Source organism: Sulfuritalea sp. (assembly GCF_017302275.1).
In the GTDB taxonomy this organism is placed as follows: Bacteria; Pseudomonadota; Gammaproteobacteria; order Burkholderiales; family Rhodocyclaceae; genus Sulfuritalea.
Genome location: NZ_JAFLDR010000011.1, coordinates 56,756 through 110,788, shown reverse-complemented (window position 1 = coordinate 110,788; position 54,033 = coordinate 56,756). Strand labels below are relative to the sequence as shown.

The 54,033-nt window shown below is 64.9% G+C and carries 61 protein-coding genes and 2 pseudogenes (2 of these 63 only partly in view); 19 read left to right on the top strand and 44 right to left on the bottom strand.

Annotated elements, in window-relative coordinates; all coding sequences use genetic code 11:
• Positions 1-292: the start of a DNRLRE domain-containing protein gene (locus J0M27_RS08350; RefSeq protein ID WP_294989797.1), read on the bottom strand. It extends 377 nt beyond the left edge of the window; only the first 292 of its 669 coding nucleotides appear in the window; the start codon lies at positions 290-292; the stop codon falls past the left edge of the window.
• 201 nt (positions 293-493) lie between these two features.
• On the opposite strand from J0M27_RS08350, the gene J0M27_RS08345 reads away from it, so the two are divergent.
• Positions 494-817 carry a heavy metal-binding domain-containing protein gene (locus J0M27_RS08345; protein ID WP_294989794.1) on the top strand — a complete coding sequence of 108 codons (324 nt, stop codon included), beginning with the start codon at positions 494-496 and terminating at the stop codon, positions 815-817.
• Between the two features lie 114 nt (positions 818-931).
• Here J0M27_RS08345 and J0M27_RS08340 read toward each other — a convergent pair whose 3' ends face one another.
• Positions 932-1,291: a hypothetical protein gene (locus J0M27_RS08340; protein WP_294989790.1), complete on the bottom strand. Its 360-nt coding sequence runs from the start codon at positions 1,289-1,291 to the stop codon at positions 932-934.
• Between the two features lie 138 nt (positions 1,292-1,429).
• On the opposite strand from J0M27_RS08340, the gene J0M27_RS08335 reads away from it, so the two are divergent.
• From J0M27_RS08335 to glp, 3 genes are all read left to right on the top strand, one after another.
• Positions 1,430-2,671 carry an FAD-dependent oxidoreductase gene (locus J0M27_RS08335; RefSeq protein WP_294989787.1) on the top strand — a complete coding sequence of 414 codons (1,242 nt, stop codon included), beginning with the start codon at positions 1,430-1,432 and terminating at the stop codon, positions 2,669-2,671.
• A 76-nt stretch (positions 2,672-2,747) separates the two neighbouring features.
• Positions 2,748-3,836 (top strand): GTP 3',8-cyclase MoaA, encoded by a 1,089-nt coding sequence (gene moaA, locus J0M27_RS08330; protein WP_294989784.1) that lies wholly within the window; start codon positions 2,748-2,750, stop codon positions 3,834-3,836.
• A 30-nt stretch (positions 3,837-3,866) separates the two neighbouring features.
• Positions 3,867-5,150: a gephyrin-like molybdotransferase Glp gene (glp, locus tag J0M27_RS08325; protein ID WP_294989781.1), complete on the top strand. Its 1,284-nt coding sequence runs from the start codon at positions 3,867-3,869 to the stop codon at positions 5,148-5,150.
• 114 nt (positions 5,151-5,264) lie between these two features.
• On the opposite strand, the gene J0M27_RS08320 is transcribed toward glp, so the two are convergent.
• Positions 5,265-6,821 carry a M48 family metalloprotease gene (locus tag J0M27_RS08320; protein WP_294989779.1) on the bottom strand — a complete coding sequence of 519 codons (1,557 nt, stop codon included), beginning with the start codon at positions 6,819-6,821 and terminating at the stop codon, positions 5,265-5,267.
• 136 nt (positions 6,822-6,957) lie between these two features.
• On the opposite strand from J0M27_RS08320, the gene J0M27_RS08315 reads away from it, so the two are divergent.
• The gene (locus tag J0M27_RS08315; RefSeq protein WP_294989776.1) at positions 6,958-7,140 is read left to right on the top strand and encodes a hypothetical protein; all 183 of its coding nucleotides are present in this window, start codon (positions 6,958-6,960) and stop codon (positions 7,138-7,140) included.
• Positions 7,141-7,422: 282 nt separating this feature from the next.
• Positions 7,423-8,871 carry a pyruvate kinase gene (pyk, locus tag J0M27_RS08310; protein WP_294989773.1) on the top strand — a complete coding sequence of 483 codons (1,449 nt, stop codon included), beginning with the start codon at positions 7,423-7,425 and terminating at the stop codon, positions 8,869-8,871.
• 184 nt (positions 8,872-9,055) lie between these two features.
• Here the strand turns inward: pyk and J0M27_RS08305 are convergent, their stop codons facing one another.
• A complete protein-coding gene (locus J0M27_RS08305; protein ID WP_294989770.1) occupies positions 9,056-10,051 on the bottom strand; it encodes an LLM class flavin-dependent oxidoreductase in 996 nt (331 codons plus the stop codon).
• Between the two features lie 265 nt (positions 10,052-10,316).
• On the opposite strand from J0M27_RS08305, the gene J0M27_RS08300 reads away from it, so the two are divergent.
• From J0M27_RS08300 to J0M27_RS08290, 3 genes are all read left to right on the top strand, one after another.
• Complete coding sequence (locus J0M27_RS08300; protein ID WP_294989767.1) at positions 10,317-10,913, top strand: hypothetical protein; 597 nt, start codon at positions 10,317-10,319, stop codon at positions 10,911-10,913.
• Positions 10,914-11,031: 118 nt separating this feature from the next.
• On the top strand, positions 11,032-11,532 hold the full coding sequence (locus J0M27_RS08295) for a hypothetical protein (protein WP_294989764.1): 501 nt from the start codon (positions 11,032-11,034) through the stop codon (positions 11,530-11,532).
• Positions 11,529-12,161 (top strand): hypothetical protein, encoded by a 633-nt coding sequence (locus tag J0M27_RS08290; RefSeq protein WP_294989762.1) that lies wholly within the window; start codon positions 11,529-11,531, stop codon positions 12,159-12,161. The genes J0M27_RS08295 and J0M27_RS08290 overlap by 4 nt, the downstream gene beginning before the upstream one ends.
• 186 nt (positions 12,162-12,347) lie before the next feature.
• Here the strand turns inward: J0M27_RS08290 and J0M27_RS08285 are convergent, their stop codons facing one another.
• From J0M27_RS08285 to J0M27_RS08260, 6 genes are all read right to left on the bottom strand, one after another.
• Positions 12,348-13,547, bottom strand: coding sequence for an ABC transporter permease (locus tag J0M27_RS08285; RefSeq protein WP_294989760.1), 1,200 nt, complete (start codon positions 13,545-13,547; stop codon positions 12,348-12,350).
• A gap of 5 nt (positions 13,548-13,552) precedes the next feature.
• Positions 13,553-14,761: an ABC transporter permease gene (locus J0M27_RS08280; RefSeq protein ID WP_294989757.1), complete on the bottom strand. Its 1,209-nt coding sequence runs from the start codon at positions 14,759-14,761 to the stop codon at positions 13,553-13,555.
• Between the two features lie 8 nt (positions 14,762-14,769).
• Positions 14,770-15,462 carry an ABC transporter ATP-binding protein gene (locus J0M27_RS08275; protein ID WP_294989858.1) on the bottom strand — a complete coding sequence of 231 codons (693 nt, stop codon included), beginning with the start codon at positions 15,460-15,462 and terminating at the stop codon, positions 14,770-14,772.
• 157 nt (positions 15,463-15,619) lie between these two features.
• Entirely contained in the window at positions 15,620-16,786 is a 1,167-nt protein-coding gene (locus tag J0M27_RS08270) for an efflux RND transporter periplasmic adaptor subunit (RefSeq protein WP_294989754.1), read from the bottom strand.
• Between the two features lie 61 nt (positions 16,787-16,847).
• The gene (locus J0M27_RS08265) at positions 16,848-17,711 is read right to left on the bottom strand and encodes a DUF4824 family protein (protein ID WP_294989751.1); all 864 of its coding nucleotides are present in this window, start codon (positions 17,709-17,711) and stop codon (positions 16,848-16,850) included.
• Positions 17,708-18,790: a DUF2157 domain-containing protein gene (locus tag J0M27_RS08260; RefSeq protein WP_294989747.1), complete on the bottom strand. Its 1,083-nt coding sequence runs from the start codon at positions 18,788-18,790 to the stop codon at positions 17,708-17,710. Before J0M27_RS08260 ends, J0M27_RS08265 begins: the two co-directional genes overlap by 4 nt.
• 209 nt (positions 18,791-18,999) lie before the next feature.
• Between J0M27_RS08260 and J0M27_RS08255 the strand changes: the two genes are divergently transcribed.
• From J0M27_RS08255 to J0M27_RS08240, 4 genes are all read left to right on the top strand, one after another.
• Positions 19,000-19,371 carry an ArsC family reductase gene (locus J0M27_RS08255; protein ID WP_294989744.1) on the top strand — a complete coding sequence of 124 codons (372 nt, stop codon included), beginning with the start codon at positions 19,000-19,002 and terminating at the stop codon, positions 19,369-19,371.
• A 165-nt stretch (positions 19,372-19,536) separates the two neighbouring features.
• A complete protein-coding gene (locus J0M27_RS08250; protein ID WP_294989741.1) occupies positions 19,537-20,397 on the top strand; it encodes an Hsp33 family molecular chaperone HslO in 861 nt (286 codons plus the stop codon).
• Positions 20,398-20,625: 228 nt separating this feature from the next.
• Entirely contained in the window at positions 20,626-21,372 is a 747-nt protein-coding gene (locus J0M27_RS08245; protein WP_294989737.1) for a fused MFS/spermidine synthase, read from the top strand.
• Positions 21,373-21,379: 7 nt separating this feature from the next.
• Positions 21,380-22,306: a DMT family transporter gene (locus tag J0M27_RS08240; RefSeq protein ID WP_294989735.1), complete on the top strand. Its 927-nt coding sequence runs from the start codon at positions 21,380-21,382 to the stop codon at positions 22,304-22,306.
• A 473-nt stretch (positions 22,307-22,779) separates the two neighbouring features.
• Here the strand turns inward: J0M27_RS08240 and J0M27_RS21350 are convergent.
• From J0M27_RS21350 to rpoE, 17 genes and pseudogenes are all read right to left on the bottom strand, one after another.
• A pseudogene (locus J0M27_RS21350) lies at positions 22,780-23,001 on the bottom strand (HepT-like ribonuclease domain-containing protein); the annotation flags it as partial.
• A gap of 14 nt (positions 23,002-23,015) precedes the next feature.
• A pseudogene (locus J0M27_RS21345) lies at positions 23,016-23,135 on the bottom strand (nucleotidyltransferase domain-containing protein); the annotation flags it as partial.
• Between the two features lie 55 nt (positions 23,136-23,190).
• On the bottom strand, positions 23,191-24,186 hold the full coding sequence (gene nagZ, locus J0M27_RS08235; protein WP_294989854.1) for a beta-N-acetylhexosaminidase: 996 nt from the start codon (positions 24,184-24,186) through the stop codon (positions 23,191-23,193).
• A 5-nt stretch (positions 24,187-24,191) separates the two neighbouring features.
• The gene (acpS, locus tag J0M27_RS08230) at positions 24,192-24,569 is read right to left on the bottom strand and encodes a holo-ACP synthase (RefSeq protein ID WP_294989732.1); all 378 of its coding nucleotides are present in this window, start codon (positions 24,567-24,569) and stop codon (positions 24,192-24,194) included.
• Between the two features lie 13 nt (positions 24,570-24,582).
• Positions 24,583-25,332 (bottom strand): pyridoxine 5'-phosphate synthase, encoded by a 750-nt coding sequence (locus J0M27_RS08225; protein WP_294989729.1) that lies wholly within the window; start codon positions 25,330-25,332, stop codon positions 24,583-24,585.
• 25 nt (positions 25,333-25,357) lie between these two features.
• Entirely contained in the window at positions 25,358-26,092 is a 735-nt protein-coding gene (gene recO / locus J0M27_RS08220) for a DNA repair protein RecO (RefSeq protein WP_294989726.1), read from the bottom strand.
• 6 nt (positions 26,093-26,098) lie between these two features.
• A complete protein-coding gene (gene era / locus J0M27_RS08215; protein WP_294989723.1) occupies positions 26,099-26,986 on the bottom strand; it encodes a GTPase Era in 888 nt (295 codons plus the stop codon).
• On the bottom strand, positions 26,983-27,651 hold the full coding sequence (gene rnc / locus J0M27_RS08210; RefSeq protein ID WP_294989721.1) for a ribonuclease III: 669 nt from the start codon (positions 27,649-27,651) through the stop codon (positions 26,983-26,985). The genes era and rnc overlap by 4 nt, the downstream gene beginning before the upstream one ends.
• Entirely contained in the window at positions 27,651-28,007 is a 357-nt protein-coding gene (locus tag J0M27_RS08205) for a DUF4845 domain-containing protein (protein WP_294989718.1), read from the bottom strand. Before J0M27_RS08205 ends, rnc begins: the two co-directional genes overlap by 1 nt.
• Before the next feature lie 8 nt (positions 28,008-28,015).
• On the bottom strand, positions 28,016-28,804 hold the full coding sequence (lepB, locus tag J0M27_RS08200; RefSeq protein ID WP_294989716.1) for a signal peptidase I: 789 nt from the start codon (positions 28,802-28,804) through the stop codon (positions 28,016-28,018).
• Positions 28,805-28,812: 8 nt separating this feature from the next.
• Positions 28,813-30,606, bottom strand: coding sequence for a translation elongation factor 4 (gene lepA / locus J0M27_RS08195; RefSeq protein WP_294989713.1), 1,794 nt, complete (start codon positions 30,604-30,606; stop codon positions 28,813-28,815).
• Positions 30,607-30,675: 69 nt separating this feature from the next.
• Positions 30,676-30,939, bottom strand: a complete 264-nt coding sequence (locus J0M27_RS08190; protein ID WP_294989710.1) for a glutaredoxin family protein — start codon at positions 30,937-30,939, stop codon at positions 30,676-30,678.
• A 10-nt stretch (positions 30,940-30,949) separates the two neighbouring features.
• Positions 30,950-32,380: a DegQ family serine endoprotease gene (locus J0M27_RS08185; RefSeq protein ID WP_294989707.1), complete on the bottom strand. Its 1,431-nt coding sequence runs from the start codon at positions 32,378-32,380 to the stop codon at positions 30,950-30,952.
• Positions 32,377-32,823: a SoxR reducing system RseC family protein gene (locus J0M27_RS08180; protein WP_294989704.1), complete on the bottom strand. Its 447-nt coding sequence runs from the start codon at positions 32,821-32,823 to the stop codon at positions 32,377-32,379. The genes J0M27_RS08185 and J0M27_RS08180 overlap by 4 nt, the downstream gene beginning before the upstream one ends.
• Positions 32,820-33,776, bottom strand: a complete 957-nt coding sequence (locus J0M27_RS08175; RefSeq protein ID WP_294989701.1) for a MucB/RseB C-terminal domain-containing protein — start codon at positions 33,774-33,776, stop codon at positions 32,820-32,822. The genes J0M27_RS08180 and J0M27_RS08175 overlap by 4 nt, the downstream gene beginning before the upstream one ends.
• Entirely contained in the window at positions 33,776-34,279 is a 504-nt protein-coding gene (locus J0M27_RS08170) for a sigma-E factor negative regulatory protein (protein ID WP_294989698.1), read from the bottom strand. Before J0M27_RS08170 ends, J0M27_RS08175 begins: the two co-directional genes overlap by 1 nt.
• A 4-nt stretch (positions 34,280-34,283) precedes the next feature.
• The gene (rpoE, locus tag J0M27_RS08165; RefSeq protein ID WP_294989851.1) at positions 34,284-34,883 is read right to left on the bottom strand and encodes an RNA polymerase sigma factor RpoE; all 600 of its coding nucleotides are present in this window, start codon (positions 34,881-34,883) and stop codon (positions 34,284-34,286) included.
• A 196-nt stretch (positions 34,884-35,079) separates the two neighbouring features.
• On the opposite strand from rpoE, the gene nadB reads away from it, so the two are divergent.
• Positions 35,080-36,672, top strand: a complete 1,593-nt coding sequence (gene nadB / locus J0M27_RS08160; RefSeq protein ID WP_294989696.1) for an L-aspartate oxidase — start codon at positions 35,080-35,082, stop codon at positions 36,670-36,672.
• 11 nt (positions 36,673-36,683) lie between these two features.
• On the opposite strand, the gene J0M27_RS08155 is transcribed toward nadB, so the two are convergent.
• The 9 genes from J0M27_RS08155 to J0M27_RS08115 form a co-directional block, all read right to left on the bottom strand.
• Positions 36,684-37,106 carry a protein YgfX gene (locus J0M27_RS08155; RefSeq protein ID WP_294989693.1) on the bottom strand — a complete coding sequence of 141 codons (423 nt, stop codon included), beginning with the start codon at positions 37,104-37,106 and terminating at the stop codon, positions 36,684-36,686.
• Positions 37,107-37,121: 15 nt separating this feature from the next.
• Positions 37,122-38,357, bottom strand: coding sequence for a beta-ketoacyl-ACP synthase II (gene fabF / locus J0M27_RS08150; RefSeq protein ID WP_294989689.1), 1,236 nt, complete (start codon positions 38,355-38,357; stop codon positions 37,122-37,124).
• 24 nt (positions 38,358-38,381) lie between these two features.
• Positions 38,382-38,621 (bottom strand): acyl carrier protein, encoded by a 240-nt coding sequence (acpP, locus tag J0M27_RS08145; RefSeq protein WP_294989686.1) that lies wholly within the window; start codon positions 38,619-38,621, stop codon positions 38,382-38,384.
• 86 nt (positions 38,622-38,707) lie between these two features.
• On the bottom strand, positions 38,708-39,454 hold the full coding sequence (gene fabG, locus J0M27_RS08140) for a 3-oxoacyl-ACP reductase FabG (RefSeq protein WP_294989682.1): 747 nt from the start codon (positions 39,452-39,454) through the stop codon (positions 38,708-38,710).
• Position 39,455: 1 nt separating this feature from the next.
• On the bottom strand, positions 39,456-40,391 hold the full coding sequence (fabD, locus tag J0M27_RS08135; protein WP_294989679.1) for an ACP S-malonyltransferase: 936 nt from the start codon (positions 40,389-40,391) through the stop codon (positions 39,456-39,458).
• Between the two features lie 16 nt (positions 40,392-40,407).
• Positions 40,408-41,376: a beta-ketoacyl-ACP synthase III gene (locus J0M27_RS08130; RefSeq protein WP_294989676.1), complete on the bottom strand. Its 969-nt coding sequence runs from the start codon at positions 41,374-41,376 to the stop codon at positions 40,408-40,410.
• A gap of 11 nt (positions 41,377-41,387) precedes the next feature.
• The gene (gene plsX / locus J0M27_RS08125) at positions 41,388-42,449 is read right to left on the bottom strand and encodes a phosphate acyltransferase PlsX (RefSeq protein ID WP_294989673.1); all 1,062 of its coding nucleotides are present in this window, start codon (positions 42,447-42,449) and stop codon (positions 41,388-41,390) included.
• A 77-nt stretch (positions 42,450-42,526) separates the two neighbouring features.
• Positions 42,527-42,706, bottom strand: coding sequence for a 50S ribosomal protein L32 (rpmF, locus tag J0M27_RS08120; protein ID WP_041099239.1), 180 nt, complete (start codon positions 42,704-42,706; stop codon positions 42,527-42,529).
• Between the two features lie 71 nt (positions 42,707-42,777).
• Complete coding sequence (locus J0M27_RS08115; RefSeq protein WP_294989666.1) at positions 42,778-43,329, bottom strand: YceD family protein; 552 nt, start codon at positions 43,327-43,329, stop codon at positions 42,778-42,780.
• Between the two features lie 14 nt (positions 43,330-43,343).
• Between J0M27_RS08115 and J0M27_RS08110 the strand changes: the two genes are divergently transcribed.
• The 3 genes from J0M27_RS08110 to egtD are packed head-to-tail and all read left to right on the top strand — an operon-like array spanning position 43,344 to position 45,647.
• A complete protein-coding gene (locus J0M27_RS08110) occupies positions 43,344-43,925 on the top strand; it encodes a Maf family nucleotide pyrophosphatase (RefSeq protein WP_294989663.1) in 582 nt (193 codons plus the stop codon).
• A 35-nt stretch (positions 43,926-43,960) separates the two neighbouring features.
• Positions 43,961-44,656, top strand: coding sequence for an SAM-dependent methyltransferase (locus J0M27_RS08105; protein ID WP_294989660.1), 696 nt, complete (start codon positions 43,961-43,963; stop codon positions 44,654-44,656).
• A 1-nt stretch (position 44,657) separates the two neighbouring features.
• Entirely contained in the window at positions 44,658-45,647 is a 990-nt protein-coding gene (egtD, locus tag J0M27_RS08100) for an L-histidine N(alpha)-methyltransferase (protein WP_294989657.1), read from the top strand.
• Positions 45,648-45,653: 6 nt separating this feature from the next.
• On the opposite strand, the gene selD is transcribed toward egtD, so the two are convergent.
• Together selD and senB are read right to left on the bottom strand one after the other, a co-directional pair.
• Complete coding sequence (gene selD, locus J0M27_RS08095; RefSeq protein WP_294989655.1) at positions 45,654-46,718, bottom strand: selenide, water dikinase SelD; 1,065 nt, start codon at positions 46,716-46,718, stop codon at positions 45,654-45,656.
• Positions 46,715-47,689: a selenoneine biosynthesis selenosugar synthase SenB gene (gene senB / locus J0M27_RS08090; protein ID WP_294989652.1), complete on the bottom strand. Its 975-nt coding sequence runs from the start codon at positions 47,687-47,689 to the stop codon at positions 46,715-46,717. The genes selD and senB overlap by 4 nt, the downstream gene beginning before the upstream one ends.
• Between senB and senA the strand changes: the two genes are divergently transcribed.
• Positions 47,688-48,884, top strand: coding sequence for a selenoneine synthase SenA (gene senA / locus J0M27_RS08085; protein WP_294989649.1), 1,197 nt, complete (start codon positions 47,688-47,690; stop codon positions 48,882-48,884). The genes senB and senA overlap by 2 nt on opposite strands.
• Positions 48,885-48,887: 3 nt before the next feature.
• On the opposite strand, the gene J0M27_RS08080 is transcribed toward senA, so the two are convergent.
• From J0M27_RS08080 to J0M27_RS08055, 6 genes are read right to left on the bottom strand one after another with little or no spacing between them, the layout of a single operon-like run.
• Positions 48,888-49,199, bottom strand: a complete 312-nt coding sequence (locus J0M27_RS08080) for an AzlD domain-containing protein (RefSeq protein WP_294989646.1) — start codon at positions 49,197-49,199, stop codon at positions 48,888-48,890.
• Positions 49,196-49,888 (bottom strand): AzlC family ABC transporter permease, encoded by a 693-nt coding sequence (locus J0M27_RS08075; RefSeq protein ID WP_294989643.1) that lies wholly within the window; start codon positions 49,886-49,888, stop codon positions 49,196-49,198. The genes J0M27_RS08080 and J0M27_RS08075 overlap by 4 nt, the downstream gene beginning before the upstream one ends.
• Entirely contained in the window at positions 49,885-50,727 is an 843-nt protein-coding gene (locus tag J0M27_RS08070; protein WP_294989848.1) for a DMT family transporter, read from the bottom strand. Before J0M27_RS08070 ends, J0M27_RS08075 begins: the two co-directional genes overlap by 4 nt.
• A gap of 38 nt (positions 50,728-50,765) precedes the next feature.
• Positions 50,766-51,104, bottom strand: a complete 339-nt coding sequence (locus tag J0M27_RS08065) for a YkgJ family cysteine cluster protein (protein WP_294989640.1) — start codon at positions 51,102-51,104, stop codon at positions 50,766-50,768.
• The gene (locus tag J0M27_RS08060; RefSeq protein WP_294989637.1) at positions 51,101-52,108 is read right to left on the bottom strand and encodes an inorganic phosphate transporter; all 1,008 of its coding nucleotides are present in this window, start codon (positions 52,106-52,108) and stop codon (positions 51,101-51,103) included. The genes J0M27_RS08065 and J0M27_RS08060 overlap by 4 nt, the downstream gene beginning before the upstream one ends.
• A 9-nt stretch (positions 52,109-52,117) precedes the next feature.
• Positions 52,118-52,756 carry a DUF47 family protein gene (locus J0M27_RS08055; RefSeq protein ID WP_294989634.1) on the bottom strand — a complete coding sequence of 213 codons (639 nt, stop codon included), beginning with the start codon at positions 52,754-52,756 and terminating at the stop codon, positions 52,118-52,120.
• Positions 52,757-52,882: 126 nt separating this feature from the next.
• Between J0M27_RS08055 and J0M27_RS08050 the strand changes: the two genes are divergently transcribed.
• A protein-coding gene (locus tag J0M27_RS08050; RefSeq protein WP_294989630.1) for a DUF2863 family protein crosses the window boundary here: on the top strand, positions 52,883-54,033 show its 5' portion. 22 nt of this gene lie beyond the right edge of the window; the window shows 1,151 of its 1,173 coding nt (coding positions 1-1,151); it begins with the start codon at positions 52,883-52,885; the stop codon falls past the right edge of the window.

The following is a 54,033-nucleotide window of genomic DNA, read 5'->3' as shown; positions in this document are numbered from 1 at the left end:
TCTGGTACAGATTGAAAACTGCGTTTTGCCCCAAGGCATTACCGTCATTCCACTGATGAAAAAGGTTCAAGGTCGCGGTGCCGGAGAACGAAGCATAGGCGCTCAAATCGAACTGGAGCAAGCCGATGTTTTTTTGCCCATTGGGCCACCAATTGACCGTCAGGAATTGAGTGTCGGTACCGTTATCGACGGAGATATTGCCGGTCTGGACAACGGGCAGCGTTTGGGCGAAGGCGTTGCTCGCAAGAAGGCCGCAAACCAGGACGCCGACGGCAGTAGTATTGAAATTCATAGTGGAACCTCCATTGACCAAATTAGCCAGTCCGAACTTAGTCCCCCCGGAAAAATAGCTCAATAGGCCGAACGGACTAATCAAAGAATAAGACACAACACGCCGGGAAGCCTGGCTGCATCGTCCGCATTCACAGCATGGCAGGCGTATCCTTGTCGCCTTGCCCTCAATCTCAAATGTAATCGACGGAGACTTCAAGGAATGGAAATGACCACCACACCCTCATTCGAAGGTAAGAAGATCGCCAAGTACTGTGGCGTCGTGGCTGGCGAGGCTGTTCTTGGTGCCAACATTGTCAAAGACTTGTTTGCCAGCGTCCGTGACATTGTCGGTGGCCGGTCGGGCACGTATGAGAATGAGCTTCGCAAGGCCCGGCAGATTGCCTTGGACGAATTGGCGGAACAAGCCAGGGAACTAGGGGCGAATGCCGTGGTAGGCATTGATCTCGACTACGAAGTGCTTGGCGAGAAGAACGGAATGCTCATGGTCTCGGCCAGCGGCACGGCTGTCGTTGTTCAGGGATAGCCTCAGCCAACAATCAGCCAAGGGGCGCCGGGGCAAAATGATTTCCGGCAGCCATTGAAAATCGGCGCCCCACGGGGACTTCCTTCGGTCGCCGGCGACACGGCGATTTCCGGCTTACTTCGTATTGCGTTCGCGCACGATGGGCGGTACGAACTTGACGGAAAAGCGCCAGCCCTCCTCCGTGTCGCGCAGCACCAGGGTTTTCGAGCCGGCACCGGGTTCGAACAGCGGCTCGGTGCCGACCAGTTCGATCGCGCCGAGTCCTTTCACCACGCAGGCGCCGGGCAGCGTGACGAAGACCGATTCGGCCGCGGTCAGCACGAACGCGCCTTCCTTGGACTGCGAACAGTTCAGTCCGCGCGGGACCGCCGCGGGATCGCGGCGCCAGGTCTCGCACATGCCGTCGAGCGCCGCCTGCAGTTCCGGCGTCATCCTGATCGGCAACACGACTTCACGGGACTTTTGATGGCTCATGTTCAACTCCGGTCGGAAGTGACCGCCGGCAGCAAGCGGTTCAGACATCCGCGGAGAATACCAGCATAGGCAGTTCGCCAAGTCCGCGGTCGCGGTAGCATCGCAGCTAGTCCCGGATCGCCTTTTGGAGAAGAACCCATGTCAGTTGTGGATGGCTCGCCTGCCTCGCGCGGGATGTTGATTGTCGGCGCCGGCCTCGCCGGATTGACGGTGGCCGAGACGCTGCGCGTGGAGGGCTACGCCGGGTCGATCACGCTGCTCGGCGCCGAGCCGCACGCGCCCTACCAGCGGCCGCCGCTGTCCAAGGGCTTCTTGCTCGGCGACACGCCAGAGGCGCAGCTCAACATGCGCCCGGCTGAGGTGTTGGTCAAAAAAGAGATCGATCTAAGAGTCGGCGCCGGCGCCACGGCGATCGATCGCGCCGCGAAGCGGGTTGAACTCGCCGATGGCTCCTGGCTGCCCTATGAGGGGCTGGCGCTGTGCACCGGCGCCCGCCTGCGTCCCCTGCCGCTGCCCGGCGCCGGCCTGGCCGGTATCTTCGGCCTCCGTTCGCTGGACGACTCGAAAGCGATCAAGGCGGCGCTGGAGACCGCGCACAACGTCGTCATCATCGGCGGCGGCTTCATCGGCCTCGAAGTCGCCGCCGTCGCGCGCAAAAATGACAAGCAGGTCACCGTGCTGGAGGCCGCCGAGCGCCTGATGGCGCGCGTGGTGCCGCCGGCCATCTCGTCCTTCTATTTGGACCTGCATACCCGCCACGGCGTCGACCTGGTGCTGGACGCCATGGTCGAGGAACTCGTCGGCAAGGATGGTCGCATCGCGGCCCTAAGGACCGGCGACGGCCGCGAGTTCGCCGCCGACCTGCTGCTGGTAGGCATCGGCGTGATCCCGAACGCCGAGTTGGCGCAGGCTTCCGGCCTGGAAGTCGCCAACGGCATCGTGGTCGATGCCTGCAGCCGGACCTCCGACCCGGCCATCGTCGCTGCCGGCGATTGCACCGCGCGACGCCTGCCCGACGGCCGCCTGCGCCGCCTCGAATCGGTGCAGAACGCGCTGGAGCAGGCCAAGTCGGCTGCCGTGGCGCTGCTTGGCCGCGAACGTCCCTTCACCGCCACGCCCTGGTTCTGGTCCGACCAGTACGACATCAAGCTGCAGATGGCCGGCCTCAACGCAGGCTTCGACCAGGTGGTAACGCGCGGCGACCCGGCGACGCACAAGTTCTCCTGCTACTACTACCGGGCCGGGGAGTTGATCGCGATCGACTCGATCAACCAGTCGCCCGACCACCTCACCGGCCGCAAGCTGATGGACAAGGGCATCTCGCCGACGCCGCAGCAGGCGGCCGACCCGGCCTGCGACCTCGCCGCCCTGCTCGCCTGATTTCGCTGCGGAAGCAAAGACCCGCCTGGCGCGGGTGTTGTCCGGCAACGCAGGCCGGCTTATAGTCCGTGCTGCCATGACCGATCGAATCATTCCCATCATCCGCGCCACCCGGGCCACGCTGCCGCCGGGACGCGACCTCGCCGCAGCGCCCGATGGCGACCTGGTCGACCTGCGCCGCCGGCGCGTGCGCGACCTGCGCATTTCGGTTACCGACCGCTGCAACTTCCGCTGCGTGTATTGCATGCCGAAAGAGGTCTTCGGCGACGACTACGCCTACCTGTCGCGCAAGCAACTGCTTTCCTTCGAGGAGATCGAGCGCGTCGCGCGCATCTTCGTCGACCTCGGCGTCGAAAAGATCCGCCTCACCGGCGGAGAACCGCTGTTGCGCAAATACATCGAAAACCTGATCGAGCGGCTGGCGAAACTCCCGGTCGAGATCACCCTGACCACCAATGGCTCGCTGCTGGCGAAGAAGGCGCAGGCGCTGAAGAATGCCGGCCTGCACCGCGTTACCGTCAGCCTCGACGGCATCGACGACGCCACGTTCAAGCGCATGAACGACGTCGATTACGCGGTGGGCGACGTGCTCGACGGCATCGCCGCCGCATCCGCCGCGGGCCTGGCGCCGATCAAGGTGAATTGTGTGGTCAAGCGTGGCAGCAACGACGACCAGATACTGCCGCTGGCGCGGCATTTTCGCCACAGCGGCCACATCCTGCGTTTCATCGAATACATGGATGTCGGCAGCTCCAACGGCTGGTGCATGGACGAGGTGCTACCCTCGGCCGGCGTCGTCGCCCGCATCAACGAGGAATTCCCGCTCGACGCGATTGACCCCAACTACCCCGGCGAAGTCGCCGAGCGCTGGCGTTATGCCGACGGCGGCGGCGAGATCGGCGTCATCTCCTCGGTGACCCAGGCGTTCTGTGCCACCTGCACCCGCATCCGCCTGTCGACCGAAGGCCAGCTCTACACCTGCCTGTTTGCCCAGAGCGGCCACGACCTGCGCGCGCTGTTGCGCAAGGGCGGCGGCGACGAAGCCCTCCGGCGCGAGATCGCCGCCATCTGGCGCGGCCGCGACGACCGCTATTCCGAGGTCCGCACCGCCGCCACCGCCCTGCCGGCGGCGAAAAAAATCGAAATGTCCTACATCGGCGGCTAAGCCGCCGCGACCGTCCTGCGATTCGCGACCATGACCTCGATCCTCCAAGCCCTGTCCTGCGCCGATAACTACGACCCGAACTCGCTGCACGCCGATCGCGCGCGCGAACTGATCCTCGGCCTGCTGCTGCCGGTCACCGGCGTCGAGCGTGTCTTCCTGCGCCAGGCGCTGGACCGGGTGCTGGCGGCGGACGTGATCTCGCCGATCAACGTACCCAGCCACGACAACTCGGCGATGGACGGCTGGGCGCTACGCAGCGCCGATCTTGCCGCCGGCGGCGAAACGCGGCTGAAGAACATCGGCACCGCGTTCGCCGGAAGGGCCTTCGAAGGGAAAGTCGGCGCTGGCGAGACGGTGCGGATCATGACCGGCGCCGTGCTGCCGGAGGGCGTCGATACCGTGGCGATCCAGGAAGTCGCCCGCGTCGAGGGCGATGCTGTCACCATCCCGGCAGGCCAGCAGGCCGGCCAGAACACGCGCCGCGCCGGCGAAGACCTGCAGGCCGGCAAGCCGGCGATCCCCGCCGGGCGCAGGCTGCGCCCGGCCGAGGTCGGCATCGTCGCCTCGCTCGGCGTGGCCGAGCTCAGCGTGCACCGCCGCGTTCGCGTGGCGCTGTTCTCCACCGGCGACGAATTGTGCAGCATCGGCCAGCCGCTGGCCGAGGGTTCGGTGTATGACAGCAACCGCTACACCTTGTGGGGCATGCTCACGCGCCTGGGCTGCGAGGTGATCGACATGGGTGTGGTCAAGGACGATCCGGCCGCGCTCGAAGCCGCCTTCCGCGACGCCGCGTCCTGCGCCGATGCCATCATCACCAGTGGCGGCGTCTCGGTCGGCGAAGCCGACTTCATCAAGCAACTGATGGCGCAACTCGGTGAAGTGGCATTCTGGAAGATCGCCATGAAGCCCGGCCGGCCGATGGCTTTCGGCCGCATCCAACCGGATGGCGCGGATCGCCCCGGCGCCTGGCTGTTCGGCCTGCCCGGCAACCCGGTGGCGGTGATGGTCACCTTCTACCAGTTCGTGCGCCCGGCCATCCTCAAGCTGGCCGGCCTCGACCCGCTGCCGACCGTGCCGCATTTCCAGGCGCGCTGCACCGAAGCGATGAAGAAAAGCCCGGGACGCACCGAGTACCAGCGCGGCATCCTGTTCCGCGAAAACGACGAATGGTGCGTGCGCCCGACGGGCGCCCAGGGCTCTGGCGTGCTGCGCTCGATGGCCGATGCCGACTGCTTCATCGTGCTCGAACACGAACGCGGAAAAGTCGGCGCCGGCGACACGGTCACCGTGCAGCCGATGGCCGCGATCGTCTAGCGCCCATGGCGGCAATTCGGTCAGCACCAGCAAACTTGAAACCACCGTTCGGGCTGAGCTTGTCGAAGCCCTTCGACAAGCTCAGGGCGAACGTTCAAGCAGATTGCAGCCGACTCAATATTCTGCCACTTCCGCGCCGCGCAGCTGCCCGCGCAGGCTGTTGGCGGCGTTGCCGAGTTCCGCAGCACGCAGGTTCATCGGCACGGCAACCGACTGGCCGGACTTCAATACCCCGGAAGGCGCGTATTCGCGCGCGAATCCGGGCGCCACGGCCGCCACGCGCAAGTTGCGCAATGCCGTCGGGCTTCGGTTGGTGATGCGCAACGCGAGGTTGCCGGCCTTGTCCGCCACCGGTTCGACCAGTACGTAAGCCGCCGGATTGCGCGGCAAGTCGAGGCGGACCAGGGCGGAACCGGCGCGGCGGCCAACTTCGGAATCGGAACCGGCGGCGAGCCGGTAGTGGTCGATGGCCTTGCCCGGGTTGTTCGCCCCCTGCGCCAGGTAGCCCAGCACGTAGTGCGCGGCGGCGGTGGGCAAGAGCCGGTTGGCCTGTTCCAGGTCTGCCTGCGCGCCGGGCCGGTTGCCTTGCTGCTGGCGGGCAAGGCCGCGGTTGAGGTAATGCGCGAAGTAGTCGCCGTTGCGCCTGATCGCCTCGTCGTATTCCTTTTCCGCCTCGGCGACGCGGCCCAGGCGCTTCAGCGCATCGCCGCGCAAGGCGTGGAACAGGCCTTCGCGCGGCTCCAGTTTGAGCGCCTCGTCGGCCTTGGCCAGGGCCTGCGCCGGTTGCTTTTCCAGCAGCTTGCGCCCCTCGTCATGGGCCGCGTAAGCGGGCTTCGACTTGAGCAGCCCGGCGATCTTCTGCCGATAAATTTCCTCGCCGCGAAACAGCTTGGCCGGTTGACTGGCGGCCTTGGCGCGATTGGCGTCGACGCGTTCCTGCGACGGCGGGTGGGTGGCGAACAGGCCACCCAGCCAGTCCTGCGACTTGCTGCCCGACAGCCGGACAAAAGTCTCCTGCAGTTCCACCGCCGCCTTCGGGTCGTAGCCGGCACGCACCATGTAGTCGATGCCGTAATGGTCGGCCTCCAGCTCATGGTCGCGGCTGTAGCGCAGGCTGAGCAGCGTCGCGCCGCCCTGGGTAGCGAACTCGATCAGGTCGGCGCCGCGCTTGTCGGCGGTGAGCGCGCCGATGATGGCCGCGCCCGCCGCCAGCAGCGTACCCTGCTCCACCGAGCGCGCGCCATGCCGCGCCGCGGCATGGACGATCTCGTGCGCCAGCACCGCCGCCAGTTCCGCCTCGCTCCTCAGTTCGGTCAGCAGGCCGCGATTGATCGCCAGCTTGCCGCCCGGCAGCGCCCAGGCATTCGGCACCGAATCGTTGATGACGACGAACTCGAATGGCAGCTTGGACCGGTCGCTGACCTTCACCAGTTTCAGTCCGACCTCGCCGGCGTAGGCCGCCAGCGCCGGATCGAGCAGGTACTTGCCGCCCGCCGACTGCTGGTTCTGCAGGTATTGCTGGGTGCCGATGCTGATTTCCTGTGCCTCGGAAACGAAGCTCAACTCGGATTTCCTGGTCACCGGATTGGTGGCGCAGGCGCCCAGTGCCAGCACGCAGAGCGTCAGCAGGGTATGGCGGCGGGCAGCGGCGATGAAAGGCATGTTGGTCATGGGTCGGGGCGGCATCGAGGGCCGGCGGCGGCATCCGCGCAGGTGTCGCGAACGACTTGAATCTCCGGCGTCATGGACTACACTTGCCGGACACGTTTTCCTGGCCGGCTGGATTTTCCGTTCGAAAGGATACCCCATGAAGAGCGTCGAAGAGATGGATGCCGCGATCGACAGGCTCAATGCCGAGATCGGCGACCTTGGCCTCTGGTCGCCCCCCGCCGTGATCAAGCTGCACGAATGGATACGCGAGGTGGACAACCTGATCCGCAAGGAATTCACCCGCCGCGCGGCGACGCACCACATGAGTCCGCGCCGCTAGCTAGCGACGCCCATGCCTTCGACGGCCGCCGGCAGATCATGAACCTTCGGCAGTTCTGCCCGGCGATGGTCGAGCAATTTCGGCCCGCCCCCTTCCGCTCCGCGGCCCACCGCTGGCTTTGTACAGCCAGTCGGCTGCGGCGGCGCGACGCATGCGTCGCGAATTCCCGCCTCGCCCCTCGCGGGGGGGATACTGATCAGCTCGCTTCGCTCGATGTTGGCTTTAGGTCCGGTTGCTTCACGTCAATCCCCAACGATTTCCGATCCATCGAAGGAGGCGGCAATGAGCATGCTTGACAAGCGGGTGGCGCTGCGCTGGCGGCGGACCAAGATCGTGGCGACGCTAGGCCCCGCCAGCAGCAGGCCCAATGCCATCGACCAGTTGCTGCGCGCCGGGGTCGACGTGGTGCGGCTCAACATGTCGCACGGCACCCACGACGGGCATCGCGAGGCCTGCCAGCGGGTGCGTGCCGCGGCGCGCAAGCTCGACCGCCATGTCGCCATCCTGGCCGACCTGTGCGGCCCGAAGATCCGTTGCGGCACATTTCCCGACGGGCCGCTGCGGCTCACGCCCGGCGAGGAGGTGCTGATCGACCCGCGCGTGAACCGCGGCGGGCCGGGCCTGATCCCCTCGCAGTACAAGGCCATCGCAAAAGACGTGCGGCCCGGCCACCGCATCCTGCTCGACGACGGCAACCTGGAACTGAAGGTGCTCACCATTACCGGCGACCAGGTGCGCTGCGAAGTGGTGTTCGGCGGCCTGCTCAAGGACCACAAGGGCATCAACCTGCCCGATTCGAAGGTGTCCGCGCCCTCGCTGCCGCCCAAGGACATTGCCGACGCACGCTTTGCCATCGAACTCGGCGTCGATTACCTCGCGCTCTCCTTTGTCCGCACCGCGAAGGACGTCGCCGGCCTGAGGCGCCTGATCGCGCGCGCCGGCGCATCGACGCCCATCATCGCCAAGATTGAAACGCCGGAGGCGATCGAGAACATCGATGCCATCGTCGTGGCTTCGGACGCGATCATGGTGGCGCGCGGCGACCTCGGCATCGAACTACCCGCCGAACAGGTACCCCTGGTGCAGCGCGAACTGATCCGCATCGCGCGCCAGCACAACCGCGCCGTGATCGTGGCGACGCAGATGCTGGAGTCGATGATCGACCACGCCCGCCCCACCCGCGCCGAAGTCGGCGACGTCGCCAATGCGGCGATGTCGGGCGCCGATGCGGTGATGCTGTCGGCGGAAACGGCCAGCGGCAAGTTTCCGCTGCGCGCGGTCGAGATCATGGATCGGGTGCTGCGCGAGGTCGAAGGCTACCAGTGGCAGCAGGGCAGCTTCCTGCAGGGCGAAGCGGTGCCACGCGACAGCATGGACGTGCGCGACGGCGTTGCCCATGCCGCCGCAACCATGGCGCGCGACCTCAAGCTGCAGGGCATCATCATTCCCACCGAGGGCGGCACCACGGCGCGGGTGATCTCCGCGCACCGGCCGACGGCGCCGCTGGTGGCGGTATCGACCGACGCCGCCGTGTGCCGGCACCTGGCGCTCTACTGGGGCATCGTGCCGATGGCCGCCGCCGCCGAGGACTTCACCGACTACGCTTCCCTGTGCGCCACCATCGCGCAGCGTTGCAAGCTGACCCGCACCGGGCACAGCGTGCTGCTGGTATCGGGATTCAACGACGATGCGGCACTCAATGCGCCGATGCTGAAAATCCAGCGCGTCTGATTCGCGCAGGTCGCCGCCCGGGTTCACAGGGCCAGCAATCTGCGCGACGGAAAAAGTGCGGCATCACACGCGCATACCGGACCTCAGGGAACGCTCTGCACGCGATTGTTCCAGGAGCCGCAAGGAGCGAAGGACTCTCGGAATATCCGGGGATCGGCCGGAGATGTTTCTGCCGCACAGACTCCTAGGCGCAGGCGGCGGCGATCTCCAGCGAGCGCAGGCGCAAGTCTGGATCGAAGATGTCGCACACCACGATCATTTCGTCGGCCTGGGTCGCGCGGCACAGCGCCTCCAATCCGGCCCTGACCGTATCCGGCCCGCCGATCACCGCGGCGCCGAGAAAATCCGCGATGCCGGCGCGCTCCTGCGGATGCAGGCCGGCCATGAAGCCTTCCACCGGCGGCGGCAGGCAGCGCCGGTCGCCATGGAGGATGCCGAGCACGCGCTGGAACACGCTGGAAGCGAGGAACTGCGCCTCGTCGTCCGTCGGCGCGGCGACCAGCGGCACGCCGATCATCACGTAGGGCCGCGCCAGCACCGCCGATGGCCGAAAGTGGCTGCGATAAAGGTCGAGCGCCTGGTGCAGCAGGCGCGGCGCGAAGTGCGAGGCGAAGGCATAGGGCAGGCCGCGCTCGGCCGCCAAACGGGCGGAAAACAGGCTGGATCCGAGCAGCCAGATCGGCACCCGCGTACCCGCGCCCGGCATCGCGATCACCTGCTGATCCGGCCGCGGATCGTCGAGCAGTCGCTGCAGCTCGGCGACCTCGCGCGGGAAGTCCTCCTCGGTCTCCACCCTGTCACGGCGCAGCGCACGCATGGTGAGCCGGTCGGTGCCGGGCGCACGGCCCAGCCCGAGGTCGATGCGTCCCGGATACAGTTCGGCCAGCGTGCCGAAGGCCTCGGCCACCACCAGCGGCGCATGGTTGGGCAGCATCACGCCGCCCGAACCGACGCGGATGCGGCTCGTGCCGCCGGCGACGTGGCCGACCAGCACGGCGGTGGCGGAACTCGCGATGCCGGGCATGTTGTGGTGTTCGGCCAGCCAGTAACGGGTAAAGCCGAGTTGCTCGACATGGCGCGCGGTGCGCAGCGATATCGCCAGCGCGCCGGCCACCGTGCCGCCCTCGCGCACGGCGACAAGGTCGAGCATGGACAAGCGGGTATCCGTGAGTGCGTTCATGAGAGAAAAATTGCGTCAGGGTGTTCGCGCCAGCCACTTCAGCACCGCCCTAGTTTAGCCGACCATTTCTTGCAGATTGAATCGCCCGTCCCCGACGGACACCCCGACGCACGATTCCCGGGCCAGTGTGGCTCCATAGCCATCAGTGTCCGAAACGCTTTCTTCAACAAGCTCGCATGAAACTTTCTCTTGTCATTATTCGAGGAATCCGGTCTAATTCCGCGTCGGGATAATTCGGCTTCGAATTCGCGGATGTAGCCACTGGTTGGATTCCGCACCACTCTGGCCAGACGGCATATTTTCTGGAGAGCGCCGTGAAGTTGAAGCCATCATCCACCAATCGATTCATCAGCAAATGAAGCTTTCACCATCGACCAGCGGGGTAACAATGAATCGATGTCGAATTGCAGCCATTGTCGCGGCATCCGTCCTGTTCTCGGGATGCGCCACGATCACCTCGAACGAGATGCAACTGGTATCGCTGAGCACCAAGGGCGCCGATGGCAATCCGGTTGAAAAGGCCAAATGCTCGCTGGCAAACGACAAGGGCAGATGGGAAATGGTGGCGCCCGGTTTCGTCTCAGTACGACGCTCGGCCGAGGACCTGACCGTTGAATGCAAGAAGGAAGGCCTGGCCGACGGATTCTTGCGGGCAATCTCCAGGGCCGCGGGCGGTATGTTCGGAAACATAATCTTCGGCGGCGGAATTGGCGCCCTCATCGACCACAACAAGGGCACCGGCTACGATTACCCGAACGACCTGCCGGTCAGGATGGGAGCCTCATCCGTTGTCGACAAGAAGGATGAAGGCGCATCTTCCACCGCCATGGCGGAAACTCCGGCGGTTCCAAAAAGCAATTGAACACCTCACCCATGACTTTGCCTGACGGGCCCGTCGCGCCCTCCGCCGGCATCGATTGGAGATGGATATGAAGGTTGCAAGTCTGATTTTCGTTGGAGCAATCATGAGCGGTTGCTCGATGATGGCGCCGAACTACTCGCCTTCGATCGAAAGCGTTCAACTGCTCAAAGACTCAGGAATTGCTGGTGCCAAGGTTGGACGATTCGATGCCAAGCCCGAGGGCTCCAACGTCACCGGAATCTCGTTGCGTGGTTCGACGCTCCAATCTCCCTATGGCAACTCCTACTCCCTATACCTTGCCGAAGCAATCAAGCAGGAACTGATTCTCGCCGGCAAGCTGAACCCCGATGCCGGGATCGAAATCACCGGAACGCTGCTCAAGAACGACATTGACGTCTCCGGAATCAGCCTTGCAAGCGGCGACATTTCGGCTCGATTCATGGTCAGAAAGGACCAGGCGGTCCTCTATGACCGCATCAAGTCCGCGCGTTCGGAATGGGAATCCTCGTTCGCCGGCGCGATTGCGATTCCGCGCGGCCAACAGGAGTACCCGCGCCTGGTCCAGAGGTTGCTGGCCGCCCTCTATGCCGATACAGACTTCCTTAAGGCACTCAAATGAACACCCGATTTCCGACCCCGTTTTTTTCAGGCCACCACCGTCGCTTTCCGATCCTCGCTGTCCTGGCGACGGCCGCCCTGATCGCCGGATGCGCACACCCCCTGGCGATCGGACCCGACCTTGCCAAAATCGAGCGGAAAATCGATGATCGCCAGATTGAGCTGAATGTTGGCTATTACATGTCTGCGACCGACAAGGACCGCATGGTTATCACTCCGGGTGGCGGCGGCGATACCGTCACCTACGCACCCTACAAGGACATGGAGGCCGCGTTCTACAAGATGCTCGGAAACGCCTTCAAGTCAGTGACCCTGCTCAAGTCACCAACCGACGCGGAGGCGATTCAAAAGAACTCCATCAGCTACGTCATATCACCTGAAATATCGACCGACTCATCATCGCCCAGTCCATTTACATGGCCACCGACTTTGTTCGTCGTCAACCTTACCTGCAACATTGCCGATCCCTCCGGCAAGATCGTTGTCAAACCGTCGGTCACAGGTGCGGGACGTGCGGAGTTCGATGAATTCAAATCCGACTTCTCGCTGTCCGGAAAACGCGCTGTCATAGACGCCATGATGAAGATGCAGGGTACATTGGTCGGTCTGCCGGAGTTCAGGAAGCCCTGAGGTCGATGGCGGCGACAACCCGGAGCCTGCCCGACAATGCCGGCCCCCGGATCAAGGCAACGCACTGAAATACACGGTCCCCGGTACCGTTTTGATTCTGCCCTGGCAAGCCAGATGGTCCATTCCTGTCCGCATCACCGTGCCGCCAGCGACCGGAGGAAGTCCCTGTGGGGCGCCGACTTTTCACTACTCGGTGCGCAACGCCTCCACCGGATCGAGCAGCGCCGCGCGCCGCGCCGGCAGCACGCCGGCGGCGAGCCCGATGGCGGCGGCGACCAATTCGGCCAGCACGACGAAGGACAGCGGCGTGTGCACCGGCAACGCCGGCAGGAACAGGCCGATCAGTTGCGCCAGGCCGACGCCGAGCAGGAGGCCGAACAGGCCGCCGATCGCGGCCAGCGCCACGGCTTCGCCAAGGAAGAGGCCGAGGATGGTCTGGCGCCGCGCGCCGAGCGCGACCATGAGGCCGATCTCGTTGGTGCGCTCGGTCACCGCGATGGTCATGATGGTGACGATGCCGACGCCACCGACCAGCAGCGAAATGCTGCCCAGTGCGCCAACCGCCATGGTCAGCACGTCGAGGATGCCCGACAGCGTCGATAGCATTTCCTCCTGGCTGATGATGGTGACGTCGTCACGGCCGTGGCGCGCCCGGATCGCTTCCTTGATGTTGGCCACCACGCTTGCCGCGGCCACGCCTTCGGCCACGGCGACGTTGATCTCGTTGAGTCCGGCACGGTTGAACATTTCCAGCGCGCGCGCCGCCGGCACGAAGGCCGTGTCGTCGAGGTCGATGCCGAGGAACTGGCCCTTGGGCTCCATGACGCCGATTACGCGGAACTGCAGGCCACCGATGCGCACCCGTGCGCCCAGGGCGTTCTCGGCGCCGAACAGTTCGTTCTTCAGCTTTGGGCCGAGCACCACCTGGGCGCGCGCGGCGCCGCTATCGTCCTCGGGCAGGAAGCTGCCGATGCGGACCTTGCCCTTGAATACCTTCGGCATTTCCGGACCGACGCCGAGCACCATCACCCGCCGCGTGCGGCCGTTGCCCGCCACCTCCGCGTTGCCATTCACCGAGGGCGTCACGGCGATCACGTTGGGCAGACGCTTCATCGCCTCGGCGTCCTCCAGCGACAGCGGCCGTGCGCTGCTCGGCAGGCCGGTGGTCGCGCCGCCGGTCTTGGTGCGCCCCGGATGGATGCCGATGACGTTGGTGCCGAATTGGGTGAACTCGGCCAGCACGTAGCGGTGGATGCCCTCACCGATCGAGGTCAGCAGGATCACCGCGGCGATGCCCACCGCGATGCCGAGCAGGGTCAGGAAGCTGCGCAGGCGCTGCGCGCTGATGGCGCGGATGGCGAGCGCGAGGAAATCGGTGAATACCATCGCGCCTAGTGCTTCATCAGGGCCTGCACGGGATCGAGGCGCGCCGCGCGCCGCGCCGGCATGATGCCGAACAGCAGGCCGGTAGTCAGCGCGGTGCCCAGCGCGGCGATCACCGCCCAGTCCGGCGGATAAGCCGGGAACACCGGGTACAAACGGCGCAGCACGAAGGCGCCGAAGAGGCCGAGGCCATAGCCGGTAAAGGCACCGACCAGCGACAACATCGCCGCTTCGGCCATGAACGCGTTGCGGATCGTCGCGCCGCGCGCCCCGAGCGCCTTGAGCAGGCCTATCTCGCCGGTGCGCTGGGTCACCGCGACCAGCATCACGTTCATCACCAGGATGCCGGCCACCGCCAGGCTGATAGCGGCGATACCTGCCACCGCCGCGGTCAGCGCGCGCAGCAGCCGGTCGAAGGTGGCGAGCACGGCATCCTGGGTGATCACCGTGATGTCTTCCTCGCCGCCATGGCGGGCTTTCAGCACGGCGGTCACTTCGCGCTTCACCGCCTCTATCTCGCCGCGGCTCCTGGCCTCGATCAGGATGCGGAACAGGGTATTGGTATTGAACAGGCTCTGCGCCACCGCGGCCGGCACGAACACCACTTCGTCGGTGTTCATGCCCAAGCCCTGCCCCACCGGCCTGAGCACGCCGACGATGCGCAGGCGACGGTCGCCGAGGCGGACCAGTTCGCCCACCGCCGGGCTGCCGCCGAAGATTTCTTCCTTGATCTTGGAGCCGATCACCGCCACCGGCGCGCCGCGGCTCCAGTCGCCCTCGGGCAGGAAGCTGCCCTGCGCCATGCGGAAGCTGCGGATGTCGAGGTAGGTCGATGCGGTGCCGGCCACCACGACCTCACGCAAGCGGCCGTTGGCACTGATCTCCGAATTGCCGGCCGCCAGGGGCGCCGCGCGCCGCACCGAGGGCAGTCGCGTGAGCGCAAATGCATCATCGACGGTGAGGTCGCGCGGCGTGGTGGTCAGGGCATTGGCCGGGCTGAAGCCACCGGTGGCCGAGCGCCCCGGCAGGACGATGACCAGGTTGCTGCCCAGCGCCGAGAACTGGTCGACCACGTAGCGCCGGGCGCCGTCGCCCAACGCCGTCAGCACCACGACGGCGGCGACGCCGATCGCCATCGCCAGCACCGACAGCGAGGTGCGCAGCGGGTAGCCAGCCGCCGCGTCGCGGGCGAAGCGCAGGACGTCGGAGCTACGCATGCCGGTCCTCAGCCGGCGACGGCCGCCGGCCGCGCGCTGTCGAACTTCAGCTCACCGTCTTCCATCATCAATTGCCGTCGGGCGCGGCTGCCGATCTTCTGGTCGTGGGTGACGACGATCAGCGTCATCCCGTGTGCATTGAGCGCTTCGAGCAGGTTGATCACGTCGTCGCCGGTGGCGCGGTCGAGGTTGCCGGTCGGCTCGTCCGCCAGCAGCACGGCGGGCTGCATGACGGTGGCGCGGGCGATCGCGACGCGCTGCCGCTGGCCGCCGGAAAGCTGGTCGGGCCGGTGGTCGGCGCGCTGTTCGAGGCCGAAGTCCTTGAGCGCGGTGGCAACCCGCCGCGCCCGCTCCGCCGCCGCCATGCCCGCCAGCATCATGGGCAGGGCGATGTTCTCGGCGGCGGTGAGGCGCGGCACCAGGTGGAAGCTCTGGAACACGAAGCCGATGCGCCGGCTGCGCACGGCGGCCTGTTCGTCCGCCGACAGCGTGGTGACGTCGCGGCCTTCGAGCCGATAGGTGCCCGCATCGGGCCGGTCGAGCAGGCCCAGCAGGTTGAGCAACGTGGATTTGCCGGAGCCCGACGGGCCCATGATCGCGACGTACTCGCCGGCCTCGATGCCGACGTCGAGCCGGGTCAGCGCATGGACCGCGCTGTCGCCCAGGTGGAACACGCGTTCGATGCCGGCAAGCTCGATCAGCGCCATGCGTTCATTCCTGCCGGACGCCGCGCAGCGGCGGAAACATAGTCACCCCCTTGCCCGGCAAGGGGCGAAGCTGGGGTTTCGCAAAGCACTGCTTTGCGCCACCGCAGCCGGACTGCTGTGCAAAGCAGTCCGTGGAACGGGGGGATTGCCCTCATTTTTGCGCTACGGCGGCGTCAGCCGCCGTAGCGCGGGCGCCGACTTTCACGCCTTCGCGTTCCAGCGACATGACGATGCGCTCGCCTTCGGCCAGGCCTTCAACGATCTCGGTGAATTCCCAGTTGGCCGTGCCGGTCTTCACCTTGCGCTCCTCTAGCCGGCCGCTGGCGGCATTGAGCACCATCACCTTGCCGCCCTCGATCAGCGTCGCGGTCGGCACCCGCAACACATCGGCGCGGCTGCTGAGCACGATCTCGACGTCGGCGCTGTAACCGACCAGCAGGTTGATCCCCGCCGGCCGCTCGAAATCGACTTCGACGTCGACCGTGCGCGCCTGCTTTTCCACCGCCAGCACATAGGGCGCGACGCGCCGCACCTTGCCGTTGAGCGCCTGCTTGGGCAGCGCGTCGAGGCTGACGCGCACCGGCAGGCCGGCGACGATCCGCGGCGCGTCCACTTCGTCCATCGGCGCCTTGACGTAAAGGCAGGATTCGTCGATCAGGTCGATCGCGGGCGGTGTCGGCACGCCCGGCGGCGAGGGCGTCGAATACTCGCCGAGTTCGCCGACGATCTTCGCCACGGTGCCGTCGAAGGGCGCATAGAGCACCATGCGGCCCTGCTCCACCCGGGTCACACCGACCCGTGCCGCTGCCTGGGCGACGTCGGCCTTGGCCGTCTCGCAGGCCGCGGCGCGGGTATCGGCTTCACTGCGCGCGGTATCCTCGCGTGCATCGGAAACGAAGCCCTTGTTCTTCAGCGAGGCCTGGCGCTCGGCCTCGCGCCGCGAACTGGCGGCCGTGGTGCAGACCTCCTTGACCCGCTGCGCCGCCATCGCCCGCTGCGCCTCGGCCAGGACCTGCTGCGCCTTCTGGTCGTCGTTCCACAGCTTGAGCAGCAACTGGCCCTTCTTCACCTTGTCGCCTTCCTTGACGCCGAGGTATTCGATTCGACCGCCCATGATGGTCGACAGCTTGGTACGCTGGCAGGCCTCGACGGTTCCGGCACGGGTGTTTACCACGGTCGATTCGACCTTGCCGCGCTCGACCGTCTTCAGCACCACGGCGACCGGCTTGCTGCGGGTGTTCCAGAAATAGCCGCCGGCGACCAGGGCGACCACGACAAGCGCCGGCAGGAGGCGGCGCAGCAGGAAAGATGTGTTCATGGCAGACGATTATGCCGCGTTTGACCCCACGGCGCCCTTCCCCGAAAGGGGTAGCACGTGTTCAGCGCGCCGCTGAAATCGCCTCGATCCAGGGTTCCAGGCGCTGGCCGACAGCCAGCGAGACCTCGAAAGACTTGCCCGGATCGAGCTCGTTGCGCCAGGGCTTGCGCAGGACGGGCTCGAGCACCGGGCGCAAGGCGTGCGGCACGTTGATCCGCGACGCGGCCAGTTCGCTGACATAGCCGGTGACGCGCGTCTTCCGCTCGCGCGTCTCCAGGCGTGGGCGCAGCGTGGCCTTGAGGATCAGGTAACGGCGGCGATCCGGATATTTCGCGCGCAAGCCGGCGCGGTCCGGCCCGACGTCGATGGCGAACAGGCGGCTGTTGGCCGCTTCTTCGCGCTGCAGTTGCTCCCTGGCGCGCTTGGCCTTTTCGGCGAATTCCTTGCTGTCGGCGTTGGCCAGCCGCGCCGCTTCGTGGCGCGCGGCGTTCGCCCGCGCCCGCTCCAGCGCCTGCTGCCAGGCCGGCCCCGCCAGTTCCAGCACCAGCAGGACTTCCCGCGGCAACTGGCGCTCGAAGCGGCGGCGGGCCGTCGTATCGTCGTGCAAGCCGCCCACGTCGAAGCCAAGCGCCTGCATGCGCGCTTCGTCCAGCCAGTCCGGCGTGCCGCCGTGGTAGCCGTAACCGCCAAAGGAATACTCGACCGCGTCGCCATCGTGCACCCGCCAGTTGAGCCCCAGCACCATCCCGCTGTTGTCGCGGTCAGCCTGCCAACCCCAGGGCATGCCCAGTTCGCGCTGCGAGAGGACCACGCGCGAATCCGGCTCGCCGCTGCGATTCAAATACACGCCCGTAAGCGCCACAACATTGGCCAGCACGATCAGCGCCGCACCCGCCGCCAGGTTCTTCATCGGCGTCAGCTTCATGCCGCCGTCCCCGCCGCGCCGGCCCGGCGCAGGCGCTTGAGCACCAGCAGGATCAGGATCGCGGCCAGCCCCAGCACCAGGAAGAACAGCCATTTCGGCATGGTCGTCCACCACCAGTCGAAGAACTTGGTGTACAGAAAGATGACGAAAAATGTGATGCCGGTATTCACCGTATCCGGCCACCGGCGCCGGGCGCCAAGCCAGATCGCCAGCGCGCTGGCGGCGAAGCCGGCGACTTCGTAGCCGCCGGCGATGGTCCGCGTCGAAAATCCTTCGTAGCCGGCGAGATAGCTGCCCCAGCCCCAATGGCCGAGCACCAGCATCGGCACCAGCAGGCAAAGCAGGCCGAAGATGCGGTAGATCGGCGCAAAGCCCGTCATGCGGCTGTGGTCGAGCAGTTGCGGGAAGGCGAACAAGAGCAGTGCGACGGGAAAGAAGTTCTCCGGCCGTTCGCCCGCGTGCAGCCAATAGATGCCGCCCCACTCGCCGACGCGCGCCGCGACGAAGGCGATCACGCAGCAGATGCCCACCGCCAGCAGCAGGCGCAGGTCGCAGGCATAGGCCAGGAGGAAGGCCAGCGCCGCCCAGGGGATCAACGCGCGGTCGGTGGGCGTGATGTTGAAGATCTGGCCCAGCATCACCAGGTTCAGCACGAAACAGGCGAAGGCCACCATGGCCGCCAGCTTGGTGAAATAGCCCGAGGCGTCGCGGCGCTGGATCGCCATGGTCAGGCCCAGGCTGGCCAGCGCCGCGCCGAGCAGGATCGCGACCTGGGCGGTTTCCGCGAAATGGCCCCAGAACTGGTAGAAGAGGAAGAACACGCTGGCCGCCAGCGCCAGCGCGCCGAGGAAGGACGCCACGCGCATGCCCAGCGACAACTGCCTGGCCTGCACGCTGCGGTCGATGTCGAAGGCACCCGCGAAGCCGGCCAGCAGCGCGGCGTGGTGGCTACTCACCGCCTCCTGCTGCGCCGGGTCGAGCCGCAACACTCCCTCGGCCTCCAGCCGGGCCAGTTCCGCCTGGAACATCGCGATCTCGTCGGCGCGCTGCTGCGCCTCGCTGCGCAAGGGGGTGTTCATGGCGGCCGATTATCCCCCGTTTGTTATGATTCGCTCGGCGCCGAACCCAACGCCCCCAGCTTCGATAACCATCCCCGGATCATGATACTTTCGCATCTTCTTTTTGCCGTGGGCGAGCAGAATCGGCCCGCCCCCCTTCGCCCCCCTCGCGGGGGATTCCCGATCGGCTCGCTGCGCTCGATTTCTTCGACGACGCTTCCGATCGCTTCATGCTGACACACTCCCCACCGACCATGGTAAAGATCTACGGCATCAAGAACTGCGACACCATGAAGAAGGCCTTCGCCTGGTGCGATTCGAATGGCATCAGCTACGAATTCCACGACTACAAGAAGCTCGGCGTACCGCGCGAGCGCCTGGTGCAGTGGTGCCGCACGCTGGGCTGGAAGACCCTGATCAACGGCAAGGGCCCGACCTGGCGCAAGCTGACGCCGGAACAGCAGGCCGTCACCACGCAAAGCCAGGCCGTGGCGCTGATGATGGAACACTCCAGCGTGATCCGCCGCCCGGTGGTCGAGAACGATACCGGGCAGATCCTGGTCGGCTTCGACCCCACGACGTTCGATTCCTTTGTTCGTTAGGCCGCCCCCGCTAACGCTCATGATCGAGTACGAAGCGCACCTGGGCATGACGCAACGCAAAGGCGAATTGGTCGCCCCACACCCCCATCCCCGCCCCAGGGCGGGGCGATTGGTCAGCTCGCTGCGCTCGATATCACCAGCGACTCGTTCTGGAGTTTCACCTTGATGGAAGCGGTGCACCGCTTCCTGCTGGAAGACCTCGACATCCGCGGCGCGCTGGTGCAACTCGGGCCCTCCTGGTCGGCGATGACGGCGCGCCGCAACTACGCCGCGCCGGTGCGCGACCTGCTGGGCGAACTGGCCGCCGTCACCGCGCTGATCGGCAGCAACCTGAAGACGCCGGGGCGCCTCTCCTTCCAGTTGCAGGGCCACGGCCCGGTGTCGATGCTGGTGATGGACTGCAACGAGAAACTGCAACTGCGCGGCATGGCGAAAAGCGAACTCGACGCCGGCGCCGACGCACATGTCGCCAGCGCCGCCGACCTGCTCGGCGACGGCCGCCTGGTGCTGACGCTGCAGCCGAAGGCGGCGCAAACGCCCTACCAGAGCGTGGTGCCCCTGACCGGAGCGACCTTGGCGCAGGCCTTTGAGCATTTCCTGGAAAAATCCGAGCAACAGCCGGCGCGCCTGTGGCTCACGGCCGGCGCCGAAAGCGCCTGCGGCCTCTTCCTGCAGAAGCTGCCCAACGCCGACATCCTCGATCCCGACGGCTGGGACCGCATCGAGCAACTGGCCGCGACGGTGCGCGCCGACGAACTGCTGTTGCCGCCGGAAACCCTGCTGACGCGCCTGTTCAACGCCGAGAACGTGCGCCTGTACCAGCCGCGGCAGGCCGCCTGGCATTGCCCGCGCGACGAGGAAAAGGTGCGCAACATGCTGCTCTCGCTCGGCCGCGAGGAAATCGAATCCATGCTCGCCGATGCCGAAGTGATCGCCATCGAAGACGAAATCTGCGGCCACGAATACCGCTTCGGCGCCGAGATCCTCGACGAGCTGTTCCCGCCCGACGGCCGCATCCTGCACTAAGCCAGGGAAACACTGATTGAGTCCGTTCGCGTTGAGCTTGTCGAATCGCAAGCCCGTCGACTCAATGGCTTCGACAAGCTCAGCCCGAACGGTAGTTGCTTGTTCAGCGTTTCCCTGGTGCCAAACCAGACCCAGTTCGTCATTCCGGCGAAAGCCGGAATCCAGTGCCTTCAGGCACACGGACACCAGCTTTCGCCGATGTGACTGCCTCATTCAACGGAATCCCAATTGAACATCGACATCTCCGAAGAGGCCGGCGTCCGCTACCTGCACTTCGGTTCGAGCTGGATCCAGGGCGCGATGCGCATCGCGCGGCCCTATGCGCTGGAGCTGGACTACACGCGCGAGCTGATGACGCCGCTGCTGCTGCACGAGCCCGACTGGCCGCGCCGCGTGCTGCAGATCGGGCTGGGCGCCGCCTCGGTGACCAAGTTCCTCTGGCGCTACCGCCGCCACGCGCGCATCACCGTGGTCGAGATCGAACCCCGCGTCACCGCCGCCGCGCGGCAGTTCTTCAAACTGCCCGACGACCCCGCCCGCATCGACATCCGCCACGCCGACGGAGCCGACTTCGTGGTCGAGACCAAGCAGAAATTCGACCTGATCCTGGTCGATGGCTTCGATGCCGACGCCCGCACCGGGCGCCTCGACACCCTGCCCTTCTACCTCGATTGCCGCGCACGGCTGGCCGAGGACGGCGTGCTCGCGGTGAACCTGCTGTCGCGGCGCAAGGATTTCCGCCAGAGCGTGAAGCGCCTCGAAGGCGCCTTCGACGGCCACGCCATGGCCTTCAGCTCCTGCGACAGCGGCAATGCCATCGCGCTCGCCGCCAACCCGCCGGCGCCTTGCGCCACGCTGGCCGAACTGAAAGGCGCCGCGACGCAACTCAAGCGCGACACCGGCCTCAACCTGATGCCCACGCTGACGCGCCTGGCGCAATCGCACCACCTCGCCGGCGGCCTGTTCGCGCTGTGAGCGCGCCATGACACCGGCACAGCGCGACCACCGCCGCGGCACGCTCTACATGCTGCTGGTGATCGCCATCTGGGGCGGCTTCCTGCCGGTGGCCAAGGCCGCGCTGGTGGCGGTCGACCCCTACTGGCTGACGGCGATGCGCTTCGTCACCGCCGCGCTGGTCTTCCTCGTCCTGCTCTGGCGCCGCGAAGGCGCGCACAAGATCAGCACCGAAGGCAAGCTGTGGAAGATCGCCCTCTTCGGCAGTTGCGGCTTCGCCGGCTTCGGCATCAGCCTCTTCGAAGGCCTGCGCCTCACGCGCCCCGAGATCAGCGCCATGATCCTCGCCCTCGGCCCGATCCAGGTCGCGCTCTGGCAATGGTGGAGCACCCACCGCCAGCCCGACAACTTCACGCTCGCCGCCATCGCGCTGGCCCTGGTCGGCGAACTGCTGGTGGTCACCTCGGGAGAATTCGCGCGCCTGGTCGGCGGCGACGCGCTGGGCAACGGCCTCGTGTTCCTCGCCTCGCTGTTCTGGACCGCCTACACGCTGGGCGGCCAAGCTTTCCCCTGCTGGTCGCCGGTGCGCTACACCGCGCTGTCCTGCTCGCTGGGCACCATCGCCATCGCCGCCTTCCTCATCGTCGCCACCGCACTTGGCCACAGCACGCCGCCCAGCACCGCCCAACTCGTTGCCGTCTGGCCCGAACTGGCCTACACCGTGTTCTGCGTCAGCGTCTTCGGCATCCTGTTCTGGAACATGGGCGTGGCCAAGCTCGGCCCGCTTTCGGCGGGCCTCTTCGCCAACTTCACCCCCGTCATCACCTACCTGATCGCCATCGCCCAGGGCCGCCGCCCCGATGCCGTCGAACTCGCCGGCGCCGTGATCGTGCTGGTCGCCCTGATCGCCAACAACCGGCACCAGAGCGCGAAGGCGAGGAGCATCCAGGCCTGAAACGCGGCTGCAAAAAGTCGGCGCTGGCGGGACGGCGGGATTCGGCTCGCTGAATGCGTCCGGCGGCTCGAGCGACCGTCGATGCCATCGGGCTGGACCGAAAATTGCCAATGGCGTATTCTGGACGCGAAGCTGGCGGTAGATGAAGGTCTTTGGATGCCCTGAATCGAGTGAACTTGCGCCGGTAGCGGCTTTCAGTTTTAGGCGCGTGCCCTGCTCCCGGTGCTGCCGCATGCCCGCTTGGTGGAGTTTCCCGGCCTTGGCCACATGGCGCCGATCACCCATCCGGACCTCATCAACGCCGAAATCGCAAAGTTCCTCGGCGAGATCTGAATGGCTGCGCGTTGAAACTTACCCTCGGCAGGCCGCGAGCCAGTGTGATCTGGCTGACGACTACCGTCCCACCAGCGCCGACTTTCTACGCAACACCTTTCACACCAGCGCCTGAAATCGCCCCTTGAGTCCGGCAGTTCCACGCTGATGGTTTTCCAGACAAAGTCGGCATCGACATCGAAATAGGCAGGCACCAGGCGATTGCGCATGCCGAGGATGGCGTTCCAGGGAACATCCGGCGCACTGTCGCGAGTCGCGGCGGACACGCGTGCCGCGGCTTCGCCAATGATCTCGATGCAGCGGATCGCGGCGAACAGCGTTGTACCTGTCTGTCGCCAGCATGGCCGACAATCGACCCGCAACGAAGCGCATCGATATCGCTTTCCGCATTCGCCGTGCCTTTCGCATGGGACCCGAAGAGCGACAACCGCCGAACATGGTGTTCGCGGCAGTAGCTCTTCAGGCTCTCGGGAAACGGCAGTCCGGGTGCGTTCATGGTGCCTCGATGACATGGTTACCACCCCGACGGAAAAGCCGGCGCCGAAACGGTGTCAGGCCGTAAGGCTTTCCACCGCCGCCCTGCCCGCCGCGTAGCGCGTGGCGTCCTGGCGCCACGCCGAACCTGGGGCGATGCGCGCGATCCTTGCCGCCCGAACCGGATCGGGCACCGGCTTCCAGTTGGCCAGCACGTCGGCCACGGCATCCGGCGCGTTGCAGATCAGCAGCATGTCGCAGCCGGCGGCCCAGGCGGCTTCGGCGCGTTGCACCATGTTGCCGGCGAAGGCGGCGCCTTCCATCGAAAGGTCGTCGCTGAAGATGACGCCGTCAAATTTGAATTCCTTGCGCAGCTTCTCCAGCCAGACCGGCGAGAAGCCGGCGGGACGCGGATCGACCTTGGGATAGATGACGTGGGCCGGCATCACGCCGTCGAGCCTGAGGCGGCGATAGGGCGTGAGGTCGGGTTCCATCTCGGCCAGGCTGCGCTCGTCGACCGGGATGGCGAGGTGGGAATCGGCGGCGACCCAGCCGTGGCCGGGGAAGTGCTTGCCGCAACAGCCCATGCCGGCGGCGCGCAGGCCATCGATCAACGCTCCGGCAAGTTCCGCGACGGCTTCCGGGTTCTTGTGGAAGGCGCGGTCGCCGATGACGCCGCTGGGGCCCCAGTCGAGGTCGAGCACCGGGGTGAAGGAATAGTCGACGCCGCAGGCGCGCAGCTCGGCGGCCAGCAGGTAGCCGAGGTCGGCGGCTGCGCGCCGGGCGGCGGCGGGATCGGTGTCCCACAGTTCGCCGAGGCGGCGCATCGGCGGGACGTGGGTGAAGCCTTCGCGGCAGCGCTGCACGCGGCCGCCTTCGTGGTCGATGGCGATCGGCAGCGCCGGGCTGCGCACGCCATGGATGGCGGCGCACAGGGCAGTGAGCTGCTGCGTGTCGCGGTAGTTGTGCTTGAACAGGATGACGCCGCCGACCAGCGGGTGCGCAAGGCGTTCGCGCTCGGCGTCGGTCAGTTCGAGGCCGGCGACGTCGATCATCAGCGGGCCGAGGGGCAGTGATTTCATGGCTTCTCCAGGATGACGAAGGCGACGGCGTAGTCCTGCTCGTCGCTGATGGAAAGGTGGGCGGTGAGGCCGCGTTCGGCGAGGTGGGCGGCCAGCCTGGGCGAGTAGCTGAAGAAAGGCTTGCCGAGCGCGTCGTGCTCGACGGCGATGTCGGGCAGCAGCACGGGATCGCGCACGCCGGTGCCGCAGGCCTTGCCCAGCGCCTCCTTGGCGGCGAAGCGTTTGGCGAGGAAGCGGCCCGGATCGTTGCTGGCGCGGCAGGCCTCGCGCTCCGCCGGAGCAAGCATCTTTTCCAGGCCACGCTCGCCGTGGCGCTGGAAGTAGTCGGCCATGCGCTTCACGGCGACGATGTCGGTGCCGATTCCAAAAATCATGTGCGGGGCGCCGTCATCCGCATTGGGCCTCGCGCATCAGGCGCTTCATCTCGGCGACGGCTTCGCGCATGCCGACGAAGATGGCGCGGCTGACGATGGCGTGGCCGATGTGCAGTTCGCGGATGCCGGGCAGCGCGGCGACGGGCTGCACGTTGAAGTAGTTCAGCGCGTGGCCGGCGTTGAAGCGCATGCCGGCGGCGCGGATCGCAGCGCCGGCCTGGCGGATCTTTTCCAGTTCGGTCAGTACCGCCGGGCTTTCGTTGTCGCGGCCCTGGTTGAAGAAGGCGTGGGCATAGGGGCCTGTATGTATCTCGCAGACGCGCACGCCGATGCGGGCCGCGGCTTCGACCTGCGGCAGTTCGGCGTCGATGAAGGTGCTGGTGACGATGCCGGCGTCGCGCAGGCGCGCCACCACGTCGGCGAGGCGCGCCTCCTGGCCGGCGACGTCGAGGCCACCCTCGGTGGTGATTTCGTGGCGGCCTTCGGGCACCAGCATCGCCATTTCGGGCTTGAGTGCGCAGGCGATGGCGACCATCTCGTCGGTGGCGGCCATTTCGAGGTTGAGCTTGATGTGGGTCAGCTCGCGCAGGCGGCGCACGTCGTGGTCCTGGATGTGGCGGCGATCCTCGCGCAGGTGCACGGTGATACCGTCGGCGCCGCCGAGGTGGGCTTCGACGGCCGCCCAGACCGGGTCCGGTTCGTGGCCCTTGCGCGCTTCGCGCACCGTGGCGACATGGTCGATGTTTACACCGAGTTCGATCATTTTGTTGTTGCCTCCCTGCCGCAGTTTATAGCTCCTGCAGTTCGATGAACACGCGGCGCGACTGCAGGCTCTTGCCGCCGAGGTGGTGCGAGATCAGCTGGCGCATCAGGCGCCGGCTTTCGAGGCGCGTGCGCGGGTCGGAATAGTCGTCGGCGACCATGTCGAGCAAGGTCTTGCCCGACAACGCCGGGTTTTCGGCGCCGGACGCCGTATCGCCAGCGCCGACTCTTGTGGCCACCGGCCCGCGCTCGATGAGGAAGGCGTATTGCCGGTCTGCAACCACCGGCTGGCCGGTCTCGACGTCGGTCTCCAGCGTCAGGCCGTAGCCGAGTTCGCGCAGCAGCGTCTTTTCGAAGCGGCGCAGTTCCGGCGCATCGTCGCTGCCGGCGGCCAGCGCTTGCAGCGCGGCGGCATAGGCATCGAACAGATTGGCGTGGGCGTCCTCGCGCGGCAGCATCTTGAGCAGCAGTTCGTTGAGGTAGTAGCCCAGCAGCAGGCAGCGCCCGCCCAGGAGCGGCATGCCGCCCAGCCATTCGGCCTTTGCCAGGGTCTTTACCTCGCCGCCGCCGAACCAGCCGAGCTCCAGCGGCTGGAAGGACATCAGCATGCCGCGCATGGCCGAGCGCGGGCGCCGCGCGCCGCGCGCCAGCAGGGGAACGCGGCCGTGGTCGCGGCTGAAGACATCGACCACCAGGCTGGTCTCGCTATAGGGATGCAGGTGCAGGACGTAGGCCGCCTGCCCGTCGACGCGCTTGCTCACGACGCCTCAGTCGTATCCGAGAGACTTGAGCGCCCGTTCGTCGTCGGCCCAGCCGCCCTTGACCTTGACCCAGGTTTCGAGCCAGACCTTGCCGCCGAAGAGCGTTTCCATCTCCTTGCGCGCATCCGATGAGATACGCTTGAGGCGTTCGCCGCCCTTGCCGATGACGATGGCGCGGTGGCCGGCACGATCGACGATGACGGCGGCGTGGATGCGGCGCAGATCGCCTTCCTGCTCGAACTTCTCGATCTCGACGGCGATGCCGTAGGGCAGTTCCTCGCCAAGGTTGCGGAACAGTTTCTCGCGCAGTATCTCGGACGCCATGAAGCGCTCGGAGCGGTCGGTGATGTCGTCGGCGTCGAACACCGGCGGTCCTTCCGGGAGGTAGCGGGCCACGGTGGCGAGCAGTTCACCGGTACCGATGCCCTTCTCGGCCGACAGCGGCACCAGCTCGGCAAAGTCGTGCAGGGCCGAGACCTTGGCGATGAAGGGCAGCAGTTCCTTCTTGTCGGCGAGCCGGTCGATCTTGTTGATGACCAGCAGTACCGGCGTGCCGGCCGGCAGCATGCGCAGGATTTCGGCTTCGCCGTTACCCCAGTTTCCGGCCTCGACTACCAGCAGGATCACGTCCACATCGGCGAAGGTCGAGGTCACGCTGCGGTTCATCAGGCGATTGAGGGCATTCTTGTGCGCCATCTGGAAGCCCGGCGTATCGACGAAGATGAACTGCGCTTCGTCGGTGGTGAGGATGCCGTGGATGCGGTGCCGCGTGGTCTGCGCCTTCTTCGAGGTGATGCTGATCTTGGCGCCGACCAGGCGGTTGGTCAGCGTGGACTTGCCGACGTTGGGCCGGCCGATCACGGCAAGGTAGCCGGTACGGAAGCCGGGGCTCATTGCTTGATCGCGGCGATGGCGCGCTGCGCCGCCTGCTGTTCGGCGATGCGCCGGCTGCCGCCGACCCCCGTGCTGCGAATGCCCAGCTCCTGAACCACGCATTCCATTTCGAATTCCTGCGCGTGCGCCTCGCCGCGCGTGGCCAGCAGCGAATAGCGCGGCAACGGCAGGTGGCGCCCCTGGAGGATTTCCTGCAAGGCGGTCTTCGGGTCCTTGCCGGGCGCGGCCGGATCGATGGCGGCCATGGCCGGTTCGCAAAGGCGCTCGACGACGGCCCGCGCCGGGTCGAATCCGGCATCGAGGTAGATCGCGCCGATCAGCGCTTCCACGGCATCGGCCAGGATGGACGGCCGTTGCGCGCCGCCGCTTTTCAGTTCGCCCTCGCCCAGCCGCAGGAATCCGCCCAGATCCAACTGCCGTGCGATTCCGGCAAGGGTTTCCTGGCGCACCAGGCTGGCGCGCAGGCGTGAAAGCTCGCCCTCGCGCAGGGCGGGAAAACGGCCATGGAGCGCGGCGGCGACAACGCAGTTGAGGACCGAGTCGCCGAGGAATTCGAGGCGTTCATTGTTGGGAACGCCGAAGCTGCGATGGGTGAGCGCCTGACGCAGCAGATCCTGCCGGCCAAAAACATGGCCGAGGGCCGCCTCCAGGCGCTCCGGCTTCATTACTTGGCGCTGCTGCCCTCGAAGTCGAAAACGAGGCTGGTGTTCTTGAACAGCGGCACCTTGGAAGTGTAGGCAAACGAAATCACCAGTTCGCCGCCTTCCTTGGTGATGTCGAGGTCTTCCGGCCTGACGCTCTGGACATTGTCGATCTCGGCGCGTTTGCCGTAGGAGGTTCGCACCTGCGCGACCGAGGCCTCCTTGAGGCTGCCGTCGGCAGCGGTGGCCCTGATCGCCTTGAGCACATTGGCGTATTCGATCCAGGGCGGCACGGCTTTCATCCCCAGGAGCGCGAACACGGCGAGGACCGCGCTGCCGATCAACATGCCGTTCAGACTGAGACCACGCTGATGTTTCATGTCATCCCCTAGCGAAACGATCCGATGCGTTTCAGATCGGAAAAATTGAACCAGACAAAAAACGCCTTGCCGACCAGGTTTTCATCTGGAACGAAGCCCCAGAAACGGCTGTCCTGCGAATTGTCGCGATTATCACCCATCATGAAATAGTGCCCCGGCGGGACCTCGCAACTCACGCCTTCGCTATTGTAGTTACATTTTTCCGCATTCGGAAAGCGCCCCGGATGCTGGATGAACGAAGGCGCCTCGGCTTCCACCAGGATCTGGTGCTCGACGCTGCCGAGCGACTCGATGAAGCGCGGGGTATAGAACAGGCGGTCGCGGTCGAGGTAGTCATCGGTCTTCTTCTGCGTTATTTCCTTGCCGTTGATGCGGAGCTTCTTGTTGCGGTATTCGATCTTGTCGCCGGGCAGGCCCACCACGCGCTTGATGTAGTCGAGGGAGGGATCCGGCGGATAGCGGAAAACCACCACGTCGCCGCGCTGCGGCGAATCGAGCTCGACGACCTTCTTGTTGATTACCGGCAGCCGCACGCCGTAGGTGTATTTGTTGACCAGGATGAAGTCGCCGACCAGCAAGGTCGGAATCATCGAGCCGGACGGAATCTTGAAGGGCTCGACGAGGAAAGAGCGCAGCAGGAACACGGCCAGGATGACCGGAAAGAAACTGCCGCCGTATTCCACCCACCAGGGATCGGGCGCGTCGGCCGGCCGCTTCTTGCGGGCATGGAAGTGGTCGAAGGCCCAGATGACGCCGGTGAAGAGGACCAAGACGAAAAGAATCAGGGCGAAGTTCATGGCTGGCCTTATTTGTCACCCACCCGCAATACCGCCAGGAATGCCTCCTGGGGAATTTCCACGCTGCCGACCTGCTTCATGCGCTTCTTGCCTGCTTTCTGTTTTTCCAGCAGCTTCTTCTTGCGCGTGATGTCGCCGCCGTAGCACTTGGCCAGCACGTCCTTGCGCATGGCCTTGACGTTCTCGCGGGCGACGATGGTCGAGCCGATCGCCGCCTGGATGGCGACGTCGTACATCTGGCGCGGGATCAGCTCGCGCATCTTGGCCGCCAGCTCGCGACCGCGGTAGGGCGCGTTGGCGCGATGCACGATCAGCGACAGGGCATCGACCTTGTCGCCGTTGATCAGCACGTCGAGCTTGACCACGTCGGCGGCGCGGTACTCCTTGAATTCGTAGTCGAGGGAAGCGTAGCCGCGCGAAACGGATTTGAGCTTGTCGAAGAAATCCATCACCACTTCGGCCATCGGCATGTCGTAAGTCAGCTGCACCTGGCGGCCGTGGTAGGCCATGTTCACCTGCGAGCCGCGCTTCGATTCACACAGCGTGATCACCGAGCCGAGGTATTCCTGCGGCACGAAGATCTTGGTGGTGATGATGGGCTCGCGGATTTCCTCCATCTTCTGTACGTCCGGCAGCTTGGCCGGATTTTCCACCTGCACGGTAGTTCCGTCGCGCATCAGCACTTCGTACACCACGGTCGGCGCCGTGGTGATCAGGTCCTGGTCGAATTCGCGCTCCAGGCGCTCCTGCACGATTTCCATGTGCAGCAGACCGAGGAAGCCGCAGCGGAAGCCGAAGCCCAGCGCCTGCGAGACTTCGGGCTCGTAGTGCAGCGAGGCGTCGTTGAGCTTGAGCTTTTCCAGCGAGTCGCGCAGGCTGTCGTACTGGTTGGATTCGACCGGGTAGAGCCCGGCGAAGACCTGCGACTTGATTTCCTTGAAGCCGGGCAGCGGCTGGGCGGCGCGGCGATCGGCGATGGTGACCGTGTCACCCACCTTGGCGGCATCGAGTTCCTTGATGCCGGAAATGATGAAGCCGACCTCGCCGGCGCGCAATTCGGGGCGGGTCACCGACTTCGGCGTAAACACCCCGACCTGTTCGCACAAATGCTGCGAACCTTCGGCCATCAGCAGGATCCTGTCCTTGGCGCGCAGCGTGCCGTCCACCACGCGCACCAGCATCACGACGCCGACATAGTTGTCGAACCAGGAGTCGATGATCAGCGCCTTCAGCGGCGCCTCCGGATCGCCCTTGGGCGGCGGGATACGCGCGATCACGGCTTCCAGCACGTCGTCCACCCCCAGCCCGGTCTTGGCCGAGCAGAGGATGGCATCGGTGGCGTCGATGCCGATCACGTCCTCGATCTCGGTGCGGGCGTTGTCGGGGTCGGCGGCCGGCAGGTCGATCTTGTTCAGCACCGGCACCACTTCGACGCCGAGTTCAATCGCGGTGTAGCAATTGGCCACGGTCTGCGCCTCGACGCCCTGCGAGGCATCGACCACCAGCAGCGCACCCTCGCAAGCGGAAAGGGAACGGCTGACTTCGTAGGAAAAGTCGACGTGGCCCGGGGTGTCGATCAAGTTCAGGTTGTAGGTCTTGCCGTCGCGGGCAAGGTAGGCGAGCGCCGCGGTCTGCGCCTTGATGGTGATGCCACGCTCGCGCTCGATGTCCATCGAGTCGAGCACCTGGGCCTCCATCTCGCGATCGGACAGGCCGCCGCAGCGATGGATGATGCGATCGGCCAGGGTCGATTTGCCGTGGTCGATATGGGCGATGATGGAAAAGTTGCGGATGTGATCCATGGGGCAATAAAAAAGGCGCTCGTTCAAACCTTTGAGCACCCTGAAGACCTGGAAGCAAGGGTCGGGATTTTAGCGGATCGCGCCCAAATACTCACGCACTTTCGCGGCATCCAGGAAGTAATGGCAGAGTTCCCGTCCCTCGCCATCGACCAGCACCGGAACCAGTTCGTTGTACTTCGCTTCGAGCTCCGGATCGGTGTCTATGTCGATGACCTCGATCTCGAAATGCGTTACTCCCGCCTCCCCGCGCAGGGCTTCCAGCGCGGAGAGCAGGTCGTGGCACAGATGGCAGTAGTCACGACTGAACAGCCGCAGGCGCGGCGAGGGCCGCACCGGCTGGCCGTTACTTATCGGACGCCCCCTTGATGGTGATGAAGGTCTGCGCGTCGCCACGCCGCACCAGCAGCGTCATGGAGCCGCTCTTTTCGAGCCCTTGCAGCAGGTCGTTGAACTGCGCCGGCGACTTGACCTCGACCTGGCTGCCCTTGACGATTGCCGAGAGGATGACGTCGCCGGCACGCAATTCAGAGCGGGCGCCGCTGCTCTTCACCTCGTCGACGATGAGGCCGTGCTGGATGCCAAGGGCGCGTTTCTGCTCGGCCGTCGGTACCGACAGCACCAGGCCAAGCCGGTTCGGCGGCGGCTCGACCGACTTGCCGCCGCGACTGGCGGTGCGCGAGCTGCCGTCTTCATCGGGAATTTCGCCGACCGTCACGCCCAGTTCGCGCGAACTGCCCTTGCGCCAGACCTGTACCGTGGCCTTGCTGCCCGGGCGCGTCGAACCGACCATGCGCGGCAGGTCGCTCGATTCGGCGACGGCCTTGCCGTCGAACTTGAGGATGATGTCGCCGACTTCGATGCCGGCCTTGTCCGCCGCCGAGCCCTTCTCGACCGACGCGACAAGGGCGCCTTGCGGCTTGCCCAGGTTGAAGGATTCGGCCAGTTCCTTGCTGACTTCCTGGATACCGATGCCAAGGCGGCCGCGACTGACCTTGCCCTTGGCCTTGAGCTGGGTCTGCACGTCCATCGCCAGGTCGATCGGAATCGCGAAGGACAGGCCCATGGAGCCACCGGATCGCGAGTAAATCTGTGAGTTGATGCCGATCACTTCACCCTTCATGTTGAACAGCGGCCCGCCCGAATTTCCTGGATTGATCGCCACGTCGGTCTGGATGAACGGGACGAAATTCTCGTGGGCCAGGGAGCGTCCCTTGGCACTGACGATACCCGCGGTCACCGTGTTTTCGAATCCGAAGGGCGAACCGATCGCCACCACCCACTCGCCGACCTTGAGCTTGGTCGAATCACCAAGCCGGGCGACCGGGAGGTTGTTGGCGTCGATCTTGATCAGGGCCACGTCGGTGCGCTTGTCGCTGCCGAGCACCTTGGCCTTGAACTCGCGCTTGTCGGTGAGCTTGACCAGAACTTCGTCGGCACCATCGACCACGTGCGCGTTGGTCAGGATATGGCCGTCGGCGCTGACGATGAAGCCGGAACCCAGCGAGCGGTTCTTGAACTCTTGCGGCATGCCCGGCAGGTTCGGAATCTGGCCGGGGAAAAAGCGCCGCAGCAGTTCCTGTGCCGCGTCGTCGCCATCGAACGGGAAAGGGTGAGCGCCACGACGTCCCTTGATCATCTGGGTTGTGCTGATATTGACCACCGTGGCACCTTGTTTCTCGACCAGTTCGGTAAAGTCCGGCAGGTCGCGGGCCTGGGCCTGAACGCCCAGCAAGGCGCCGAATGCCACTACGAGTGTGATGAGGTATTTCTTCATGATTGCTCCTTGAATCGCTTTTCCATGGTCCGAACCTGCAACGTAAACAGACTCCCTTCACCCCGCGCCCGGACTTCATTCCAGCGCAACACGCCCACGCCGCAAACCAGGCCGACCACCGTTCCCGCCACGGCCGCCGCATCGCCGGACATGGATTGGCCGATGACCGCGCCGCTGATGGCCAGCAGCAGCGGCGCTGCGTAGGACCACAGCGAAGCGCGCCACAGGGTGCCTTCGGCGACGACCAGTTGCACCTGATCACCGACCTGCGCACCGACGCGGTTCACCACCCGATACCGCCTTGGTCCGGCGGTCAGCCCGAGCAAGCCGGTCTGGCAGGCATCCGCGGTCTTGCAGTTGCCGCAGGTGGGGGCTCTTCCCGCCACTTCAACCCAGACTTCGCTGCCGGAAGCCGCCACCACCCGCGCCTCGCACTGGCTCATTTGCGCTTTCTTTCCATGCCCTCGCCAAGTCGCCGGACGGCCAGCGCCGGGACCTCGCCCATGACCACCACGCGGTACTCGCCCACCTGGCGCCGAAATACATTGACCGGTCCCACCGTTGCCTGCGCCTCCGCATCGCTTGCCGAACCACCGGGTTCGATGAACACAGAGATCGAAGCCAGACCGTCGGAAAACATCACATGCACGCTTTCGGGCTTGTCGGGCGCCGCCTGACGCTTCATGGCGGCCACCTTGCGAAATCCGGGAAGGCTGCGAAAGTTCCAGCCGATGTCATCGGGTTTGAGCTCGATGGTTTGCACCCGTTGCACGCGCACGCGTTCGCTGTCGAAGCCGGGTTTCAGGGCATCTTGTTCCAGGGGGCCGCCGATCTTTACATGGGTGAAGGCGAACGATTCGAGCGTCTCGCCGTTCGGACCGACAAGGCTGGCCTTTAGCAGAAGTCCGCTGGCAACGTCCATCCAGAATTCGTGCCCATAGCGCAACTCGTCACGCGGCTCGAGCAATACGGCGCGACTCGTGACGCCGGCGACGCGACCCACGCCGCCGGTGCGGATGGCATAGTGTTCGGGCAGGCTGCCCAGGCCGGCCGGCAGCAGCGCGGGGAATTCGCGCTGTTTCGAACGACTTTCGACGATCAACAGCTTCTCTTCCGGAAAAAAGCATTTGACATCATTGCCGACGCGGAAGACCTCGCGCGGGCTGCCGTCGAGCGCCTCGATTTTCTCGATCTCGACACCGTTGCTCTGCGATCGCACGATGCGGGACGTATCCACCTTGCCGCCGCTGCGATAGACGAAAGTGCCGCTGTAGGTCAGCACCCGCGAGCCCTGGGCGATGCGGTTCAGCAGTGCCAGGCCGTCGTCGGCAATTGCAGGCACGGCGACCGGCAGTAATACCGACAGGACCAGCAAGGTGGTGCGAACACCCGCCATCAACGGGCATCCCCCGAGGCGGCGACGGTGCGGATGTTGCGCGCGCCGCCGATCATGGCACCGCCCGGAGCGTAAGCCTGATGCGCAACCAGGTACTCTTGCAGGCGCGGCGTCGACTGCGCCTGAACAGGTACCGTCGCCTGCCGCACGCTGGCCAGGATCGGCTCGCGAGCCGGCGCCAGTTCGCCGCCGGGCACCAATGCCAGCCAGGCCACGAGGGCAACGCCGGCGGCGGACGCCGCCAGGGCCAGCAAGGGCCGTTGCCAGGTGTCGGTACGACGACGCGCCGGCGCGATGACGGCGGGTTCCAGTTCGAGCGCAGCCATCACGCGTGCCGTGACGTCGAGTTCGAGCTTCGATTCGTCGCGCAAGGCCGCCCCGATCAACTGACAATCGCACCACTCGCTGCGCAGATCCTCGCTGCGCCGCAGTTCCCTTAGCGTATCCGCAATCTCGTGGCCTTCGAGTTCGCCGTCCATCAGTGCCGATATTCGTGTCTTCATGATCTCACCATCTCTTGTCGGGAGCCGCATCGAGCAAGGGCCTCAACTTCTCCGAAATCGCGTCGCGTGCGCGGAAAATCCGCGACCTTACCGTTCCAATCGGACAGTCCATCACCTGGGCGATTTCCTCGTAGGACAGGCCGTCGATCTCGCGCAGCACGATCGCGGTGCGCAAATCCTCGGGCAAGGCTTCCATCGCCGAATTGACCGTCTGTCCGATCTGCTTGGTCATCAACAGCCGTTCCGGGGTGTCGGTGTCGCGCAGCAGATCGGCATCGTCATACCCTTCGGCCTCCTCACTATCCACTCCCGTCGTTGCCGAAGCGCGCCGGCCATGGGTGACAAGCCAGTTCTTCGCTGTATTGACGCCGATCCGGTACAGCCAGGTGTAAAAGGCGCTGTCGTTGCGAAAACCCGGCAACGCCCGATAGGCCCTGATAAAACTGTCCTGAACAATATCTTCCACCTCGGCCGAGTCACGCACCATGCGCGAAACCAGACGCGCGAGCTTGCGCTGGTACTTGGAAACCAGCAAGCCGAAAGCCTGCTTGTCACCCGCCTGCACACGCTCGACCAGTATCCGGTCCGCTTCGCGATCACCCATGGGCCTTGCCGTCAATTCCCGCCAGACAAAAATACACGGCTCCAGAATGGCCGCAAGCGAGTATAACAAGCCACTTCGCCCATATTTCCCAATGCTCCGGCCGCTGCAAAAGCGACCGTTGCCGACAGTGACCAAGCCCCTTGCGATTAGTTCCACGTCCGGCCGGGTCATGACGCCAGTGATATAGTCCCGCCCCATGAATCCCGCCGCCATCCAGCATTTCGACGTCCTCATCATCGGCAGCGGCCTCGCCGGCCAGTCATTGGCCCTGCGCCTGGCCGGCAGCCTGCGAGTCGCGCTGGTCACCAAAAGAATGCTGACCGACTCGGCGTCGGCCTGGGCACAGGGCGGCATCGCCGCGGTCCTCGATCCGGCCGACACCATAGACGCCCATGTGAGCGACACCTCGACCGCCGGCGCCGGCCTGTGCGATCCGATGGCGACCCGTTTCGTCGTCGAGCACGGACGCGAGGCGATCGAGTGGCTGATCGGGCGTGGCGTCCCATTCACGCCGGACGATTCCGCGCTGGGTTTCCACCTGACGCGCGAGGGCGGCCATGGCCAGCGTCGCATCATCCATGCCGCCGACGCGACGGGAACCGCGGTACAGCAGACCCTCACCGAGCAGGTACGCGAGCATTCCAACATTACGGTGCTGGAACGCCACATCGCGGTCGATCTGATCACCGCGGCCAAACTCGGCCTGCCGCGCAATCGTTGCCTGGGGGCTTACGTACTGGATGTCGTCCGTGACCGCGTGCTGACGCTCGGCGCCAGCCAGACGGTACTGGCGACCGGTGGTGCCGGCAAGGTCTACCTCTACACCACCAACCCCGACACCGCGACGGGGGACGGGGTGGCGATGGCCTGGCGCGCCGGCTGCCGGGTGGCGAACATGGAGTTCATCCAGTTCCATCCTACCTGCCTGTACCACCCGCATGCCAAGTCCTTCCTGATTTCCGAAGCCCTGCGCGGCGAGGGCGGACTGTTGCGCCTGCCCGACGGCAAGCGCTTCATGCCCGACCACGACAGCCGCGCGGAACTGGCGCCGCGCGACATCGTCGCCCGCGCCATCGACTACGAGATGAAGCGCCACGGCGTCGACTGCGTGTTCCTCGACATGACTCACAAGTCAGCCGATTTCCTCGAAGAGCATTTTCCGACCATCCTCGCCCGCTGCCTGCAACTTGGCATAGACATCACGCGCGAGCCGATACCGGTGGTGCCCGCCGCCCATTACACTTGCGGTGGTGTCGTCACGGACTTGAACGCACGTACCGACCTGAGCGGACTCTATGCCGTCGGCGAGACAAGTTTCACCGGTCTGCATGGCGCCAACCGCCTGGCTTCGAACTCCCTGCTCGAATGCGTGGTTTTTTCCGCCGCGGCGGCGCAGGACATTCTTGCCGCGCCGGTGACGCCGTTGCCGCACCTGCCGCAGTGGGATGAAAGCCGCGTGCGCGATGCCGACGAGGAGATCGTGATTTCGCACAACTGGGCCGAGTTGCGCCGCTTCATGTGGGACTATGTCGGCATCGTTCGTACCAACAAGCGCCTGGAACGGGCGTTGAACCGGATCCGCCTGCTGGAAAAGGAGATCGACGAGTACTACGCGAACTACCGGGTCGGCAACGACCTGATCGAATTGCGCAACCTCGTGCTGACCGCGCACCTGATCGTGAAAAGCGCACTGCGCCGCCATGAAAGCCGCGGCCTCCATTTCAGCCTCGACTATCCCGAAACCCTGCCACGCGCGCTGGAAACCGTGTTACACCCGCGCCAGCCCTGACCGCCGTCGCGTCAGGCAAGGCGCGCCGCGCTTGATTGCCAGCGGAGCCAGAGTCGAAGCTGGCGGAAATCCTCGGTTGCAAGGCTGTCGCCCGGCAGCACCAGCGAGCGCAGGCGGCCTTGCTGGCGATACAACAGAACCACAATAAAAGACAGCACCAGCGTGTGCGGATGGACGGCGCCCTCGATGGCCGTACCGTCAGCGCCGACTATATCGATATTGCCGTCACCACGCAGAACAATTGCGGTCACTGGCGACAAACGCTGCTGGCGCGTCAGGGACAGTCCGACCAGCAGCAGCAGCGCGGCCGCAAGCCAGGAAGGAATCGTACTCACCATCACGGCGCCGCCGGCGACGAGATGCGCAATCACCTGGACCAGCAACAACCGGCGCGATGGCCTGAGCGGAATTGTGAGCGGCGCGACCGGCTTCATCGCCCGCGCCGGAAATCAGACTCGCCGGAAGACCAGCGTGCCGTTGGTTCCGCCGAAGCCGAAATTGTTCTTCACCGCCACGTCGATTTTCATCGAGCGCGCCGTGTTGGCGCAGTAATCCAGATCGCACTCCGGATCCTGGTTGAATATGTTGATGGTCGGCGGCGAAACCTGGTGGTGCACGGCAAGTACAGTGAATACCGACTCAAGGCCACCGGCGCCGCCCAGCAGGTGGCCGGTCATCGACTTGGTCGAATTGACCACCGTCCGCTTCGCCGCGTCGATACCCAGGGCCAGTTTGATGGCTTCGGTCTCGTTCTTGTCGCCCAGCGGCGTCGAGGTGCCGTGCGCATTGACATAGTTGACCTGGTCGGCATTGACGCCCGCATTCTTCAGTGCATTGAGCATGCTGCGGCGCGGGCCGTCGGTGTCCGGTGCCGTCATGTGGAACGCATCCCCGCTCATGCCGAAACCGACCAGTTCCGCATAAACCTTTGCGCCACGCTTCCTGGCGTGTTGGTATTCCTCGAGGACCAAGACGCCGGCGCCTTCGCCCATGACGAAGCCGTCGCGGTCCTTGTCCCATGGACGCGATGCCGTGGCGGGATCATCGTTGCGCGTCGACAGCGCCTGCGCCGAGGCGAAGCCGCCAATGGCCAGCGGCGAAACCGTCGCTTCGGCGCCACCGCAGACCATCACGTCGGCATCGCCGTATTCGATCATGCGGGCCGAAAGGCCGATCGCGTGCAAGCCGGTGGTGCATGCCGTGACGATGGCGATATTCGGTCCCTTGAGGCCGAACATGATCGACAGGTTGCCCGAGATCATGTTGCTGATGGTGCCCGGAATGAAGAACGGCGAAATCTTGCGCGGACCGCCGGCAAGGAAGTCGTGGTGCGTCGTCTCGATCATCGGCAGGCCGCCGATTCCCGAACCGATGTTCACCCCGATGCTTTCCGCGTCGGCCTGCGGCGTATCGAGCCCCGCGTCACGCAGGGCCTGGATGCCGGCCGCCATGCCGAAGTGGATGAAGCTGTCCATGCGCCGCGCTTCCTTGGTCGACAGGTAGGCGGTGACGTCGAAGTTCTTCACTTCGCCGGCGATCTGCGCCTTGAAAGCCGTCGGATCGAACTTGGTGATGCGTCCAATCCCGCTTCGTCCGGCGGTAAGGTTGTCCCAGGCTTCCGGAACGCTATTGCCGACCGGCGAGATCACGCCAAGACCGGTAACGACCACGCGGCGTCGCGACACGATGGACTCCGAAAAAACTGTCAATTACTTCTTGATGTTGGCGTTGACGTAGTCAATGGCCTGCTGCACGGTGGTGATCTTCTCCGCATCTTCGTCCGGAATCTCGCACTCGAACTCCTCCTCCAGCGCCATCACCAATTCGACCGTATCGAGCGAGTCGGCACCGAGATCATCGACGAAGTTCGATTCGTTCTTGATGTCGGCCTCATTGACGCCCAGTTGCTCGGCGACGATCTTCTTGACGCGTTGTTCGATGTTCTCCATCTTGAAACTCCTTCCCTTGATTGTTCGGATGGTAAAAAAACCTGCTTATTTTAACAGCCGGAGGCCCTTGCGGGTTCGACATACGGTCAGGCCATGTACATGCCGCCATTGACATTGAGCGTGCTGCCGGTGATGTAACCTGCACGCGGCGACGCCAGAAACGCCACCGTCGCTGCGATCTCTTCCGGTTGCCCAAGGCGGCCCAGCGGAATTTTGCCGAGCAGCGCATCGCGCTGGGCATCCGGCAGCCCGCGCGTCATGTCGGTATCGATGAATCCTGGCGCGACGCAGTTCACGGTGACGTTGCGGCTACCCAGTTCCTGGGCCAGCGCCCGGCTCATGCCCGCGACTCCCGCCTTGGCCGCGGCGTAATTGGCCTGACCGGGATTGCCGGCTTCGCCGACCACGGATGTGATATTGATGATGCGACCAAACCGCGCTTTCATCATGCCGCGCATGACCAGCTTGGAAAGGCGGAATACGGCCTTCAGATTGGTCTCGATCACCAGGTCCCATTCGTCGTCTTTCATCCGCATCGCGAGGTTGTCGCGGGTGATGCCGGCATTGTTGACGAGTACGGAAACAGCACCGAACTTCTTTTCAATCGCGCCGACCAGCGTCTCGCAGGCGGTTGCCTCGGTAACATTGACGGCGGCACCCCAGCCGACGATTCCAGCCTCATCCAATGCCTTCTGAATCTCCGCCGCACCGGCCTCGGTCGTCGCGGTACCGATCACGGTAGCGCCCTGCGCACCCAGTTCCAGCGCAATGGCGCGGCCCAGACCACGCGATGCTCCGGTCACCAGCGCTACCTGCCCTTTTAAATCCGTCATCTCATGCTCCTCGAACCGCGGCCAGAGCCGCATCCATGCTGGCAAGATCGTTCATCGCCGCGCCGACGAGTTGATCGACGCAGCGCTTGACCAGTCCCGACAAGACCTTTCCCGGGCCGCACTCGAATACATGGGTTACGCCGGCCGCATGCATCGCCTGCATGGTTTCGACCCAACGAACCGGCGACGCGGCTTGCCGCACCAAGGCGTCACGGATCGCGGCTGGATCGGCGAGTTGCGCGACATCGACATTGTTTACCACGGCAATTTGAGGCGCGGCAAACGCCACGCCCGCGAGATGAATCCGCAACGCATCCGCCGCTGGCTGCATCAGCGCGCAGTGAAACGGCGCCGACACCGGCAGCATCAATGCCCGCTTGGCCCCCCGCGCCTTGACCAGTTCCGCCGCGCGCTCCACCGCAGCCTTGTGGCCCGCAATCACCGTCTGCTTCGGTTCATTGAAATTTACCGCTTGCACCACCTGGCCCTGCGCCGCTTCGGCGCAGGCGGCGACGACAGCGTCCGCATCGAGGCCCATCACCGCCGCCATCGCGCCTTCACCCGCCGGCACGGCCGCCTGCATGGCTTTCGCGCGCTGTTCGACCAGCGGAACCGCATCGCGCAGAGTCAGTACTCCGGCAGCTACCAGCGCAGAATACTCGCCGAGGCTGTGTCCCGCGACCATCGCGGGCTTGCCACCGCCTTTTTCAAGCCACAGCCGGTAAACGGCTACGTCGGCAGTCAGCATCAAGGGCTGGGTATTGACGGTCTGGCTCAACTGCTCCGCAGGGCCTTCGCAAACCAGTTGCCACAGGTCACGGCCGAGCGCTGCGGATGCCTCGTCGAATGCCGCGCGAATCACCTGAGAATCGCCATACGCAGCCATCATGCCGAGCGACTGGGAGCCCTGGCCGGGATATACGAGTGCAAATTTCATTTCGTTCTTCTCGGATTCAATATTCAAGAAGGGTAGCGCCCCAGGTGAATCCACCGCCCACGCCTTCCAGCAGGAGATTCTGGCCACGCCGAATGCGGCCGTCGCGGACAGCCGTATCGAGCGCAAGCGGAATGGACGCGGCGGATGTATTGCCATGTTCCGCGACGGTAACGACGCATTTTTCGGGCGGCAGGTGGAGTCGTTTCGCCGTGGCCTGCAGAATGCGTACATTGGCCTGATGCGGTATCAGCCAGTCGACCTGGTCGGTGGTCATGCCGGCGGCGGCCAGCACTTCATGCGCGACGTCGGCGAGCACCTTGACCGCGAACTTGAAGACGGCCTGTCCGTCCATGCGCAGGAATGGGTCGCCGGTCACCCCGCCACCACACACCTGGCCCGGTACCGAAAGGATTCCGTGATAACTGCCATCAGCATGGAATGCACTCGCCAGCAGCCCGGGCCTGTCGGCGGCTTCCAGCACCACGGCACCGGCGCCGTCGCCGAACAGCACGCAGGTACCGCGATCCTTCCAGTCGAGGATGCGCGAAAAGACCTCGGCACCGACCACCAGCGCGCACTTGTGCGAGCCGGAGCGAATGAATTTTTCGGCGATGTTGAGGGCATAGACGAAACCACTGCACACCGCCTGCACGTCGAAGGCGGCCGCGCCGTTGGTGATGCCGAGTTTGCCTTGCAGGAGGGCGGCGGCGCTTGGGAACACAAAGTCGGGCGTTGATGTCGCCACGATGATCAGGTCGACGTCGGCCGGCGACCGTCCGGCAGCATCCAGTGCGCGCCGACTGGCCTCCAGCGCGAGATCGCTGCTGGCGATACCGGTGGCGGCAAGATGGCGCTGGCGGATGCCGGTACGTTCCACGATCCAGTCGTCGGAGGAGTCGATCCGGTGCTCGGCAATCAGGGATGCATTGTCGACAGGCTCGCCCGGCAGGTAGCTTCCGGTACCGCTGATTCGGGTATGTATCACCTTGGCCTCCATCATTGACTGTGGCCTGGCGTGGCCCCGCCGGCCCCACCCGGAGACCGGCTGCGCGGATCGGCGACGGCGGCCATGCGCTCCGCGATCGCTTCCGGCAGGTGCTGCCGGGCCTCTTCTGCTGCCTTCTCGAGCGCGTAGCGGAACGCCACCTGATCGGCCGATCCATGGCTCTTGACCACGATGCCACGCAGCCCCAGAAGGCTGGCACCGTTGTAGCGTCGCGGGTCGAAGCGCAGGCGAAAGGATCTCAGGACCGGCATGGCAACGAGACCGGCGAGCTTGGTGAATATGTTGCGGGAAAATTCCTGCTTGAGTCCGGCACCGATCATGTGCGCCAAACCCTCGGACGCTTTCAGTGTCACGTTGCCGACGAATCCGTCGCAGACCACCACATCCGCCGTGCCCTTGAAGATATCGTTGCCTTCGACGTTACCGACGAAGTTCAGGTCGGTCGCGCGCAGGAGGTCTGACGCGCGCTTGACGGCCTCATTGCCCTTGATCGCTTCCTCGCCGATGTTCAGCAAGCCGACCGTCGGGCGTTGCTTGTGTTCCAGCGCGGCAACCAGCGAAGACCCCATGATGCCGAACTGCAGCAGGTGCTCCGGGCTGCAATCGACATTGGCACCGAGGTCCAGCACATAGGTGGCCCCTTTCTGCGACGGCAGGATGGAACAGATCGCCGGACGATCGATGCCCGGCAGTGTCTTCAGAACGAAACGGGACACGGCCATCAGGGCGCCAGTATTGCCGGCCGAAACCGCGGCGTCGGCGATACCCTCCTTGACCAGATCGACGGCCACGCGCATGGAAGAATCTTTCTTCCCGCGCAGCGCGCTGGCCACTGCTTCGTCCATCTCAACGATTTCCGAGGCATGCCTGATCGACAGGCGCCTGCCGAACTCGACGGCGACGTTCTCTGCCTGGGCGCGCAGCAACTCCTCGCGTCCCACCAGGATGGCGGCGCAATCGGAGTCATGACGAAGGAATTCTATGATAGCGGGCAGGGTTACCGACGGACCGTGGTCGCCGCCCATGCAATCCACCGCGAGGGTGATCGCCATCGTTCAGTGATCTTCCGGAGATTTCAGAAAAACGGCCGGATGCGCTCGGCGCATCCGGCCGTTCTCGCCAAAATGACTTATTCGCCCTTGGCCTTGACCACTTTCTTGCCACGATAGACGCCGGACGGCGATATATGGTGGCGCAGGTGCACTTCTCCGGTGGTCGGTTCGACAGCCAGCGGAGGATTGGTCAGAAAGTCATGGGCGCGATGCATGCCACGCTTGGAGGGAGATTTCTTGTTCTGTTGTACGGCCATTTCGCTACTCCTTGTCTAGTTACTGCGCAACGCCCATTAACGCGGGCGGACGCATGCTCTGAAACCATGCTTCACTTCATCTTCAAGGCGGCCAGCGCGGCAAATGGCGATGGCCCTTGTTCGGTTGCGTCGCCCGAAGGCGAGTTGCACTGCTCATGCCGCGGCGCGATGGGCAGCGCCAGCAACACTTCGTCCTCGATCACCGACAATACCGCAAGTTCTTCCGCCGCATCCATGGCATCCGCACTGTCATCTTCCAGGTCGTCTTCCGGCCACGGCTCCCCGCGGGCAATCAGGCGCAGGCGACTGTGGATATCGAGCGAAAACTCCACGCCACCAAGGCAGCGCTGGCAACACAGCACCGGTTTGCCTGAGACGGCCAACTGCAACCACGACTTGCCTTCAGCGTCACGCCAACCTTCCAACCGTACGGCCAGCGATCCGCTGCTTTTTGCGAGAACATCCGCCAGACGCGGCATTTCGCCCAGTTCGACCCGACGCTCGAGTACAGCACCAATGCGGGCGAATTCCAGGCAGTCCAGAACGGTTCCAGCTATCGAATCCGACACAGCCCGACGCTCGCGCGACAAAACAGTGGATGTTATCATGCCCAGCCCTGTCATTTCAAGTCCGCAACATGGCGCGCCTGCTTGTTCTAGCTTCGACTTCACCCTTTCGCAGGGACCTTTTGGCACGCCTGCAGATACCCTTCGAAACCGTCGCACCGGATGCGGACGAGTCACCCTTGCCGGGCGAGCATCCCGCCGCCACCGCCACCCGCCTCTCCGAAGCCAAGGCTCGCGCGGTTGTGCAACACTACCCGGACGCCCTGATCATCGGGTCTGACCAGGTCGCTGCCCACGGCGACGACCGCTTCGGAAAGCCGAGCCGACGCGAGAATGCGATTGCCCAGTTGAGCCGGATGCGGGGAAAGGAGGTGGTGTTCCACACCGGACTATGCCTCCTCGACGCGGGAACCGGTCGTGCGCAGGTGCGCTGCATCGATACACATGTCGGCTTTCGCGATCTCAGCGACGCCGAAATCCAGTCCTACCTGGACCGCGAAGATGCTCTCAATTGCGCGGGAAGCGCCAAATCCGAGGGCTTGGGCATTTCGCTCCTGACCTACTTGCGCGGCGACGATCCCAACGCCCTGATCGGGCTACCGCTGATCGCACTGTGCGACATGCTGCGAGCGGAAGGCTTGGCCCTGCCCTGAACGCACCCCGCCCTGAACCCATGCCAGGATCGCTCATGCTGCTGCCAGTTGCCCTGGGTGACACCGCGTGGCAAGCCTGCCTTCCCGCAAGCACGCAGGCGGCCGCCTGCAAACTCGGGCATTTCGTCGCCGAGAACGCGAAATCCGCGCGCGCCGAACTCAAGCGCATGGGCCATCCGGGACCCTTGCGCGACATCGCCATCGAGCAATTGCCCGAGAACCCAACCGCGGCGGACATCGAACGCCTGCTCGCCCCGCTGGGCGCCGGCCACGATCTCGGCCTGATGTCCGAAGCCGGTTGCCCGGCAATCGCCGACCCAGGGGCGCTGTTGGTCAGGCGTGCCCACGAAAAAGGGATTTCCGTAAAGCCGCTGGTCGGACCGTCCTCCCTGTTGCTCGCGCTGATGGGATCCGGACTGGAGGGCCAGCGATTCGCCTTCCACGGCTACCTGCCGGCGCGTGAACCGGAACGCAGCCGTCGCATCGCGGAATTGGAAAGTGAATCGGCCAGGCGGAAGCAAACGCAGATTTTCATTGAAACCCCCTACCGCAACAACGTAATGTTCAATGCAGCGTTGTCGGCATGCCGACCACGAACCCGGCTGTGCGTGGCGACCGACCTGACGCTCGACAGCGAGTTCATCCGCAGCTTGCGCATCGCCACCTGGAAGGCCGTTCCTCCGCCCGACCTGGATCGGCGACCCACCGTTTTCCTCCTGCTGGCGGACTGAAATGCCGAACGACGTCAAGTTGCTGCAAATCCTCGACTGGGATTCACCGCGCCAGAATGCCCTCTTGCGCGACGAACTTGCCACCGGCCTGTTGCAGGCCCAGGCTCACATTGCCCCGAAATTCTTCTACGACGCGCTTGGCTCTCGCCTGTTCGAGGCGATTACCGAGTTGCCCGAGTACTACCCAACGCGCACGGAGGCGGCAATTTTCCGCGACCACCTGCCGGCCATACGGCAGGCGCTGGGCGCTGATTTCACGCTGATCGACCTGGGCTGCGGCAGTTGCGCCAAGGCCGGCAAACTGTTTCACGCCGGCATCCTTCCCCGGCGTTACGTCGCGGTCGACATTTCGGTGGAGTTTCTGCGCGACTCGCTGCAACACCTCAAACGCGAGTTGCCCGCGATCGACATGCTCGGCCTTGGACTCGACTTCACCGACGAACTGCAATTGCCAGACGACCTGCCGCTGGAGCGTCGCATGTTCTTTTATCCCGGCTCGAGCATCGGCAACTTCAGCCCGCCCGACGCCGGCCGCTTCCTGCAAGGTCTTGCGGCTCGAATGGATCACAGCGGCGGCTTGCTGATCGGCGTCGACCTGGTCAAGGACAAGGCCCTGCTTGATGCCGCCTACGACGACCCGCTGGGTGTCACCGCAGCCTTTAACCGCAACCTCCTGCGCCATGTGAATGCGCGACTCGATGCGAATTTCGCTGTCGGCGACTGGCGGCACGTTGCCTTCTACGACATCGACTCGGCCCGCATTGAAATGCACCTGGAAGCCCGCCGTGCTCTCACTGTGCGCTGGCCCGATGCGAAGGGATCACGCTCGCGGAGCTTTGCCGACGGTGAGCGGGTTCACACCGAAAACTCGTGGAAATATTCGCCGGACGGCTTCGCGACGCTGCTGACGGGTGCAGGATTCACCGACATTCAAGTCTGGACCGACCCGCCGCGGTGGTTCGCTCTTTTTTTCGCTCGCAAGGCTGCCTGAACTCGGTCAGGCCGCCACTCGCACTTGCGGTGACCCGGATTCGAAGCGGCCTACGACCGCTGCCGAATCGAAGCCCTCGGATCGAAACACCGCAAGAACGTCGTCGACGGCTGCCGGCTCGCAGGCCACCAGCAAGCCGCCGCTGGTCTGGGGATCGGTCAATAGGGCACGCTGCATCTGGCCGATGGCCGGGTCGAGAACGACCTCTCCACCATAAGCCGCCCAGTTGCGCGCCGAAGCACCGGTGATGTAACCCGCCGTCGCCAGCCGCTCGACATCCGCCAGTATCGGGATCGACCGCATATCAAGCATCGCCGACAAGCCTGCCCCACGACAAACCTCGAGCAAATGCCCGAGCAAGCCAAAGCCCGTGATGTCGGTCAACGCGTGCACGGCATCAAGATTCGCCAACCGCCGCCCCGGCGTGTTGAGCCGGGTGGTGCTGGCAATCATGGCTGCATAGCCGTCGGCGCCCAGCGCGCCTTTTTTCAGGGCCGCCGACATCACACCGACGCCCAGCGGTTTGCCCAGAACCAGTACGTCGCCGGCTCTTGCTCCAGCATTGGTCTTCACCTTGTCCGGATGCACCAGGCCCATCACCACGAGGCCATAGATCGGCTCGACCGAATCGATGGTGTGGCCGCCGGCGATGGGGATGCCGGCGGCGGCGCAAACGCTTTCGCCGCCTTCAAGTATCTTGCCTATCACCTCGATGGGCAGCTTGTCGATCGGCATCCCGACCAGGGCCAGCGCCATGATCGGCGTGCCGCCCATGGCATACACGTCGCTGATCGCATTGGTGGCGGCAATCCGGCCAAAGTCATAGGGGTCATCGACGATGGGCATGAAGAAGTCGGTGGTGGCGATCAGCGCCTGCTCGTCGTTGAGGCGATAAACCGCGGCGTCATCTGCCGTTTCGATGCCGACCATGAGTTCCTTCGGCACGGGAAAACCACGAACACCGCGCAGGATTTCGGACAGCAGTCCGGGAGCAACCTTGCAGCCACATCCGCCACCATGGCTGAACGAAGTCAGGCGCAGCGCCGAGGCGGGTTGAAGTGGGGAATTCATGGTGTCGATTGCCTTGTCATGTCGAGGAGCCTGCAAACCGCGGCGCACTCGCCGGCGGGTGAAAATAGGGGAGCCCGTTGGGCGCAGCGAGCGGACAAGGTCGAATAGTAGCGCGGGTCGCGTGCCGCTCTGACAATCAGCTCTGCCAGTCGCGCTGCATCGCCTACCGGAAACCATCCAGGATAGTCCGTACCGAGCATGCCCCGGTTGCCGGAAATGTCGCTGCCAAGCACCGGCACGCCGCTGGTCACGGCCTCGATCAACACGTTGGCGCCGCCCTCCATGCGCGACGGCAGCAACAAGAGGTGGCTGCGCTTGATGCGCTGGCGGGTCTGCGACTGGGACAGGGCACCAAGCCAGTGGTAGCGACCGTCGCCCGTACCGAGCTTTGCGACCTGGGCAGCCAGTTCGGAGTCGAGTGCGGCGCCGACATGAAACAGCCGTACCGGAACGTCATCGGGTACGAGGCGCAACGCACGCATGGCCGTGAGCGGGTCCTTTTCCGGCCGCTGGTGCCCAACCAGAACCAGGTCGAAATGGCGCTTGCTGCGCCGACCCGGCATCAGGGGCCGCGCCGATTGGTAAATCACCGTTGCCTTTGCGGCAAGGCTTGCCTCCAGTTCGCGGATGCCCTCGGACTGAAGCACGACGAGGCGGGTAGCAAGCTTCAGCGAGCGTTGCGCCTGCGGATCCGTCCTGATGTCGCGGTACAGGTCCGTTCCCGTCAGCACCAGAACAAGGGGGCGTTGCGGATAAACTTCGGCGAAACGGGCAATCGACGCTGCGGAACGTCGTGCATGGAGGGCAATCATCATGCTGTCGTCGGCACCGCTCCAGTCCAGTTCGATGCGCGCCCGCGCGCTGCGAGCCAGGCAGTGCGCCCAGCGCTTCGCGGTGTGCCAATTGCCGTTGTTGGCCTTGGCCAGGGCCGGGCTGACGATACTGATTGAAGGGAGGACGGATTTAGCCATGCATGACCTCAGAACTGCCGAAAAGGCGATCCTCGCTGCCGCGCTGCGGGATGCCCGCGATTATACGATCCGCCTGCTTGACGAATGGGCCGCATGGTCGCGGCCGTTCGGCGCCGAAGGCAGTGCGGCCTCGCACCCCCTGCGGGTTCCCTTTCTCGACACGATCAATCCTCCGCTGTGGGAACTCGGTCACGTCGCCTGGTTCACGGAATACTGGTGCCAGCGCTATCGGGGCAGAGAAATGCCACCGATCGAATCCTGCCTGCCTGATGCCGACCGCTGGTACGACTCGCGTCGCGTCGCCCACGGTAGTCGCTGGCAACTCGACCTGCCTGACTGGCAGGCCACGAGAATCTATTTGCGCGACACGCTCGACAGCGCCCTGGAGGCACTGGAAAACCTTCCCGATACCGATTCGGCGCTCTACTTTCACCGCCTCGCGCTGTTCCATGAAGACATGCATGACGAAGCTTTCCGCTACACGCGCCAGACGCTGGGGTGGCCGTCGGTCGACGGCCTCGGCGACCTGCCGCCCGTGGCCGACATTGGACTGGAAGGCGGCGAGTTCGGCATGGGCAGCCCCGAAAACGGAAGCGGCTTCGTCTTCGACAACGAAAAGTGGTCACATCCGGTTCGCGTCGAATCCTTCGCCATCGCCAGCAGCCCGACGTCCAATTCGGATTTCCTCGCGTTCGTCGAAGCGGGCGGCTACCGCGAGCCGCAGTGGTGGTCCGCCACAGGCCGTGCCTGGCTCGGGACGAGCGGGCAAGTCGCGCCGCGCTACTGGCGCCGGCACGAAAGCGGCTGGCAGCAGCGCCGCTTCGGCAACTGGGTCGATCTCGCCCTGGCCCAACCGGTCATCCACCTCACCGCGCACGAGGCCGAAGCATGGTGCCGCTGGGCCGGGCGGCGCCTGCCGAGCGAGGCTGAATGGGAATTCGCGGCGCTGAACGCCACCCGGTTCGATTGGGGTACCCAGGTCTGGGAATGGACCGCCAGCCCCTTCGAGCCCTATCCCGGCTTCAGCCCCGACCCCTACGCGGAGTACGCCGCACCATACTTCCACACCCATCGCAGCGTACGCGGCGGTTCTTTCGCCACCCGCGAACGCATGCGCAATCCCCGCTACCGGAACTACTACGAACCCCGGCGCGATGACATCTTCATCGGCTTTCGCAGTTGTCCGGGCGGATAGGACTCAGATCCGCTGCAACAGGAACAGCGCGAGGAAGCCGCTGGCGATCGTCAGCAGGGTGCTGCGTCCGATCGCGGCGACGGCGATGGCGACCACGCCGGCCCAGAGCCGCGAATTTCCCGTACCCAATTCGACGGCGCCGCCCACCAGCATAAGTTCCGGGGCGGTCAGAGCCGTCAGCGCGGCAACCGGCACAAAGGGCAGCAACCGGGGAAACCGGTCCGGAGGCAGGTAATGCCCCTCGGCCGCAATGAAGGAATAGCGGATGGCAAAGGTGAGCGCCCCGCTCAACAGCATCAGGCCCCAAAGCGTCATGCCGGCCTCCTGCCCAGCGCCGAGCCCACCGCCAGGCCGGCCAGTGCGCCAAGGAACAATCCCAGTTTGTAGGGCAGCGCCGCCAGCGCAACGGCGGTAGCGCTTGCTGCAATCGCCGCGGCGAACAGCGCGCGGGTGGATATCATAGGTACCACGATGGCGATGAAGGTAAGCGGCAGCGCAAAATCCAGCTCCATGTCGGCAGGCAGTCGAGTTCCGACCAGCACCCCCGCGAGGGTGGAAATCTGCCAACCGCACCACAGACCCGCCCCGGAGCCGAACAGGATCCAGTGCGCATTGGCGGGTTGCCTGCCGCCTGCATCCGCCAGAAGGTGTGGAATCGCCGCCGCATACGCCTCGTCCGTCAGCAGGTACGCCAGCAAGATCTTCCAGCGCTGCGGCAGGCGTGCCAGCAGCGGTGCCACCGAGGCGCTGTAGAGCGCGTGCCGCAGGTTGATCAGGCCGACCGCGCCCGCCGTCAGCAGGATTGGTGCGCCGGCCCCAACCAGCTGGGCAAGCAGGAACTGTGCGGAACCGGCGAACACGATGGTCGACATGGCCATCGCCGCCACGGCGGGAATTCCACTTTGCAGGGCTACCACGCCATATATCACGCCGAACGGTGCGACGCCGAGCAGCAGCGGCATGACGGCGCGCAGACCGGTGGAAAACGCCTCGCCGGGCGTCATTTCCGCGCCGGCAGGTTTACCAGCACGATGCCCGCCACCACCAACGCCGCCGCGGCGAAGAAATGCAGGCTGGGCTGATCGTGCATCAGGATCATGCCGAACCAGACGCCGAACAGGGGCGTCAGAAAGGAAAACACCAGGAGGCGGCCGGCAAGGTAACGCGTCAGAAGCCAGAACCACGCCAGGTAACTGGCAAAGGCGACGATGAGAATCTGATAGGTCATGGCCCAAAGAGTCGGCGCTGACAACACGGCGATGCCGCGTTCGCCTGCTAGCCAGGACAAGGGAAACATCACGGCGGCAGAGACCACCAACTGGTAGAGCAGGACCTTGGTCGCAGTCACTCTGGCCAGTGCCGTTGCACGGATCAATACCGTGGTCGCCGCCCAGAACAGCGCGGCCAGCACGCCGAAGGCATCGCCCAGCAGGCTGCCACCTGCGGCCTTGTCGATGAAGGCCAGCATCAGGCCGCCAAAGGCCAGTAGCACACCGGCGCCCTGTCGCCAGCCCATGCGTTCGCCCGCGACGAAGAAATGCAGCCCGAGCACGGTAAAGCATGGCGCGGTATAGAGGAACACCACCATGCGCGACACCGTGGTGCGCTCGACGCCGACAAAAATGAAAACGAACTCCAGGCCGAACAGCAACCCGGCCAGCAAACCCGGGCGCAGGGACTGATCACGCGCGAACAGCGCGACGCCGCGCCAGCGCGCCCAGGCAAAGACCAACAGGGCGCCACCGGCCGAGCGGATCGCCGCCTGCAGGATGGGCGCAATCTCGGCGGTGGCGAACTTCATTGCGACCTGCTGGAAGCCCCAAATCGCGCATAACAGCACCATCAAGCCAAAGGCAGCGGGACCGGGTGCCATCCGCGAGTTCATGGCTGGACCGGAACTAGCCGAGGCAAACCGTGGCGCCGACGGGCATCGTTGCAGGCCTCGTCGCCGCGCCCGATGGCGGCCAGCGGAGCAAAATCACGGCACGCGCTGGGACGGAACTCGTAGATGGCGCAGGAAACCGGCTCGCCGATGATACCGCGCAGGGCGACGCAGCGTGCCGGCGCCGCGCCGGTACCGCGCATGCAAACCAGATTCGCGCCGCAGGACTCCACCAGCGCGCCCGGCACCCTGCCGTCGGGCATGTCGTCAACTTCGAATCTCGGAAAGGAAACGCGGTAGGTCGCGCAGCATGCGCCGCAGGACTGGCACGGACTCACAATATCCAGCGGCCGAACCACCAGGCAATGGCCGCGATCAGCGCGCTGGCCGGAATGGTCAGAATCCAGGCCCAGACTATGCTGCCGGCAACGCCCCAGCGCACATTGCCGGGACCTTTCGACGTGCCAACGCCGACGATGGCACCGGTGATGGTGTGCGTGGTGGAAACAGGAATCCCGAGCCCGGTCGCCATGAACAGGGTAATCGCGCCACCGGTTTCGGCGCAGAAGCCGCCAACCGGGCGCAGTTTGGTGATGCGCTGTCCCATCGTCTTGACGATGCGCCAGCCACCGAACATGGTACCCAGACCCATGGCCGCATAGCAACTGAAGATGACCCAGTTCGGCACGGAATCGCCGGTTTTGGAGATGCCCGCCGCGATCAACAGCATCCAGATAATGCCAATGGTCTTCTGAGCGTCGTTGCCGCCATGCCCAAGGCTGTAGGCGGCAGCCGAGACCAGTTGCAATCGGCGAAAGGTCTTGTCCACCCTGCGTGGCGTGTTGCGGTTGTTGATCCAGGCCACGAGCACCATCAGCGCGCCCCCGAGGAGAAAACCAAGCAAGGGGGCCACGAGTATGAATGCAACCACCTTGCCGATGCCGGTCCAGACCAGGGATCCGGTACCGGCCTTGGCCATCGCGGCCCCGGCCAACCCGCCGATCAGCGCATGCGAGGAACTGGATGGTATGCCGTAGTACCAGGTGATGACGTTCCAGGCGATGGCCCCTATCAGCGCCCCGAACACCACATAATGGTCCACGATGGCGGGATCGATGGTGCCCTTGCCTATCGTGGAGGCGACCTTCAACTGGAACACCATCACCGCCGCGACGTTGAAGAAGGCCGCCCAGGCGACAGCGTGCTGGGGCTTCAGGACCCCCGTGGAAACAATGGTGGCGATGGAGTTGGCGGCATCGTGGAATCCGTTCATGAAATCGAATGCCAGTGCAAGCAGCACCAGTACCACGATCACCGTCAAACTCATCTCGACCGCTTGCATGGCGGCCGCTCAGGAATTCTCGAGGATGATGCCCTCGATAACGTTGGCCACGTCTTCCGCCCGATCGGTGACCGATTCCAGAAGTTCGTAGATGCCCTTCATCTTGATCAGCAGGCGCACGTCAGCTTCCTCGCGGAACAGCTTGGTGATGCCGGTACGCATGGCGCGATCAGCATCGGATTCAAGCTGGTCGATTTCACGGCAAAGTTTCAGCATGGCCGGCGCATTGTCCATCTTGTGCAGCAGGACCACGGCCGACTTGACCCGCTCGCAGCTGGAGGCAACGATGTCCGACAACTGGCGCGCTTCGGGCGTCAGCTGGCGAATGTCGTAGAGATACATGGCCTCGGCGAAATCCTGGATCAGGTCGAGGATGTCATCCATGCGCATGATCAACTGGTGAATCTCGTCGCGATCGAGCGGCGTGTTGAATGACGTGTGCAGCAGGGCAATTGTTTCGTGGGTGATCTTGTCGGCCGACGTCTCGATCTCGTCGATGGCCTGCACATGCTGGGCCAGAACTTCCGGCCCCTTGCCCAAGTCATCCACCAGGTTCACCAGTTGCCGGCCGCCCCTGACGATCAGATCCGCATGCGCATTGAACAAATCGAAGAACTTGGCTTCTTTCGGCATCAATCTGGAAAACATCGGGCACCACCGCTGGCAAAAAAACAGGTGGATTTTATCAGCTTATCGACGCCAGCCGACCGCCCTGCCAACTGGTAAAATCATGGCCCGCAGCTTACGCCGTGCTCGTTTCGGCTTGGAATTTCCATGAAACGCAACCGCCATCCGCGCCGCACCCGCCAGACGCCCGACACGGAGTTGCTCCTCCGTCTGGCAAGCCGCCTTGGCCAGTCTTCGAACCGGATCGAGGATGCATGGTGGGAGGCCCGACTCGCCGCCCACGTCGATCACCTGCTCGCCGATGGCGCCGAGGAAGCCCTGGTCACCGTGCTCGACCAGCTCTACAGCAGCGGATCGCGCGCCTACGACGAACTGGCCGACATGGTCGAATCCTGCGCTGAAACCCGTCGCGCCGAAAGCGCAAGCGGGCTCGACGTGGTGTTGATCGCCGCGCCCTTGCTGGCCTGGTCGCGCTTCCAGATTCCGTCGGGCAGCATTCCCCAGGTCCAGCTCGACGCGGTGCGTGTCCATCTTCAGGCCCACGTGCTCGCCGCCGACGCTCGGCTGGCACTTGTCGACGTGCTTTACAGCCCCGACCAGTTGCCCCAGAACTACGTCGAAACCGCCCAGCTTGCGGAGCGGCTCGCCAGGGCGGCGATACACGGCCGCAACCTGAAGGTCGACTCCGCGCAACTGCAGGAAACCATGAGTTTTCTTTCCGACACCCGCTATGTCCTCGGTGCTGTAGCGGCACCACATGGAGCTGCGTTGTTCCGCTGGCAGGAGGACGATGGCGATCCGGCCGAGTCCTTCCGCCAATGGGCGCAGCAAGGCGGCGAGGCGCTGCGCCCGTTGCTTCCTGCTTGCGCCGTCGAATTCCTGCCTGTGCTGGCCTACCATGCCGCCGTGCGGGACGCCGACCGGGCATCGCGCCCCTGGTCGCTACGCGCCGCCGTAGCCTTCCTGCAAACCGTGCTCAACCTGCCGGGCGCCGAGTTGCGCGCCGTCGTCGCACCTTTTCATGATCGGCAACTCGAAGAATACCGCGTCGGCTTCACCCGACGCGGCGACAGCGACGTCTTGCATGGCGTGGTCTGGCCACTGCTGGAGAGCGAGGACGAGAACAATGACGCGCCGACCCAGATCGAGGCCACATTACGCGAAGCCGGAATCGGCAGTGTGCTGGCCCTTGACCAGCGCTTCCCGCTTGAATTCTGCGACGACTGTGGCGCCCCGCTCTACCCGAATCCCGAAGGCGAACCGGTGCACGCGGAAATGCCCGAAGAGCAGGGGGAAGC

What these genes read in the sequence shown, in the direction of transcription:
- J0M27_RS08060 (WP_294989637.1), bottom strand. Translation starts at nt 52,108, where the DNA reads ATGCAAGCGGTCGAGATGAGTTTGACGGTGATCGTGGTACTGGTGCTG.
- rpoE (WP_294989851.1), bottom strand. Translation starts at nt 34,883, where the DNA reads ATGGGTGATCGCGAAGCGGACCGGATACTGGTCGAGCGTGTGCAGGCG.
- J0M27_RS08315 (WP_294989776.1), top strand. Translation starts at nt 6,958, where the DNA reads ATGAAGAGCGTCGAAGAGATGGATGCCGCGATCGACAGGCTCAATGCC.
- J0M27_RS08320 (WP_294989779.1), bottom strand. Translation starts at nt 6,821, where the DNA reads ATGACCAACATGCCTTTCATCGCCGCTGCCCGCCGCCATACCCTGCTG.
- J0M27_RS08270 (WP_294989754.1), bottom strand. Translation starts at nt 16,786, where the DNA reads ATGAACACATCTTTCCTGCTGCGCCGCCTCCTGCCGGCGCTTGTCGTG.
- acpS (WP_294989732.1), bottom strand. Translation starts at nt 24,569, where the DNA reads ATGATTTTTGGAATCGGCACCGACATCGTCGCCGTGAAGCGCATGGCC.
- J0M27_RS08080 (WP_294989646.1), bottom strand. Translation starts at nt 49,199, where the DNA reads ATGACGCTTTGGGGCCTGATGCTGTTGAGCGGGGCGCTCACCTTTGCC.
- senB (WP_294989652.1), bottom strand. Translation starts at nt 47,689, where the DNA reads ATGGCTAAATCCGTCCTCCCTTCAATCAGTATCGTCAGCCCGGCCCTG.
- rnc (WP_294989721.1), bottom strand. Translation starts at nt 27,651, where the DNA reads ATGAAGCCGGAGCGCCTGGAGGCGGCCCTCGGCCATGTTTTTGGCCGG.
- J0M27_RS08305 (WP_294989770.1), bottom strand. Translation starts at nt 10,051, where the DNA reads ATGAACGCACTCACGGATACCCGCTTGTCCATGCTCGACCTTGTCGCC.
- acpP (WP_294989686.1), bottom strand. Translation starts at nt 38,621, where the DNA reads ATGGAGAACATCGAACAACGCGTCAAGAAGATCGTCGCCGAGCAACTG.
- J0M27_RS08185 (WP_294989707.1), bottom strand. Translation starts at nt 32,380, where the DNA reads ATGAAGAAATACCTCATCACACTCGTAGTGGCATTCGGCGCCTTGCTG.
- J0M27_RS08295 (WP_294989764.1), top strand. Translation starts at nt 11,032, where the DNA reads ATGATGGCGCCGAACTACTCGCCTTCGATCGAAAGCGTTCAACTGCTC.
- J0M27_RS08280 (WP_294989757.1), bottom strand. Translation starts at nt 14,761, where the DNA reads ATGCGTAGCTCCGACGTCCTGCGCTTCGCCCGCGACGCGGCGGCTGGC.
- J0M27_RS08240 (WP_294989735.1), top strand. Translation starts at nt 21,380, where the DNA reads ATGACACCGGCACAGCGCGACCACCGCCGCGGCACGCTCTACATGCTG.
- plsX (WP_294989673.1), bottom strand. Translation starts at nt 42,449, where the DNA reads ATGGCGATCACCCTCGCGGTGGATTGCATGGGCGGCGACCACGGTCCG.
- J0M27_RS08340 (WP_294989790.1), bottom strand. Translation starts at nt 1,291, where the DNA reads ATGAGCCATCAAAAGTCCCGTGAAGTCGTGTTGCCGATCAGGATGACG.
- J0M27_RS08260 (WP_294989747.1), bottom strand. Translation starts at nt 18,790, where the DNA reads ATGAACACCCCCTTGCGCAGCGAGGCGCAGCAGCGCGCCGACGAGATC.
- J0M27_RS08250 (WP_294989741.1), top strand. Translation starts at nt 19,537, where the DNA reads ATGGAAGCGGTGCACCGCTTCCTGCTGGAAGACCTCGACATCCGCGGC.
- senA (WP_294989649.1), top strand. Translation starts at nt 47,688, where the DNA reads ATGCATGACCTCAGAACTGCCGAAAAGGCGATCCTCGCTGCCGCGCTG.
- J0M27_RS08070 (WP_294989848.1), bottom strand. Translation starts at nt 50,727, where the DNA reads ATGGTGCTGTTATGCGCGATTTGGGGCTTCCAGCAGGTCGCAATGAAG.
- egtD (WP_294989657.1), top strand. Translation starts at nt 44,658, where the DNA reads ATGCCGAACGACGTCAAGTTGCTGCAAATCCTCGACTGGGATTCACCG.
- J0M27_RS08110 (WP_294989663.1), top strand. Translation starts at nt 43,344, where the DNA reads ATGGCGCGCCTGCTTGTTCTAGCTTCGACTTCACCCTTTCGCAGGGAC.
- J0M27_RS08170 (WP_294989698.1), bottom strand. Translation starts at nt 34,279, where the DNA reads ATGAAGACACGAATATCGGCACTGATGGACGGCGAACTCGAAGGCCAC.
- J0M27_RS08180 (WP_294989704.1), bottom strand. Translation starts at nt 32,823, where the DNA reads ATGAGCCAGTGCGAGGCGCGGGTGGTGGCGGCTTCCGGCAGCGAAGTC.
- J0M27_RS08255 (WP_294989744.1), top strand. Translation starts at nt 19,000, where the DNA reads ATGCTGACACACTCCCCACCGACCATGGTAAAGATCTACGGCATCAAG.
- pyk (WP_294989773.1), top strand. Translation starts at nt 7,423, where the DNA reads ATGAGCATGCTTGACAAGCGGGTGGCGCTGCGCTGGCGGCGGACCAAG.
- nadB (WP_294989696.1), top strand. Translation starts at nt 35,080, where the DNA reads ATGAATCCCGCCGCCATCCAGCATTTCGACGTCCTCATCATCGGCAGC.
- lepB (WP_294989716.1), bottom strand. Translation starts at nt 28,804, where the DNA reads ATGAACTTCGCCCTGATTCTTTTCGTCTTGGTCCTCTTCACCGGCGTC.
- J0M27_RS08155 (WP_294989693.1), bottom strand. Translation starts at nt 37,106, where the DNA reads ATGAAGCCGGTCGCGCCGCTCACAATTCCGCTCAGGCCATCGCGCCGG.
- era (WP_294989723.1), bottom strand. Translation starts at nt 26,986, where the DNA reads ATGAGCCCCGGCTTCCGTACCGGCTACCTTGCCGTGATCGGCCGGCCC.
- glp (WP_294989781.1), top strand. Translation starts at nt 3,867, where the DNA reads ATGACCTCGATCCTCCAAGCCCTGTCCTGCGCCGATAACTACGACCCG.
- J0M27_RS08105 (WP_294989660.1), top strand. Translation starts at nt 43,961, where the DNA reads ATGCTGCTGCCAGTTGCCCTGGGTGACACCGCGTGGCAAGCCTGCCTT.
- J0M27_RS08290 (WP_294989762.1), top strand. Translation starts at nt 11,529, where the DNA reads ATGAACACCCGATTTCCGACCCCGTTTTTTTCAGGCCACCACCGTCGC.
- rpmF (WP_041099239.1), bottom strand. Translation starts at nt 42,706, where the DNA reads ATGGCCGTACAACAGAACAAGAAATCTCCCTCCAAGCGTGGCATGCAT.
- moaA (WP_294989784.1), top strand. Translation starts at nt 2,748, where the DNA reads ATGACCGATCGAATCATTCCCATCATCCGCGCCACCCGGGCCACGCTG.
- fabD (WP_294989679.1), bottom strand. Translation starts at nt 40,391, where the DNA reads ATGAAATTTGCACTCGTATATCCCGGCCAGGGCTCCCAGTCGCTCGGC.
- J0M27_RS08285 (WP_294989760.1), bottom strand. Translation starts at nt 13,547, where the DNA reads ATGGTATTCACCGATTTCCTCGCGCTCGCCATCCGCGCCATCAGCGCG.
- J0M27_RS08265 (WP_294989751.1), bottom strand. Translation starts at nt 17,711, where the DNA reads ATGAAGCTGACGCCGATGAAGAACCTGGCGGCGGGTGCGGCGCTGATC.
- J0M27_RS08115 (WP_294989666.1), bottom strand. Translation starts at nt 43,329, where the DNA reads ATGACAGGGCTGGGCATGATAACATCCACTGTTTTGTCGCGCGAGCGT.
- J0M27_RS08345 (WP_294989794.1), top strand. Translation starts at nt 494, where the DNA reads ATGGAAATGACCACCACACCCTCATTCGAAGGTAAGAAGATCGCCAAG.
- J0M27_RS08335 (WP_294989787.1), top strand. Translation starts at nt 1,430, where the DNA reads ATGTCAGTTGTGGATGGCTCGCCTGCCTCGCGCGGGATGTTGATTGTC.
- fabG (WP_294989682.1), bottom strand. Translation starts at nt 39,454, where the DNA reads ATGACGGATTTAAAAGGGCAGGTAGCGCTGGTGACCGGAGCATCGCGT.
- J0M27_RS08205 (WP_294989718.1), bottom strand. Translation starts at nt 28,007, where the DNA reads ATGAAACATCAGCGTGGTCTCAGTCTGAACGGCATGTTGATCGGCAGC.
- lepA (WP_294989713.1), bottom strand. Translation starts at nt 30,606, where the DNA reads ATGGATCACATCCGCAACTTTTCCATCATCGCCCATATCGACCACGGC.
- J0M27_RS08175 (WP_294989701.1), bottom strand. Translation starts at nt 33,776, where the DNA reads ATGGCGGGTGTTCGCACCACCTTGCTGGTCCTGTCGGTATTACTGCCG.
- J0M27_RS08055 (WP_294989634.1), bottom strand. Translation starts at nt 52,756, where the DNA reads ATGTTTTCCAGATTGATGCCGAAAGAAGCCAAGTTCTTCGATTTGTTC.
- J0M27_RS08075 (WP_294989643.1), bottom strand. Translation starts at nt 49,888, where the DNA reads ATGACGCCCGGCGAGGCGTTTTCCACCGGTCTGCGCGCCGTCATGCCG.
- J0M27_RS08225 (WP_294989729.1), bottom strand. Translation starts at nt 25,332, where the DNA reads ATGATCGAACTCGGTGTAAACATCGACCATGTCGCCACGGTGCGCGAA.
- selD (WP_294989655.1), bottom strand. Translation starts at nt 46,718, where the DNA reads ATGAATTCCCCACTTCAACCCGCCTCGGCGCTGCGCCTGACTTCGTTC.